We start from the raw sequence: 42,160 nt of genomic DNA, 5'->3' as shown, positions 1-42,160 counted from the left end.
ACTCAGCCCTCGTCTCGCCTTCGGCTGCGCCTCGAACGATTGACTCAGCCCTCGTCTCGCCTTCGGCTGCGCCTCGAACGATTGACTCAGCCCTCGTCTCGCCTTCGGCTGCGCCTCGAACGATTGACTCAGCCCTCGTCTCGCCTTCGGCTGCACCTCGAACGATTGACTCAGCCCTCGTCTCGCCTTCGGCTGCACCTCGAACGATTGACTCAGCCCTCGTCTCGCCTTCGGCTGCACCTCGAACAACCACTCGACACGACCTTACTCCATCGGCCCGGCACCAGCAAACTTCGGGCCGCCGAGATCGGTATGCTGGGCCGGACTCAGTCCAGTTCCTTCGCGAGCGACTCCGGGAATTCGACCGGCGGCTCCTCCTCGGGCTCGAGCACCAGCACGGCCAAGTCCAGGGCCGTGAGCTTCTCGCGGAGCGCGCTGCAGACGCCGGCGATCTGGTCTTCGGGCAGGAGCATCCCCGCGCTCTCCGCGCTTACACGGATCTTGATGCGCTTGAACTCGCCCATGATCTTGGCCTCCTAAGAAGCCGGCGCCGACGATCCCAGCGCCAGCACGGCCGTTAGCGGACAGGCAAGCACCTTGCCCTCGGGCTCCGTCCAGCGGACCCAGTGCGAGGCGCTGCCCTTGATCGCGATGGCGTTGACGATCACCGTCTGGCCTCGGACGAAGCCGTAGTTGCCGACCAGGAAGGAGCCGTCCTTGACCTGGTGCCAGCCGTCGGTGAGCAGGAGCCGCTCGACCTTGTCGATGTCGATGGCGATGAAGGTTTCCATGGGGCCCTCCTCTAATTTCGACCCTACTCCAATGACCTCGCGCCCGCAAACTTCACGAACCCGGGATGGGCGCGCCTGAGTCGCGCTCGCGCACGGCCTGCTTGAAGCCGACCGCCTCGCAGCGCTGCTTGAAGGCGAAGCCCTCCGGGCTGTGGCGCGTGATGCCGTCGAAGATGGTCGCGATCATCTGGGTCGTCGCGAGCCCCATGTTGTCGTAGGCCTGGTTGATCATGAGCTTCTGCATCATGAGCTGGTTCTTGGGCACGCCCGCCATGCGCTCCGCCCAGCGCTCCACCGCGGCGTCGAGGTCGGCGGCCGGCACCGCCTCGGTGACGAGCCCCATGCGCGCCGCCTCGAGGCCCGTGACGAGGTCGCCGGTCAACAGCATGCGCTTGGCGCGCTCGGCGCCCACGCGGTAGATCCACATGGCGGTGGTCGGGCAGCCCCAGACGCGCGCCGGCGGGTAGCCGATCCGCGCGCCCTCGGCCATGACGATCATGTCCGAGCAGAGGGCGATGTCGCTGCCGCCCGCGACGGCGTAGCCGTGGACCTTGCAGATCACCGGCTTGAAGCTCCGCCAGAGGCTCATGAAGCACTCCGTGTTCGCGCTCATGCCGGCGTAGTCCACCATCGGGTCCCACGGCATGTCCTGGCTGTAGGCGACGGGGCGCGGCTTCTCGGCGTACATCTCGAGGTCGTAGCCCGCGCAGAAGGCCCGCCCCGCGCCCGAGAGCACGATGACGTGGACCGCGTCGTCGCGATTGGCCTCGCCCACCGCGTCGCGGAGCGCCCGCGGCAGGACGTCGTTGATCGCGTTGAGCTTGTCGGGGCGGTTGAGCGTGATGCGGGCGATGCGGCCGGTCTTTTCGTAGAGGACGACTGGTGCCGTCATGGGAGCCTCCGGAGTCTGATCGCGGTGAAGCCGTCGGTGCCGTGCACGTGGGGGAGGAGACGGAGATAGCCCGCGGCGTCGAGCGCCACGGGGAAGCCCTCGGGCGGGTCCACCTGCCAGTGCGCGCCGTAGTCGGGCAGGGACGTGATCACGGCCTCGTTCTCGTCCGGCTCGAGCGAGCAGGTCGCGTAGACCAGCCGGCCGCCGGGCTTCACCATGGCGGCCGCGGCGGCGAGGATCGTCTTCTGCTTGTCCTGGAGCCGCCGCAGGTCTTCCTCGGTGCGGCGCCACTTGACGTCGGGGTTGCGGCGGAGGACACCGAGGTTGGAGCAGGGCGCGTCTACCAGCACGCGGTCGCACTTGCCGCGCCAGCGGCCCACCTGCGCCGCCGCGCCGCCGACGTGCGGCTCGATGATGTTGATGCCCAGCCGTGAAGTCGCCCGGCCCACCAGCTTGAGCCGCGCGGCCTGCGGGTCCATGGCGACGATGCGGCCGCGGTTCCGCATCAGCTCGGCCATGTGGGTCGCCTTGGTGCCGGGCGCCGCGCAGGTATCCGCCACGACCTCGCCCGGCTTAGGGTCGAGGAGGCGCGCCACGAGCATGGACGCCTCGTCCTGGATCGTGCACCAGCCCTCGGTGAAGGCGGTCCAGCGGCCGACGGCGCCGCGTTCGACGGTGAGCCCCTCGGGAGCGAGCGCGGTCGGGCGCGTCTCGGCCAGCTCTTCGTCGCGCAGGCGCGCCGCGAGCGCGTCCCGCGTGATGCGCAGTGTATTCACGCGGATCGTGGTGGGCGGGCGCTCGTTCGAGGCGAGCATGAGCGCCTCGGCTTCTTCTGGGCCGTAGCGGGCGATCCAGCGCGCCGCGATCCAGTCGGGGAAGGAGCAGCGCACGGCGATGGCCTCGTTTGGCAACGCGGGCAGCGGCGGCAGACCCGTGGCGCGCGTGAGCGCGCGCAGGACCGCGTTCACGAACTCGGGCGGGCCGGGCCTCTTGGACTTGATCTTGGCCAGGCTGACGGCCTCGTCCACCGCCGCCCAGCGCGGCACGCGATCGAGGAAGAAGACCTGGTAGGCGGTCAGGCGGAGCAGCGACCGCACCCAGGGGTCGAGCTTGTCGAGTGGGCGGTTGAGGTACGGGCCGAGGCGCCAGTCGAGATGGCGGCGCCAGCGGAGCGTACCGTAGACCAGCTCCGTGCAGAGCCCAGCGTCGCGTGGGTCGAGCCGCGCCTGCTCGAGCGCGTGCTCCAGCACGATGTCGGCGAAGGCGCGGTCCTCCTCGACGCGCACGAGGATGCGGAGCGCCTCGTAGCGCGCCTGTGAGACGGGGCCCACGCGGAGCACCGGGCTCACGCGCCGATCTCCGTGACTCGCGCGCCCGGCGGCAGTCGCGCGCCGCGCAGGAAGTCCTCCCACGCCATGGCCTTGCGGTTCTCGGGCTGAACCTCGACGGGCAGGAGCAGGCCTTGGCCCGTGGCGATGCAGAGCGCCCCCTCACCCTGCCCTCTCCCCCGATGGGGGAGAGGGTTCCCTCCGGCCCCTTCTCCTCGGTGGGGGAGAGGGTTCCTTGGGCCCCCGTCTCCTCGGTGGGGGAGAGGGTTCCCTTCGGCCCCCTCTCCCCTCTGGGGAGAGGGCTGGGGTGAGGGGCCTTCCACGAGCGTGCCGGGCGCGGCGTCGCTCGGGTGCGGCACGGTGGCGGCGCGCCAGATGAGGAGGCGGCCCGCTGGCGTCATCACCGCGGCGCCGGGCCAGGGATTGCAGCCGCGCACGCGGTTGACGAGGTCGCGCGCCGGCTCGGCAAGGCGCAGCCAGCCGTCTTCCTTCTTGAGCCGCGGCGCCATGGTGGCCTGCGAGTGGTCCTGGGGCCGCGGCGTCAGCGAATCCAGCTGCTCCAGCGTGCGGATCATCACGCGCGCGCCGATCTGGCTGAGCCGCGTTGAGAGCTCGCCCGCGGTCTCCCCGGGGCCTATGGGCGTGGACTCGGAGAGCAGCACGTCGCCCGTGTCCATGCCGGGATCCATCTGGAAGGTCGTGATGCCGGTCTCGGTCTCGCCGCGGATGATGGCCCATGCGATGGGCGCGGCGCCGCGGTAGCGCGGCAGGACCGAGGCGTGGACGTTGATGGAGCCGCGCGGCGGGACGTCGAGCACGGCCTTGGGGAGGATCTGGCCGAAGGCGACCACGACGGCGATGTCGGCGCCGACCACGCCCAGCCGCTCCGGCCAGCCGGGATCGCGCAGTCTCGGCGGCTGAAGCACCGGAAGGCCCGCGGCAAGGGCGCGATCCTTGACAGGCGGCGGCTGGAGATGTTGGCCGCGGCCGGCGGGCTTGTCGGGCTGGGTGACGACGGCGGCGACGGTGTGGCGCTCGAGGAGGGCCTCGAGCGTCGGCAGCGCGAACTCGGGCGTCCCGTAGAAGAGAACTCTCATCTGGATTGGGAACTCGCGTTCGAATCAGCTCTCGGCTCGCGCCGCTGGCGCTCACCTCGAACTGCCACGCGCTCGTGCCTGCGGCAGCTCGGCCGCGTCTCGGCTCGCACTACAGCGCGAAGGCTCGAGAGCGCCTCTCCTTGGGGAAGCCGTGCTTCTGGATCCGCTTTTTGATGCGGTCGCGCGCGACGGGCGAGAGGAGGTCGATGAAGAGGACGCCCTCCAGGTGGTCCATTTCGTGCTGGATGACGCGCGCCTGCATGCCCGTGGCCTCGAGGTCGAAGGGCTGGCCGTCATCGTCCGTCGCCTGGACGGTGATGGACTTGCTGCGCTCGACGTCGGCGAAGATGCCTGGGAGCGACAGGCAGCCTTCCTCGTCCACGACGGACCCGCTGCGGCTCGTGATGATGGGGTTGATCAGCGCGCGGGCGCCGCCCTTGCCGTCGTCCATGACCAAGAGGCGATAGGGAAAGCCCACCTGCGGCGCGGCCAGGCCGAGGCCGACCTGGTGGTACATGGTCTCGACCATGTCGCCGATCACCCGGCGGAGCTCCGGCGTGACCTCGCGCACATGCGCGGCCTTGCGCCGGAGCATCGGGTCGCCGTAGAGCTTGACTTCGAGCAGTGCCACGTGCGTGAGCCTCCTAGGAGTTGACCGGGTCCATCTCTATTTCTACCACACCGTGCGAGCGTCGTCCGCGCTCGAGAAAGGGGCGGAGCGCCTGGGAGACGAGACGCGGCAAATCGTCCGGGCCCTTGACCACGGAGCGCATGCGCGCCGCCGCGGTGGCCCCGGGGGCGCCGAGCGCCATGGGGGGATAGACGGTCAGCCCCTCAATGCCGGCGAGGGCGCCCGCGGCCTCCTCGATCAGCGTCTTGGCGTCGGCGGCCGTCTTGCCGCGCGCCGAGACGTGACAGAGGCGTCGGAAGGGCGGGTAGCCCAGCTCGGAGCGGAACTCCAGCTCCTGCCGGTAGAAGGCGTCGCGGTCCTGGCCGCGCACGGCGGCGACGGCGTAGTGGTCGGGGTGGAGCGTCTGGACGATGAGCCGGCCGCCCGCGCCGACCGCCTCGGCCGCTGACCAGAGAAGCTGGAAGGCGCGCTCGCCGGCGCGGAAGTCCGGCACGCGGAGAAAGCCGTCGAACCAGACGAAGCCGACGGCGCCCCACGGGCGCGTCTGCGCCCCGCGCAGGAGCGCGGGGGTGCCGACCTGCACCTGGGCGCCGGGGTCGGTTCGCGAGACCGTCAGACGAGGGAAGCGGCGGCGCACCGAGGCCTCGACGCGCTCGGCGTCCCAGCCGAAGGGCTGGAGGCGGTGGCCGCCGCAGCCTGGGCAGCGCTCGGGCAGGGCATCACTTCTTGCGCACAGCCTGCACGCGATCCCGCGGCGATCGCGGCGGAGCTGAAGCGCCACGCCGCACTCGGGACAGCGGAGGACGGCGCCGCAGTCGTTGCACCCGATGGCTCCGGCCGACCGGCTCACGATCAGCGCCACGCTCTTGCCGGCCCGCGACATGATCTCGATGGCGCGCGTCAGCGGGAGCGTCAGCGGATGATTGCGGAGGATGCCGCGCGTGTCGGAGGCGATCACCTCGGGCCAAGGCGCCGGCCCGTTGGCCACGCGCGTGACCGTGCCCGCTACGGACTTCTGCCAGACCTCGGCCGACGGCGCTCCCGCGAGCATGATCAGGCGGCTGCCGTCGAGCGCCGCTCGGCGGAGCAGGATGTCGCGCGAGTGAAGCCGCGGCGGCCCCGGCGGCTTGTGGGCGGGGTCCTGCTCGTCGAGCAACACGAGGGTTGCCGGCGGAGGGAGCGGCACCAGAAGCGCCCCGCGGGTGCCGACCACGACGCGGGCGCGCCCCCGGGCCGCGGCAAACCACGTCGCGCGCCGCTCCGCGGGGCCCGCGCCGCTGTCGAGGCGGGCCGCGTCGAGGCGCCGCGCCCACCGCGCCGCGCTGTCGGTGTCCGGCGCGATCACGAGCGCGCCGCCGGGCGCGTCTCCCAATGCCGCGACCAGACGCTCCTCGCGCCCCGCGTCCATCCAGATCTCCGGCGCCGGTGCCGCGGCGCCTCGTGCCGGCTCGAGAGGCGGGGCGAGGACTTCCGCGCGCTTCGAGCGTGGCGGCGGCGGCGGCGGTAGGAGAGCCAGGAGCGTCGAGCCCCACGAGGACAGGCTCTCGTCGGCGATCCAGCGGCCGAGCTCGAGGCCGCCCGCCGAGAGGATCGGCGCGGGCTCCACGACGTGCTGGATGGGACGCAGGCCCGCGGCATCGCCGTCGCGGAGCGCGACGACCACACCCACGCGCGTGCCGCGGCCGCCGAGCGGCGCGCTCACGCGCTGGCCGGGCGTCAGCTGGAGCGCGCCGGGAACGAGATACGAGAAGGGATGGTCGAGCGGCAGATCGAACACGACATCGGCGATCATCCGCTAGACTCCCTCTCCCCTCAGGGGAGAGGGCCGAGGGGAGAGGGCTGAGGAGAGGGCTGAGGGGAGGGCGTGGTCAGGCGCTCCCATTCGCGCCGGGCGAGCTTGAGGTCGTCCCAGGCCATGCGCTTGTACTGCTCTCCCGGATTGCGCAGGAGGAAGGCCGGGTGGAAGGTCGGCACCAGCACGATGTCGCGGTAGAAGTAGGCGCGGCCGCGGAGCTTGGTGATGCCCTCCTTGGTGCCGAGGAGCGTCTGCGCGGCGAAGTTGCCGAGGGCCAGGATCACCGCCGGCTGGATCGTGTCGAGCTGCGCCAGCAGGAATGGGTTGCACGCCGAGACCTCGTCGGGCTCTGGGTTGCGGTTGCGCTCGGGGCGGCACTTGACGACGTTGCAGATGTAGCAGTCGCGCTCGCGGTCGAAGTGGACCGAGGCGAGCATCTTGGTCAGGAGCTGGCCCGCGCGGCCGACGAAGGGCTTGCCCTGCTTGTCTTCTTCCTCGCCCGGTCCCTCCCCGATCACGACCAGCCGCGCATTCGGGTTGCCCGAGCCGAAGACGATCGTCGAGCGGCTTTGCGAAAGCTTGCAGCGCGTGCAGCCCTGGAGCGCCTTCTCCTGCGCGGCCAGCCCTTGTCCTGCGTCCGGCGGCTCGGGCCGGTTGAGCGCGATCTCCTTGAGGCCCAGGTCGCGGTGGTGGCGGAGGGTGTCGGCGACGGCGGCGAGCGCCTCGCCGAGGGCCGCGCGCGGATCCTCCATCGTGGTCAGCGAGAGGGCGTGCGGCGAGGCTTCGGGGCCGCGCGCAGCGCCAGCACGCGGTCCAGGATGGCGTGCGCCACCTGGATCTTGGTCATGCGCGGCAGGTCGAGCGCCCCGCCCCAGCGGTCCAGCAGGATGACCTGGTTGTCGTCGGCCTCGAAGCCGATGCCGTGCTGGCTGACGTCGTTGGCGACGAGGAGATCGATGCCCTTGGCGCGGAGCTTGTCGGCGGCGTGCGTCCGTACGTCGTTGGTCTCGGCGGCGAAGCCCACGAGAAAGGCGCCGCCCTTCTTCTGCGCCAGCTCTTTCAGGATGTCGGGGTTGGGCACGAGATCGAGGCTCCACCCGTCGCGCTTGCCGCCGGACTTGATCTTGGTCGCGCTCGGCCGCTCCACGCGGTAGTCGGCGACGGCGGCGGCCTTGATGACGACGGTCGCGGTACCCAGGTGCTGGAGCGCGGCCTCGCGCATCTCCTCGGCCGTCTGCACGGGGACGTAGACCGCACCCGCGGGCGGTTTGAGCGCCGTCGGCCCCGAGATCAGCACGACTTCCGCGCCGCGCCGGAGCGCCGCGGTCGCCACGGCGTGGCCCATCTTGCCCGAGGAGCGGTTCGAGAGGTAGCGCACGGGATCGATGGGCTCGCGGGTCGGCCCCGAGGTGACGAGCACGCGCTCGCCGGCGAGGTCGCGGACGGGCGTGAGCAGGCGCTCGACTTCTTCGACGATCACCTCGATCTCGGGCAGCCGGCCTCTGCCGCTCGACCCCGAGGCGAGCGCGCCCGCGTCGGGCTCGAGGACGCTCACGCCCCGCTCGCGCAGGGTGGCGACGTTGGCCTGCACGGCGGCGTGGTCCCACATGCCGCCGTCCATGGCAGGGGCCATGAGAACGGGGCACCGGGCCGCCAGCAGGAGCGTGGTGAGGAAGTCGTCGGCGATGCCGTGGGCGGCCTTGGCCAGGACATTGGCCGTGGCCGGCGCCACGACGAAGGCATGCGCCCGCTCGGCCAGCGCCACGTGCTCGACCGCGTCGTCGCTCTGCGGATCGAAGAGGTTCGACAGCACCGGCCGGCCCGACAGCGTCCGGAAGGTGAGGGGGGCGACGAAGTGCTCGGCGCCGGCCGTCATGACCACGGACACCTCGGCGCCGCGCGCGGTCAGCTCACGCAGCAGCAGCACCGCCTTGTAGGCGGCGATGCTGCCCGTGATGCCGAGAATGATCTGCTTGCCCGCGAGCGTCACGGCCGACTACTCCTTCGGGGCGTCCTCTTCGCGGACGCGGTAGCCGATCTTGGCCTCGGCGATCTCCTCGAGGGCCGTGCAGGTCGGCTTCTTGTGCTTGGTCTCGACCTGCGCCGCCGCGCCGCGGTTGAGTTGGCGCGCGCGCTTGGCCGCCAGGACCACCAGCAGGTAGCGGTTCGATACCTTGTCCAGGGACTGCTCGAGCGAGGGGAATGCCATTACTCTGGAACCTCCACGTCGGGAAATTTGAGAGTCAGCCGGCTCGTGCGCCAGCGCTCCGCCTGGATGACGGTGGCGAGCTGGTCCACGGCCTCCTTCACGTCGCGATTGATGATCAGGTAATCGTACTGCCGCCAGGCCGAGATCTCCTCGCGTGCCCGGGTGAGCCGGCGGGCGATCTCGACCGGCGCGTCGCTGTTGCGCTCCCTGAGCCGCGCCTCGAGCTCCTTCATGGACGGCGCCATGATGAAGATCGAGACCGCTTCGGGGTACCGCTGGCGCAGCTGCCGGGCGCCGTGCGTGTCGATATCGAGCAGCACGTCGAGCCCGCGGCTGAGCGCGCCCTCGAGCGCCCTCACCGGCGTGCCGTAGTAGTTGCCGTGAACCTCCGCCCACTCCGCGAACTCGTCCCGGTCGCGCATGTCGAGGAACTCGGCCTCGCTCACGAAGTGGAAGTCGGTGCCGTTGACCTCGCCCGCGCGCGGCAGGCGTGTCGTGTGCGAGACCGAGTAGAAGAGGTCGGGCACCAGGCGGCGCACCTCGTGACAGAGCGTGGTCTTGCCGGCCCCCGAGGGAGCCGAGACCACGACCAGCGCGCCGCGCCGCTTGATCAGCTCCATCTATCTCAGCACTTGCCTTATTCGATGTTCTGCGCTTGCTCGCGCAGTTTTTCGAGGGTGGACTTGGCGGCGATGGCGGCCTGCGAGAGCTCGAGGTCGTCCGCCTTGGAGCCGACCGTGTTCACCTCGCGGTTCATCTCCTGGATCAGGAAGTCGAGCGTGCGCCCCACGGCGCCGCCCTCGTCGAGCAGCCGCGCGAACTCGTCCATGTGCGCCCGGAGGCGCGCCAGCTCTTCGGTGATGTCGCTCTTCTCGGCCCACATCGCGACCTCGGTGGCGAGGCGCCCCTCGTCGAGCGGCGTCGCGCCGAGCAGCGCCTGGATGCGCTCGCGGAGCCGCTGCTGCTTGCGCTCGGTCGCCGCCGGCCCGCGCGCCGCCATCACGCCCACCTGCTCGCCCATGGCCGCCAACAGCGCGCGCAGCTCCTTGTCGAGTGCCGCGCCCTCGGTGTCGCGCCGCGCGCGGAGCTCTGCCAGCGCCTTGGCGAGCCCATCGTGGAGAAGCGGCCAGCCCTCTTCGGGAGACAGCGGCACCTGCTCCTCACGCGTGATCACGCCCGGTTGCTCGAGCATCCACTGGAGCGTCGGGATCCCGCCCAGCTTGAGCTCGTCGCCGGCCCTGCGGGCCATCTCGATGTACGCGCGCGCTTGCGCCATGTTGATCGTGAGGTCGGCCGAGGGCGCGCCTTCGATCGGGGCCACGCTCACGCCGACCTCGACCCGGCCGCGCTGGACCGCGCCCTGGATCACGCGCCGCGCGTCGAGCTCCAACGCCGAGAGGCCGCGCGGCAGCCGCAGCGCGATGTCGAGGTGGCGGTGGTTGAGCGACTTGCACTCCACAGACAGGCTCAAGCGGACCCCTGCGACTTCGGCGTGGCCATACCCGGTCATGCTGCGGATCATAGGGGCCTCTACCAGTCAGTGGAGGGGGAGGGAATCGCCGATTCCACTGACGGAGAATAGCCCAAAAAACCTTTGGTGTCAATGTGTTTGGGCCAATGCGCGATTGACACGGCATCGTAGGCAGGTGTACAGTGCCCGCCAGTTTCCCCACCGACCTCATGGAGGAATTCCCCATGGCACGAAAGCTCGACACCGCGGCCCCGTCGCGCCGCGATTTTCTCAAGACTGCCGGGCTGTTCGGCGGCATGGCCGCTGCCGGCTGGCCCGCGCTCGGACATGGCCAGGGGCTCAAGACGATCACGGCCTCCCACAGCGTCTCGACGTTCGTCTACGGCCAGCACCTGGTCGCCGCGCAGAAGAAGTTCTTCGAGGAGGAAGGGCTCAAGACTCCCGACTTTATCGTCCCGGGCGGCGGCGCCAAGGTCGTCCAGGCGCTCGCGGCGGGGCAGGTGCTGTTCGCCCTCGGCGACTCGAACCACCCGCTGAAGATCACGGAGAAGGGCAAGGACGCCCTCATGATCTTCGCCACCGACACGCGCTGCTCCTACGCCAACATCGTCGTGCGCAAGGAGCTCTTCGACAAGGGCGTCAAGAGCGTCGAGGCGCTGGCCGATCAGAAGCTGGTGGGCCGCAAGGCGGTGATCGCGGCGACGGCCATCGGCTCGGGCACCTACGTCTACGGCGTCTACGTGCTCAAGAACACGAAGGCCGCCGACGGCAAGCCCGTCAACGACTCCGTCGAGTGGGTCGGCGGCGGCGGTGACCTGACCATCCTCGGCGGGCTCAAGGCCGGTAAGTTCGACGCCATCATGGCCGTGCCCGAGTGGCAGTCCAAGGCCGTCGGCCAGGGCTTCGGCCAGCCCATCTACGACGTCCAGGACGAGAAGTCGTGGAACCGCGTGTTCGGCGGACCGATCCCGGTGACGGTGGGGTACGTGCTGAAGGAGACGATCGAGAAGTCGCCGGACCTGGTGCAGGGCTACGTCAACGCGTGCTACCGGGCGCAGCAGTGGATCCGCAAGGCCAAGGACGACGAGGTCGTGGACCTGCTCCAGAAGCCCTACCTCTCCACCTACACCCGCGAAGACATCCTGGAGTCCGTGCGCTACTACCGGACCATCTTCGACTGGGACTTCATCATCGAGGAGAAGGACTACGAGCGCGGGATGAAGGTGTGGGTGCCGCTCGCGGTGGAGAAACCCATTCCCTTCAAGCAGGCGGTGGACATGTCCTTCGTCAAGAAGGCGCAGGCCAAGTACAAGTAGTGCCGCTCGTCCGCATCGCGATTCGGGACCTCTCGAAGACCTTCGACACGGGCTCTCGAGAGGTCCCGGCAGTGTCCCGCGTGTCCTTCGACGTCCACGACAAGGAGTTCGTGGCCATCGTCGGCCCCTCCGGCTGCGGCAAGTCCACCATCCTCAACATGATCGGCTCGCTCATCGCGCCCTCCGGCGGCGAGATCCTGGTCGACGGCGAGCGCGTGGGCCCGCGCGCAGGCAAGCAGGTGGGCTACGTCTTCCAGAAGGACACGGTGTTTCCGTGGCGCACCGTGGCGCAGAATATCGCCCTCGGCCTCCAGTACCGGGGTGTGGCGACTGCGGAGATCCGCTCGCGGGTGACCGAGGCGGTTGCGCTCGCGGGGCTCGAGGGCTTCGAGGACGCCTTCCCCGCGACGCTCTCCGGCGGGATGCGCCAGCGCGTGGCCCTCATGCGCTCGCTGGTCGTCAACCCCGAGATCCTCTTGATGGACGAGCCCTTCGGCGCCCTCGACACCCACACCAAGCTCAACCTCCACGCCGAGCTGCTCTCACTCTGGGGCGCCCGGCAGCAGACGGTGGTCTTCGTCACCCACGACCTCTCGGAGGCCATCACGCTCGCCGACCGCATCGTCGTCATGACGCGGCGGCCTGGGCGCGTCAAGCTGGTCTACGACGTGATGCTGCCGCGGCCGCGCGACGTGATTCGCTTGCGCGAGACGGCCGAGTACCTGCGCGAGTACGGCGAGATCTGGCACGCGCTCGGCGAGGAATTCCAGGAGCGCGCGTGATGTTCGAGCTGAGACGCGGCCCGCTGTTCGAGCTGAGGGGCGGTCTCTGGCCGTCGCGAGGCGAGGCCCGAGTGGATCAGCGGCGAGGCGAGGGTTGAATGAAGACAAGGGATCGCTGGAGCGTGTGGGCGTGGCGGCTCGGCATCCTCGTGGTCTTTCTCGGGGCCTGGGAGTACCTGACCGGCATCAAGGCCATCTCGAAGACGCCGGGGCTCTACTGGATCGACCCCTTCTTCATCAGCCGGCCGTCCGTGATCGCGCAGCGCTTCCTGTACCTGACGTCGGACAAGGTCCGCCTGACCATCTGGCAGATGGCGCTCTCGACCATACAGTCCACCCTCTGGGGCTTTCTGGTCGGCATCACCACAGGCTTCGCCGCGGGGTTGGTGCTGGGGCGAAGCGACCGGATCGCGCGGATCTTCGACCCGTTCATCGTGGCCTTCAACTCGCTGCCGCGCATCGCCCTGGTCCCGCTCATCACCATGATCTTCGGCTTCGGCCTGCTCGCCAAGATCGTGCTCGCCTGGAGCATCGTCTTCTTCATCGTGTTCTTCAACACGTTCCAGGGCGCGCGGAGCGTGGACGCCGACCTCATCCACAGCGCCCGCTTCCTCGGCGCCGGCGACGGGCAGATCATGCGCACCGTGATCGTGCCCTCGACGCTTGCCTGGACCTTCGCGTCGCTGACGCCGTCCATCTCCTTCGCGCTGATCGGCGTGGTCGTGGGCGAGTTCATCGGCGGCGAGTCGGGCGGGGGGCTCGGCTACCTCATCATCCAATCGCTCGGCACGCTCAACTCCGCCGACATGATGGTGGCGCTCTTCGTCTTGGGCGCGATCGGCATCGTGATGGCGCTCGGCATCAGGCAGATCGAGACGCGCCTGCTCCGCTGGCGCCCCGAGTACCAGAAGCGCTAGCAGGCTGAGAGTTCTTCGGTGTGCTGCTAGGTGTCTGCGCTTGGCGTGTCGGGGTCGCCCCAGTGGCGCCAGACGTGTAGGCTCATCGCGCCCAGCCCTACCAGCACCGCCGCCGCCATGACGACTCCGCCCACGAACGGCAGCTGGTTGACGAGCGCCAGGACGGCCAGGGCCAGGATGAGCCACAGCACCCGCGTGGTCCTGGATCGCCGCCCGTGGCGGAGGAAGGTGCGGGCGCCGACATCACCCAGGAAGAAGACCGTCACGAGAAATCCCACGAGCAGCGCCGCGAAGTAGAGCACGAAGAGGATGAGCCCGAGCGGGATGCCGAGGATCGTGAGCATGGTCAGGATCGCGGCCACCGGTATGGCGACGACGAACAGGAGGCCGATGCCGAGACTCTTGGCCGGGTCCGAGCCGATGGTGTGCGAGGCGAGCACCGTGAAGCCGGGGAAGAGCAGGTAGAGGGCGACTCCCGTCACGATCAGTCCCGCCATGAAGAGGAGGCGCGAGACGGTGAGGAGGGCCGTGCCGGTGCGCGTAAGCGCGCGCGGCAGCTCCGGCAGGTTGTGGGTGACCCGGCCCTGGATCTTCGCCTTGCGGTCGATCTTTGCGTCCCGCGGGCTCCAGTACGTCAAGCTGCCCTTGATGCGCGCCGTCGGGAGCACTTCGATCTCCTGGGCGACCAGCTCGACGTCGCCCTGGAACTCTCCCGCGAGCACGATCACGGCGCCCGCCGCGTACAGCTTTTTCGCGATCCTTCCGCCTACGCGCACCTCGCCGCCGACCAGGCGTGCGCGCCCGTCTATGACCGCCTCGGGAGTCAGGACCACCGTGCCGCCGCCCGCGTTCAGGTTGCGCGCGACGTGCCCAGTGATCGTGACGGCGCCGCCGGCTGCGCGCACGTTGCGGACGACGTTGCCCCCGGCGACGACGGAGCCGGCGACGGCGATGAGGTTGCCTTCGACGCGCCCGGCGGTGACGACGCGGCCTCCGGCCGCGACGAGGTCGCCCTCCACGTCGGCCTGGATGTCCACCCCGCCGCCGAAGGCGTACAGGTCGCTGGCCACGGCGGGGCCGCTCTTGACCACCGTCTGGCCGACCTGTGGGTCGGCGGCGCGCGCGCCGGGCGCGGGAGCGAGGAGCGCCAGGGTCGCCACGGCCAGGCAGGTGCGGGTCAGCCGCGCGTAAAAGTCCACGTCGAGAGTGTCCCCTCGCGCGCGCGTCTTCGTCAAGCGGCTAGCAGGCGGCTGAAAAAGGCCCATCTGCTTCGTTGACGCCCTCGGTCGCACGCTCGTGGCCGTTCGAGCTGAGTGGCGGTGCCACGAGGCGAGGGCTGAGATAGTCGTACGCGTGCGGAATCAACTCAGCCCTCGTCTCACGACGGCATACGCCGTCGCTCAACTCGAACAGCGGGGCGTCGCCTCGCATCTGGACCTTTTTGAGCCGCCTGCGGGTTCTTCAGCGGCCTGCTAGGCGAGGCGGGCGTGGCAGTTCGAGCTGAGGGCGGAGCCCGAGGCGAGGGCTGAATAAAGCCGGCGAGCTGGAGAGGCTGGGACTAGGCGAGGCGGGCGATGTACGGGAGATTGCGATACTGCTCCTGCGCGTCGAGGCCGTAGCCGACCACGAAGACGTCCGGGATCTCGCGGCCGACATAGTGCAGGGTGACGTCGGCGGGCCGCGCGCGCCGCTTGACGACGAAAGCGCAGGTCCGGAGCGAGGCGGGCCGGCGCGTCTGGAAGTTGCGCAGGAGATAGGAGAGGCTGAGGCCGCTGGCGCAGATACCTTCGACCACGAGGACGTCCTTGCCCTCGAGCGGCTCGTCGAGGTCTTTCCTGATGCGGACGACTCCGGAGGTCGTCACCTGGCCATACGGGACGATGGAGATGAAGTCGAGCGTCGCCGGCACCGTGAGAGCGCGCAGCAGGTCCGCGAGGAAGACGGCGGCGCCTTTGAGCACGCCGACCAGGTGGAGGGGCTTGTCGGCGTAGTCGGCCGAGATTTGGAGGGCCAGCCGCGCCACCTCCGCGCGGATCGCCGATTCGTCCAGCAGCACCTCGCCGACGCCGTCGCCTACGCCATCGCCAACGGGGGCCATCAAGCGAACCGGCTGGCCTTGATGAACTCGCGGGATTGCGCGATCGAGGCCGCGTCCACCGCTCCCGTGCGCTCCCATTCGTCGAAGCACTGGGAGATGGTCAGGATGGTGTGGAGCGCGTACCCCTTGGAGGCGAGGAGCTCGCGGCCGCCCTGCTCGCGGTCGATCAGGATGACGAGGTCCTTGACGATGAGCCCCGCCTCCTCGAGCACCTCGATCGCCTCGAACTTGCTGCCGCCGTCCGTGATGATGTCGTCGATCAGGACCACGCGGTCCCCCGGCTTGAACACGCCCTCGATGCGCCGCTTGGTGCCGTAGCTCTTCTCTTCTTTCCGGGGGTAGATGAGGGGCAAATTGCCGGCGAGGGATGCCGAGACCGCGAGCGGCAGGCCCGCGTAGGGGATGCCGGCGATGCGTTCGCCCGCGCAGCGGCTCACCTCGGCGGCCATGAGCACGCCGATCCGCCGCAGGACGTCGGGGTAGCAGATCACCACGCGGAGATCGATGTAGAAGGGCGACTTGATCCCGGATTTGAGGGTGAACTCGCCGAAGCGGATGGTCCCGATCTCGAAGAGGCGCTGGATCAGCACCGCGTGCTCGGTGTTCGGGCTCATGCGCGCATCTCGGACAGGATGCCCTCGGCCGCCCGGGCGGGGTCGGCCGCGCCCGTGATCGGGCGCCCCACGACGAGATAGTCGGCCCCCGCCTCGACCGCGGCCCGCGGCGTGGCCACGCGCGACTGGTCGTGGTGCTCGCTGCCTGCCGGCCGCACGCCCGGCGTGACGACGGTCCACCCGTGCCCCATGGCGTTCCGGATGGCGCGGATCTCGTTCGGGGAGGCGACGTTGCCGTCGAGCCCGGCCTCGCGCGCGAGCGTACAGAGGTGGAGCACGTGCCCCTCGACCGAGGAGGCGACGTGCAGCTCGCCCGCCAGCGCGGCGCGGTCGAGGCTCGTCAGCACGGTGACCGCGATGACGAGCGGGCGGGGAAGGCCGAGGGTGTGGGCGGCTTCGGCGGCGCCGCGGGACGCTGCGCTCATCATGGCGCGCCCGCCCGAGGCGTGGACGTTGAACATGAAGACGCCCAGCCTCACGGCCTCTCGCGCCGCCCCTTCGATGGTGTTCGGGATGTCGTGGAACTTGAGATCGAGGAACACCTGGCCGCCGCGCTTCCGCACGGCGTCGACGACGGCCGGGCCGGCGGCGGTGAAGAGCTGCGAGCCGATCTTGAAGCGCGTCACCTGGCCGGCGAGCGCGTCCACGAGCCCGGTCGCGCGGTCGAGCGAGTCGACGTCGAGCGCGACTATTAGCCGATCCGCGGGTAGCCGATCCGCGGGCAACCGGTCCTTAGGATCGCGGGGCATGGTAGTCCTGGAGCGGCTGCACGGTCATCTCTCCTTTGAGCAGCGCCTCGATGCCGCCGACCGCCGCCTGGGCGCCGTCCACCGTCGTGTAGTAGGGGATGTTCTGCGTCACCGCCGTCCTGCGTATGAGGTAGGAGTCCTTGCGGGCCCGGCCGTCCTCCGGCGTGTTGAAGACCAGGGCGATCTCGCCGCGCTTCATGAGGTCCACGACGTTGGGGCGCAGGCTTTCGTTGACCTTGTGGACCAACTCGACCGTCATGCCCTGGCGCCTGAGGAGCTTGGCCGTGCCGACGGTGGCCACGAGCGAGAAGCCCATTTCGGCCAGCCGCTTGGCGGCCTGCAGCACGGCGCGCTTGTCGCGGTTCTTGACCGAGAGGAACACCTTGCCGGACGTCGGCAGCGGCGAGCCGGCGGCGATCTGCGCCTTGATATAGGCTTTGCGGAAGTCGCGGTCGATGCCCATGACCTCGCCCGTGGATTTCATCTCCGGCCCGAGGACCACGTCCACCCCCGGGAACTTCACGAAGGGGAAGACCGCCTCCTTGACCGCGATGTGCCCCACCTCGCGCTCCTCGGCGAAGCCGAGGTCGCGCAGGCGCTGCCCCAGCATCACCTTGGTCGCGAGCTTCGCCAGCGGCACGCCGATGGCCTTGGAGACGAACGGCACGGTACGCGAGGCTCGCGGATTGACCTCGAGCACGTAGACCGTCTCGTTCTTGATCGCGAATTGGATGTTGAGGAGCCCGATCACGCCCAGCTCGCGGGCGAGGGCGCGGGTCTGGACCTTGATCCGCTCGATCTGGTCGTCGCCGAGCGAGTAGGGGGGCAGGGCGCAGGCCGAGTCGCCCGAGTGGATCCCGGCTTTTTCGATGTGCTCCATGACGCCGCCCACCACGACGCGCTCGGCGTCCGCGATGGCGTCCACGTCCACCTCGATGGCGTCCTCGAGGAACTTGTCCACGAGGACCGGGTGCTCGTCGCTCACCCGCACGGCCTCGGACATGTAGCGCTGGAGATCCTCGCGGTCCCAGATGATCTGCATGGCCCGCCCGCCGAGCACGTAGGAGGGGCGGACCAGCACCGGGTAGCCGATTCCCTCGGCGATCCGCTCGGCTTCGTCGTACGAGCGCGCGGTCTCGCCCGGGGCCTGCTGGAGCCGCAGGTCGGTGAGCAGCGCGGCGAAGCGCTTGCGGTCCTCCGCGCGGTCGATGGCGTCCGGCGGCGTGCCGAGGATGGGCACGCCCGCCTTTTCGAGCGGGACGACCAGCTTGAGCGGCGTCTGCCCGCCGAACTGGACGATGACGCCCCGCGGCCGCTCGCGCTCCACGACGTTCATCACGTCCTCGAAGGTGAGCGGCTCGAAGTAGAGCCGGTCGGAGGTGTCGTAGTCGGTGGAGACCGTCTCCGGGTTGCAGTTGACCATGATCGCCTCGACGCCCGCCTCCTTGAGCGCGAAGGCCGCGTGCACGCACGCGTAGTCGAACTCGATGCCCTGGCCGATGCGGTTGGGGCCGGAGCCGAGGATGACGACCTTCTCCCGGTCGGTGGCCGGCGCCTCGTCCTCCTCCTCGTACGTCGAGTAGAGGTAGGGCGTGTGCGCGACGAACTCAGCGGCGCAGGTGTCCACCATCTTGAAGGTCGCCCTGATCCCGGCCCGCAGGCGCGCGGCCCGGACCTCGGCCTCCGTCGTTCCGCAGAGCTCGGCGATCCTCCTGTCCGCGAAGCCCATCTGCTTGGCCTGCCGCAGCACGTCGGCATCGCCGAGCCCCGCGGCGCTGATCTCGCGCTCGAACTCGACGATCTCGCGGATGTTCTCGAGGAACCACGGGTCGATGGCGGACAGCGCGCGGAGCTCCTGCGTGCCCATCCCGCGGCGATAGCCCTCGGCGACGGCGAAGCAGCGCTCGGCATTGGGCACCCGGATCTTCTGGCGCAGTCCCTCGTCGTCGGCCGGCGCCTTGTCCATCACGAGCCCCCAGCGGTCCTGCTCGAGCGACCGGACGGCCTTCTGGAGCGCCTCCTTGAAGGTCCGCCCGATGGCCATGGCCTCGCCTACCGACTTCATCTGCGTCGTCAGCGTCTGGTCCGCCTCGGGGAACTTCTCGAAGGCCCAGCGCGGGAACTTGACGACGCAGTAGTCGATCGCGGGCTCGAAGGAGGCCGGCGTCTCCCGCGTGATGTCGTTCCGCAGCTCATCCAAGGTAAACCCCACCGCCAATTTGGCGGCGATCTTGGCGATGGGGAAGCCCGTCGCCTTGGAGGCCAGCGCCGAGGAGCGGGAGACGCGCGGGTTCATCTCGATGACGACCATGCGCCCGTCCGCCGGGTTGACGCCGAACTGGATGTTGGAGCCGCCCGTCTCGACGCCGATCTCGCGGATGATGGCGAGCGAGGCGTCGCGCATCCGCTGGTACTCCTTGTCGGTCAGCGTCTGGGCGGGCGCCACGGTGATCGAGTCGCCCGTGTGGACGCCCATCGGGTCGAAGTTCTCGATCGAGCAGATGATGACGACGTTGTCGGCGAAGTCGCGCATGACCTCGAGCTCGAACTCCTTCCAGCCGATCACCGACTCCTCGACGAGGACCTGGCCCGCGGGGCTCTGCTGGAGCCCCCACCTGACGGCCGCTTCGAGCTCCTCCGGGTTGTACGCGATGGACCCGCCCGTGCCGCCGAGCGTGAACGACGGGCGGATGATGAGGGGGAAGCCGATCTTGTGAGCGCGCAGGCTGGCGACGGCGTCCTCGTGGCTCCGCGCGAAGAAGCCCTTGGGCATCGCGAGGCCGATCCGCGCCATCGCCGCGGCGAAGAGGTGTCGGTCCTCGGCCGTCTTGATGGCGGGCAGCTTGGCGCCGATCAGCTCGACGCCGAAGCGGTCGAGCGTGCCGTCCTCCGCCAGCGTCACCGCGAGATTGAGCGCCGTCTGGCCGCCGACCGTCGGCAGCATGGCGTCGGGCCGCTCGCGCTCGATGACCTTGGCAACGAACTCCGGGGTGAGCGGCTCGATGTAGGTGCGGTCCGCCATCTCGGGGTCGGTCATGATGGTCGCCGGGTTCGAGTTGACCAGGACGACCTCGAAGCCTTCTTCCCGCAGCGCCTTGCAGGCCTGGGTGCCCGAGTAGTCGAACTCGCAGGCCTGGCCGATGACGATGGGCCCGGAGCCGATCAGCAGGATCTTCCGGATGTCGGTGCGCTTCGGCACGTGCTACGCCTCGACGGCCCCGTAGACGATGGAGGTCTCGGGCGCGGCCTCTTCGCGTTTGTAGAGCACGTCGTCGAGCCGTCCGGAGCCGATCCAGACCGCTTCGCCGTTGCCCCAGAGCTTTTCGCCCAGCACGCTCATGCGCTTTTCCACGCGCTCCTTGATGGCGTGCCCCTCCATGGCGAGCTCGCTCTCGACGGTGAAGGCGGCCCACTCCGGCTTCTGGCCCGTCTCCTCGGTCTTCCGGTACGAGATCAGGTATTTGGGCATCCGATCACCCTCCTTCCATGGTCTTGATGAACCGTTGGAACAGGTAGTGAGAGTCGTGAGGCCCCGGCGAGGCCTCGGGGTGGTACTGGACGGAGAAGACGGGCAGCTCGCGGTGGCTCATGCCCTCCGAGGTGCCGTCGTTCAGGTTGACGTGCGTCTCGACGAGCCCGGCCTTGTCCACCGACTTCGGGTCCACGGCGAAGCCGTGGTTCTGCGCGGTGATCTCGACACGCCCGGTCAGTAGGTCTTTCACCGGATGGTTGGCGCCGTGATGGCCGAACTTGAGCTTGTAGGTCCTGCCGCCGAAGGCCAGCCCCAGGATCTGGTTGCCGAGGCAGATGCCGAAGATCGGCGCCTTGCCGATGATCCCGCGGACGGATTCGACCAGGTACGGCACGCCCTCCGGGTCGCCCGGGCCGTTCCCGAGGAAGACGCCGTGAGGCTTCCGCTCGAGCACGGCCGCCGCCGGCGTATTCGCGGGCACCACCTCGACCTCGCAGCCCACCGAGGACAGCTCGCGCAGGATATTGCGCTTGATCCCCGAGTCGAAGGCGACGACGCGGAAGCGCGCCTTGGGCGGGCGCGTGTAGCCCTTGGCGATGGTCCATTCACCCTCGCTCCAGACGTATGGCGCGTCCACGGTTACTTCGCGGACGAGGTCCCGGCCGACCAGGCCCGGCAGGGCCCGCGCCCGCTCGACGACGCGCCCCGCATCCGCGTCCTCGGTCGAGATGATGCCCTCTTGCGCGCCGTGGTCCCGCAGGTGGCGCGTGAGCGCGCGCGTGTCGATGCCCTGGATGCCGACGATGCCGTGCTCGCGCATGTAGTCCTGGATCGCCACGCGCCCGCGCCAGTTCGACGGGTACGCGCAGGCCTCCTTCACGATGAAGCCGTTGACCCACGGCCGCCGTGACTCGACGTCTTCCGGGTTGATCCCGTAGTTGCCGATGAGCGGGTAGGTCATGCAGACGAGCTGTCCGTGGTACGACGGGTCGGTCATGATCTCCTGGTAGCCCGTCATGGAGGTGTTGAAGACCACCTCCCCGTGGGCCTCGCCCGCGGCGCCGCAGGCCCGGCCCTTGAAGACGCGCCCGTCGGCGAGCGCGAGCAGCGCGGCCGTCATGCCGGGACTACCATGCCGCCGACGATCGTCATCACGGCCGCGCCGGTGCCCGTGAAGCCCGCGAAGGGCGTGTTGCGGGCGCGCGAGCGGAACTTCCCGGGCTCGACCGTCCACGCGCGCTCGAGGTCAAGCACGGTGATGTCCGCCGGCGCGCCCTGCGCCAGGCTTCCGCCGGGCAGGTTCAGCAGCCGCGCGGGTCCCGGGGAGAGCCGCTGGACGAGCGTGGGCAGGTCCATGCGCCCGGCGCGCACCAGCCGGTCGAGCAGCAGCGGCACCGCCGTCTCGAGACCGACCACACCGTTGGCGCACTCCCCGAACTCGCCCTCCTTCTCGGACAGCGCGTGCGGGGCGTGGTCCGTCGCGATGCAGTCGATGGTGCCGTCGAGGAGGCCCTCGAGCACCGCCTCGACATCGCGCTTGGTGCGGAGCGGCGGCGCCATCTTGGTGTTGGGGTCGTACTCACGCACGGCCTCGTCCGTCAGCAGGAGGTGGTGCGGCGTCACCTCGGCCGTCACCCGCACGCCGCGCGCCTTGCCGTCGCGGACGAGGCGGACCGACCCAGCCGTCGAGACGTGGGCGATGTGGACGTGCGCCCCCGTCAGCTCCGCCAGCAGGATGTCGCGCGCGACCATGACGTCCTCGGCGGCCCAAGGCTGGCCCAGGAGCCCGAGCTCGGTCGAGACCAGCCCCTCGTGCATCGCTCCGCTGTGGGCCAGGTGCTCGTCCTCGGCGTGGCTGATGATGGGCGTGCCGAAGGGCAGGGCGTACTCCATCGCGCGGCGGTAGATCTCGGCGTTCATCACGCACTTGCCGTCGTCGGAGAAGGCGACGCAGCCGGCCTCGGCCAGCTCGGCCATCTCGGCGAGCTCCTGCCCCTGGAGCCCGCGCGTGACGGCGCCGATCGGGTAGACCCGCACGACGCCTTCGACGCGCGCCTTGGCCAGGATGTAGTCGGTGACCGAGCGGTTGTCGTTGACGGGCAGCGTGTTCGCCATGCAGGCGACGGCCGTGAAGCCTCCCGCCGCCGCCGCGCGCGTGCCGCTGGCGATGGTCTCCTTGTACTCGTAGCCCGGCTCGCGGAAGTGGACGTGGATGTCGATCAGGCCCGGGCAGACGACCTTGCCCGCGGCGTCCACGATCTCGGTGCCCTCCGGGGCCTTGAGTCCCCTGCCGACCTTCCCAATGGCGCCGTCGGCGACGAGCACGTCGGCCACGGCGTCGAGGTCGTTGGCGGGATCCACGACGCGGCCGCCCTTGATGAGGAGGCTCATGCCGCCTTCCCTCCCGCCAGCAGGTAGAGCACGGCCATGCGCACCGCCACCCCGTTGGTGACCTGGTCGAGGATGACCGAGTACTGGCTGTCGGCGACCTCGGGCGAGATCTCGACGCCGCGGTTCACCGGCCCGGGATGCATGATCAGGACGTCGGGGCGGCAGTGCTTGAGCCGGTCGAGACCCAGCCCCCACACGCGCGAGTACTCGCGCAGCGAGGGGATGAAGCCGCCCGTCATCCGCTCGTGCTGGAGGCGGAGCATCATGATGACGTCGGCGTGCGCGATGGCTTCCTCCAGCCGGTGGCTGACCTTGACGCCCATCTCCTGGCAGGCGGGCGGGATCAGCGTCGGCGGCCCCGCCACCGTCACCGTCATGCCCATCTTGCGCATGCCGTGGATGTTGGAGCGCGCCACGCGGCTGTGGGTGATGTCGCCCACGATGGTGACGTTGAGCCCCTCGAGGTGGCCCTTCTTCTCACGGATCGTGAGGAGGTCGAGCAGCGCCTGGGTCGGGTGCTCGTGCGCCCCGTCGCCCGCGTTGACCACCGAGCACTTGAGGTGCTTGGCGAGCAGCGCGGGGCCGCCCGCCGCCTTGTGGCGCACCACGACCACGTCCGGGCTCATGGCCTCGATGTTCTTCGCCGTGTCGAGGAAGCTCTCGCCCTTCTCTGCGCTCGAGCCCGAGACGGAGAAGTTGATGACGTCGGCCGAGAGCCACTTGCCCGCGATCTCGAAGGAGGTGCGCGTCCGCGTCGAGGCTTCGTAGAAGAGGTTGACGACGGTCTTGCCGCGCAGCGCCGGCACCTTCTTGATCTCGCGGGTCGCGATCTCCTTCATCGACTCGGCCGTGTCGAGCAGGTCGGTGATCTCGGCCGGTTCGATGTCCTGCATGCTGACGAGGTCCTTCCGCGTCCAAGGCATGGCTTACTCCTCCCGTTCTTTCTTCGCTCGCCTCGCCTCCGGCTGCGGCTCGCCCTCCACGGGCTCCTGGATGACGACGCGGTCCTGGCCGTCGTGCTCGCGGAGCATGACGGCGACGGTTTCCTTGCGGCTCGTGGGCAGGTTCTTGCCGACGTAGTCGGGACGGATGGGCAGCTCGCGGTGGCCCCGGTCGACCAGGACGGCCAGCCGGATCACGCGCGGGCGGCCCAGGTCCATGAGCGCGTCCATGGCCGCCCGGATCGTCCGGCCGGTGAACAGGACATCGTCCACGAGTACGACCGTCAGGTTCTTGAGCGGGAAGGGGATCTCGGTGCTCCGGACCTGGGGCTGCTCCGCGCGGCTGCCGAGATCGTCACGGTAGAGCGTGATGTCGAGCGCGCCCACCGCGGGGCGCTTGCCCTCGATCCCGGCGATCTTCTCGGCGATGCGCCCGGCGAGCGTCTCGCCGCGCGTCTTGATGCCGACGAGCGCCAGGTCGGCGCCGCCCGCCTGCTCAACGATCTCATGCGCGATGCGCGTCAGCGCACGGTCGAGCCCCGCCTGGTCCAGCACTTCCGCCTTCTGCTTCGGGGCGGTCACGGCGCCGCCTCTCCCTCTCCCCGCTGGGGAGAGGGCCGCAGTTCGAGCTGAGACGTTGGCGGCGAGGCGAGGGCTGAGAAGGTGAGGGGGCCCGCCGCCGGGCAAAAAAAACGCCCCGAATACAGATCGGGGCCGCACAGCCTAGTCTCCATGTGCTTCATGCCTGCTCCTTGCGGGCCTCTCAGGGTCCGCTTAAAGGAGAGAATCAAGATACGGCGTTACTTTACCTCCCGGGTGCGTGCGGTGTCAAGGGGTGACCGTGCCTTCTCGCATGGTGACGGTGTTGTCGAAGGGCCCCGGGTTCATGATCGGCACCCGATCGGCCGGCGGGAGCAGCTCGCTCGCGGCCCTATCCTGCCGACACTCGGCGACCACGAGCAGGGCGAGGCCTTCTCGCGTGCCATCGGGAGGACAACATGCTGGATGAGGCCCTCTGGGATCCCGATAACGAAGCCGTTTGGCAGGAAAAGGTCCCGGGCGAAAACCGGGCGATCACCCTCCGGCACCCCACGTACCCGTACCCTGGGCTGTGGACGACCACAAACCCCGACGATCTGACGAAGATCGCAGCCGCATATCTTCGGAAGGTCGTAGGCAAGTTCGGCCTGCGCCGAGTGGGGCGAGGAGGCCATGGTCGCCGGCGACATCATCGAGGCCATCCCCGCCGCGCTTCGGCGGCGGGGATGGGGCGAAGGAGACCTTTGCTTCCCGCAGCCCGGAGGACACCCAGGCCATCGGGGCGCGGCTGGGCGCGCGGCTCACGGCGGGCGACGTCGTCGCCTGCATCGGTGAGCTCGGGGCGGGGAAGACCTGCTTCCTCCAGGGCCTGGCCCGCGGCTTGGGCGTCCAGGCCGACGTGACGAGCCCGACCTTCGTCCTGATCAACCACTACCGCGGCCGGCTGCCCGTCTATCACGTCGACGCCTACCGGACGGAGAGCCTCACCGAGCTGGTGGACCTGGGCGTCGAGGAGCTCTTCCACGGCGACGGGGTGACCGTCGTCGAGTGGGCCGACAAGCTCCTGCCGCTCCTGCCGCCTCACGCGATCACGGTGACCATCACGGGGCTGGGCGACGAGCCCCGCCAGATCCCCCTCGCCCGCCAGATCCCCCTCGAAGGTCCCGTCAGCCTCGTCGGCTGCGCGGAATCGGTTCCAGGGGGCTGAAGGCCTGCTCGCGGGAGCAGTAGGGGCATGAAGCACCTTGACAATCGCTGAGATAGAGGCGCAGAGTTCCCGTGCTTCGAATCGGACCCCCGGCAGCCAGTCGCTGATTTCGCTGAGCGAGTGGGGCGTCCCTGGGGCCGGTTGGTCCGCGAACCCGGCTGGCAGGGGCAGCCCGCTTTGCCGGTCGGCCTGGGGGAGCTTGGCTATGCAGTGTCCGCGTTGCCAGATTGCTAACCGCGACGGCGCTGAGTTCTGCCGAGACTGCGGAACGCGTCTCGAAGTCACCTGCTCGGCGTGTGACAGCCGGCTTGAGCCGGGAAGCAAGTTCTGCGATAGCTGTGGCACCGTATTGCTGACTTCTGCCCAACCATCAGCAGCAACCCGCTTCGCCTCACCGGGCAACTACACTCCGAAACACCTCGCCGAGAAGATTCTGACCTACCGGAGTTCCCTCGAGGGAGAGCGAAAGCAGGTGACGGTCCTTTTCGTGGACGTCCTGGGATTCACCGCCCTCTCGGAGCAGCGCGACCCGGAGGACGTCCACGGCTTCATGACCCGGGCTTTCGAATTGATGTTGGCCGAGGTTCACCGCTACGAGGGAACCGTCAACCAGTTCCTCGGCGACGGCATCATGGCTCTGTTCGGGGCCCCGATCGCCCACGAGGACCATCCCCAGCGAGCGGTGCGCTCGGCGCTCGGAATCCGCAGGGTCCTGCATGAGTACGGGGACGAGCTGCGGCGTCGGCACGGGATCAGTTTCCAGGTCCGGCAGGGGCTCAACACGGGGCTTGTGGTCGTCGGGGGAATCGGCAGCGATCTCCGAATGGACTACACGGCGGTCGGCGATACCACGAACGTCGCAGCGAGGTTGCAGCAGGCCGCTGATCCCGGCCGTATCGTGACATCCGAGGCCACCCACCGCCTGGTCGCGGGATACTTCTACACGCGGCCGTTGGGCGATCTTGTAGTCAAGGGGAAGGCCGGGCCTGTCACCGCCTGGGAGGTCATTTCCGCCCGAACGCCGCGGAGCCGCTTCGAGGTAGAAACCGAGCGGGGCCTTTCGCCCTTCGTGGGCCGTGAGCGCGAGATGGGGCTCCTCGCCGACTGCTTTGAAAAGGCCAAGAGCGGCCACGGGCAGCTCGTCTTTCTCGCCGGAGAACCGGGTATCGGGAAGTCTCGCCTCCTCTTCGAGTTCCGCCGCCGCCTCGGCGGGGATATGACCTGGCTCGAAGGGCACTGCTTGTCCTTCGGTCGCTCCATCGCCTTTCATCCCCTAATCGACCTGCTCAAGAGCAACTTCAAGATCGAAGAGGGTGACGTAGAGGGGACGATCGTGGAGAAGATCGACCGGAATGTCCTCCGCCTCGGCGAGGATCTCCGGCCGACTCTCCCGTACCTCCGCTATCTGCTTTCGGTGGATGCCGGGGATCCGGCGGTCCTGACCATGGATCCGAAGCAGCGCCGCGCAGCGATGTTCGACGCCCTCCGCCGTCTCCTTGGGCGGGCCGCCGAGGTGCGCCCCCAGGTCGTGATCTATGAGGACGTGCACTGGATGGACAAGGCCAGCGAGGAAATGCTGGCCGCGACGGCCGACATCATCCCCACGAGCCGGTTCCTCCAGATCCTGACCTACCGGACCGGGTACACGCACCCCTTCGGCGACCGGACCTACCATACGCGGATTGCCCTCGATGTGCTGTCCAGCGACGACAGCGCGGAGTTGGCGCGGGCGATCCTGGCCGCCCAGAGCCTCCCGGAGGACCTCATGGCGTTGATCGCCAGGAAGGCCGAGGGCAATCCCTTCTTCGTCGAGGAGGTCGTGAAGTCCCTTCGCGAGCTCAAGGTCATCCGGCCGTCGGGGGGCGGCTATGTCCTGGCCAAGCGCCTCGATGAGACCGTGGTCCCGGACACGATCCAGGACATCATCATGGCCCGGATCGACCGGCTCGAGGAGGGGCCCAAGAAGACGCTCCAGTTGGCGTCGGTCATCGGCCGGGAGTTCACCCGACGCCTCCTGGACCGGATCGCCGACGCTCGGGAGCCGACGGGCGAATCGCTGCGCGAGCTCGAAGCGCTCGAGCTGATCTACGAAAAGAGCCTCTTCCCCGAGCTGGCGTACCTGTTCCGGCACGCGCTCACCCAGGAGGTGGCGTATCAGTCGCTGCTGGTGCATCGGCGCAAGGAGCTCCATCACCAGATCGGGGTGGCGATCGAAGAAATGTACGCGGACCGGCTGGCCGAGCACTACGAGGTGCTGGCCCACCACTTCTCCAGGGGAGCGGAGCCGGGCAAAGCGCTCGATTACTTCCTCAAGGCAGGAGACAAGACCGCCCAGGCCTTCGCCAATCGCGAGGCGCGGGCGCTTTATGAGCAGGCGCTGGAGCTTCTCGGGGAAGGGGATCCGAAGCGTGCCGAAGTGCTGAAGAAGCTCGCCACCATCACCCAGTACCTCGGGGACGCCGACGCGAGCCTCGCGTACGCGGAATCGGCGGTCGGACTGTACGAAGCCCTGGGTGACAAGCGCAACGCGGTGGCCATGCATCTGCACATTCAGGTCCTCTACGGATGGCAGTGGGACGGAGCCCGCGAGGACATGGGTCTGAAACACCTCGAAGCGGCCGCGGCCCTGGTCGAAGACGATCCGGACAGTGTCGAGAAAGGACTTGTCTATCAGCGCACGGGTCATATGTACCTGCACCGGAGCGAGCCGACGACCACCTGCGCGTGGGCGCAGCGGGCGGTGGACATGTTCGCGCGGCTCGGGGTTTCCATGGGTACCTCGTTCGGCACCGCGATGGCCTACACGGGACATCTGGATCAGGGGATCGCCTACAGCGAGAAGAACTGGGAGCCGGTGCGCAAGGGTGCGATCCCCGTTGCGATGGCGGTGATGGGTCACGAACTGTCCCTTATCCTGGCCCTGGCGCGTGATGTCCCCCGGGCCACAGAATGGGGCGAGCGGGTGCTCCCGGAGGTGGTAAAGACGAGCCCCGTCTTCGAATCTATGCTGAGGCGTCCCCTTGTCTTGATTTACGCCCTCTCCGGCGACCGGACGAAGGCGGAAGAGACCTGCCAGGCTGTGGAGCGAATCGAGGCCAAGACGCTGCTCGGCTGCATCTATGAGGACGGGGCCGCGCTCGGATTACACTACCTGCGCCGCGGGGAGTGGGAGAAGGCCCGGGCCTATCTCGAGCACGCTCTGTCGCGCTACGAGGAGGAGCGAAGGAATGTCTCGGCCGCCAGCGCCTGTCTCCTCTTCCTCGGCGCGGTTCATGTGGAGTCGGGCGATTTCCCCAAGGCGGAGCCGCTCCTGCTGAGGAGCCTCGACACCTCGAGCCGCGGGGGCAACGTCCTCCTTGCGCTCTGGGTCCTGCCGCTTCTCGCCGAGCTCTGCGTCAAAGCCGGACGGCACGCCCAGGCCGCCGACCACGTGAAACGGGGCTTCGAACTGCTCCGGCCGGGCTTGAACTGGTACGGGCTGCCGGCTCCGCTCTGGCTGGCCCAGGGCATGCTCGCCACCGGTCAGGGCCGCTGGGAGGAGGCTGCCCGGGCATTCGAGCAGGCCATCTCCCTCAATCGGCAGTTCGGCCTGCCTTACGACGAGGCGAAGGCTTGGCGCGAGCGCGGCCTGATGTACCTGGCCAGGGGCCGGAAGGGAGACCGGGAGCGCGCCCAGGCGGAGCTGGACTCGAGTCTGAAGCTTTTCGAGGCGGTCGGGGCCCAGAAGGATGTCGAGCGGATCCTGGCCAGGAAGGAGGGGTGAAAGGGGATCTAGGAGATCTTTCTTCCACATCAATGGTGACGGAGAAAGGAGTGATACGAATGGCTGATTATATGCTTTACGTGGGTTCGTACGGCATGGAGGACTCGTACCGAGCAGCTCTGGTCTTTGCTGCGGCAATCGCGGCCAGGGGGAAGAAGTATGAGGCCAAAGTGGCTCTGCTCGGTGACGGAGTGCTGCTCATGAAGGACGATATTGCTAAGCATACTAAGCCGCAAGGCCGAGATCGGATCGACAAATTAATCAAAGACGCACTCAAAGAAGGAGTGACGATTCACTGCTGAGACACCTGCATGACGGCCCGTGAGGTCGACGACAACGACATAAAAGGCAAGGCGACGAGGATGAAGTCAGATGAATTCGCCGAAAAGTGCTACCAGGCGAAACACGTAATTTCGATTTAGGGGGGAGGAAGACATGGCGCTTGTACCGTTTCTCGAGCGTGACCAGGTTCCGACGGATCACCCGTACGACACGGCCCAGAAGGTGGTCGGGCACGTCTTGAACTTCCACAAAGTGGTGGCGCATTCCCCCCGAGCGCTCGAGGGCTACGTGACGCTCAGCGTGGCGCTCAAGGAGATGCGGCTGGACCGCAAGCTGCGGGAGCTGGCCTATCTCAGGACCGCCCAGCTCAACCATTGCGACTACTGAGTCGCCCTGCACATCGCCCTCGGTCAGAGGGTGGGGCTCACGAAGGCGCAGATGGAAGGACTGGCCACCCATGGGGACAATCCAGCCGAATACAGTGAGCTCGAGCATCTGGTGATCCGCTATGCGGAGCAGCTCACGGCCACTGCCGCCACGGACGAGGCGCTGGACGCGGATCTCCGGAAGCACCTCTCGGACCGGGAGCTGGTCGAGCTGGCGGTGACGGTCGCCACGGCCAACGCCACCACGCGCATCTGCAATGCGCTGAAGATCGAAGTGGACTGACGACCAAGCGGGCGCCGGGAAGCCCCCGGCGCCCGCGTTCCCCTCCCGGAGTCCCCCAAAGAGGGGTGCTGTCCCCCTCTCTGAATCTAATTCTGGACGTTGACCGCTCCCGGCGCCCGTGATACCCGAGCGGCATGGACGAGGCCGCCCATGGGTAACATATTTGTGAGGCATCACCCTCGCCGTTCGGTAACACCTACTTCCGAGGCATCACGGCGCCGAGGGCGACGGCGCCCATCTCGGCCAGGCGCTTGATCTCGTCCTCGGCGTAGCCCAGCTCGCGCAGGACCTCGGCGGTGTGCTGGCCGAGGAGCGGGGCGGGGCGGCGGATCGAGGCGGGAGTCAGCGACGCGCGGGCGGGGAAGCCCAGCGCGTGCACCGGACCCAGGCCCGGCTGGTCCATCTCCGTGACGAGCCCCAGGTGCCTAACTTGAGGATCCTCGAAGACCTCGTGGAATTCGTAGACGGGACCGGCGGCGATGGAGGCGGCCTCGAAGCGCTCGACCCATTCGGCCGTCGGCGCCTTGCTGAGCCGCGTGTCCACGTACGCCTGGAACTCGTCGTAGCGCGAGATCCGCTCGGCGTTCGTTGCGAACCGCGGATCGGTCTCGAGCTCTGGCTCGCCGAGCGCGCCGCAGAAGCGCCCCCACTGGTTCGTGTTCATGATCACGATGTTGATGTAGCCGTCCTGCGTCTTGTACGCCCCGCCCGGGGCGATCGCCGGGTTGCGGTTGCCCTGGCGCGTGGGCCGGACGCCCGTGTCGAAGTAGATGGCGGTGGGATCGGGCAGCAGCGACAGGCTGGAAGCCAATAGATTCACGTCGAGGTACTGGCCGCGGCCGGCGCGGAAGCGGTAGACGAGCGCGGCGCAGACGCTGCCGAAGGCCACGAGGGCCGCCGAGAGATCCGACGTGGAGCCGGCCACCCGCGTCGGCGGATCGCCGGGGTGGCCGGTGAGCGCCATCAGGCCGCTCATGCCCTGGGCGATGGTATTGTAGCCGGGGCGCTTCGCATGCGGCCCCGTCTGGCCGAAGCCCGTGACCGAGACGTACACGACGGCCGGGTTCACGGCGCTCACCGCCTCGTAGCCCAGGCCGAGCTTGGCGGCCACTCCGGGCAGGAAGTTCTCCACGACCACGTCGGCCCGGCGCGCCAGCTCGAAGGCGACCTTGCTCCCCTCGGGGTTCTGGAGGTCGAGCGCAATGCCCCGCTTGTTGCGGTTGATGGCGCCGAAGGACGCGCTCATCCCATTCCGCCCGCGGAGCACGCGCAGGTCGTCGCCCGCCGGGGGGCGCTCGACCTTGATCACGTCGGCGCCGAGGTCGCCCAGGAGCGCGGCGCAGTACGGTCCCGCGATCACGCGCGAGAGGTCGAGGACGCGGATGCCGTCGAGCATGGTCACGAGGCAGGCACCGCCCGGCCCCGCGCCCACTCGCGCAGGTCCCCGACCTCCTCGGCCCGCGTGACGGACAGGGGCTTGGTCGCCTTGAGCTCCTCCAGGATGTGCTCGGTCGAAAGCTCCGTGCGCCGCGCGAAGGCCGTGTAGAGCGCGGCCACGACGGCCTGCTCGATCTCGGCGCCGCTGAAGCCCTCCGACGCCGCGGCGAGCGCGGGGAGGTCGAAGCCCGCGGGGTCGCGATGCCTGCGGATGAGATGGATGGCGAAGATCTGGCGGCGCTCATCGGCGGCGGGCAGGTCGATGAAGAAGATCTCGTCGAAGCGGCCCTTTCGCATGAGTTCAGGCGGCAGCGCGGTGATCTGGTTGCACGTCGCCACGAGAAAGACCGGCGCCTCGCGCTCCTGCATCCAGCCAAGCAGGCGCCCCAGGATGCGGCGCGAGAGCCCGCCGTCGGACTCGGAGCTCACGACCGACGCGAAGCCCTTCTCGATCTCGTCGATCATCAGCACGCAGGGCGCCATGCGCTCGGCCGTGGCCAGCGCCCGGTCGAGGTTCTTCTCCGACTCTCCGACGAACTTGTCGAAGAGCCGGCCCGGCTCGAGTCTCAGGAGCGGCAGCTCCCACGTCTTGGCGACGGCCTTGGCCGCCAGGCTCTTGCCGCAGCCTTGGACGCCCAGGAGCAGGATGCCGCGCGGTGCCTCGACGCCGAACTGCTTGGCCTCGGGCGTGAAGGCATTCCGGCGCTTCTCGAGCCAGGCCTTGAGGCCGCGCAGGCCGCCCACGTCGTCGAGGCCCTCTTTCTGCGGCACGCAGTCGAGCACCCGCTCGCGCGAGAGGATCTCCTTCTTCATCCCGGCGATCACCTCGATGTCGCGGGGGCCGAGCGTCAGGTCGTCGAGCACGGCGCGCGTCAGCGCGCGCTCCGCCTCGAAGAGCGTCAAGCCCCGGAGCGCCGCGGCCATCTTGTCGAGGATGTCGGGAGCGGGCGGCGGCCCGAGCCGGTGCTGGCGCGCGAGATTGCCGAAGACCTCCTGCGCGAGCGCGCGGAGGTCGGCCTCGGTCGGCAGCTCGAGCTTGACGAGGCTCGCCAGGGCGGCCAGCTCCGAGGGCAGCTCTACGCGCGGGGCCGTGAGCACGATGGCGCGCCGGTCGCGCGCGAAGGTGCGCGCCAGGTCCTGGAGCGTCCGGACCACGGCCGCGTCGCCCAGCGAGCGGTAGAGGTCCTTCATGAGATAGATGCCCTCGTTGGGCAGGTCGGCGAGGTTGCGGAGCGCCTTGAGCGGCTCCTTGGTGTCGTAGAGGGCGTCGAGCGCGCCGGCGCGCCGGAGGCCGCGCGTCATGGTCCAGACGAAGAGCGGGATCCTGAGCCGCTGGGCGACGCGCTCGAGCGCCTGCTCGACACGCTCCTCCTCGAGCGTTTCGATGGCGATGAGAGGCGTGCGGGAGGTGATGAGGATCTCGAGGGTCCGGAGCGCGTCCATATCGGGTTCTCAGTCTGGCATGATCACGCGCCGCTGCGCCAGAACTCCCTGCAGGTGCGCTCGTGCTCGAGGGACAGCCGCCCGGCCTTGACGACGAGCCGGCGGGGCGCCATGGTCGTCACGACCTCGGCCGCCCGCTCTGTCTCCCAGAGCACGAGGTCGGCCCGGGCGCCCACGCGGAGGCCGTAGTCGGGCAGCCGGAGGATCCGCGCGGGGTGCTCGGTCAGCATGGCCAGGATGTCGGCGACGTCGCGCTCGGTGCCCATGTGCGCGGCCGCCGTCATCAGGTAGCCCATGAGGGCGAGGTCGCCCGTGCCCATCGGGGTGAAGGCGTTCAGGATATTGTTGGTCGCCGCCGCCACGGTCACGCCCGCCGCCAGGAGCCGCTTGGCCGGCGCCACGCCGCGCCGGACGTTCCTGACGTCCTTCCGCCCCATGAGGTAGAGGTCCGTCGCGGGCAGGATGATGACGCCGACGCCCGCGTCCTTGAGGATCGCGGCGGCCCGGTCGAGCTCGTCCAGCGGGAGCGCCGCGAGCTCGCTCGCGTGCCCGACGGCGACGCGCCCCTGCCAGCCGAAGCGCACGGTCTGCTCGGCGACGTAGAGGACGTCCATATGCTCGGGCTCGTCGAAGAAGTCGATGTGGAAGTCCACGTCCACGTCGAACTCGCGCGCGAGGCGGAAGACGATGTCGATCTGGGCGTGGGCGTCCGTGTCGTTGTACGGGCAGCCGCCGATCAGATTGGCGCCGTTCCGCAGCGCTTGGGCGAGCAGGCCTTCCGTCCCGGGCGAGCGGAGGATGCCCTCCTGCGCAAAGGCGCAGAGCTGGAGGTCGATGGCCGGCGCGTACTCGCGCTTGAGCTTGGTGAGCGCCTCGAGGCCCTTGAGCCCTACGATGGGGTCGATTTCGACGTGGCTGCGCATGGCCGTGGTGCCGGCGCGCACGGCCTGGTCGAGGACCCGGCGGGCGCGGGCGCCGATGTCTTCGACCGTGAAGCGCCGCTTGGCCTCTGCGGTCACCCGGAGCGCCTCGGCCACCGTGCCTTCGATCGAGGGCGCCCGCTCGGAAAGGAGCGCCTTGTCGAGATGGATGTGAGCGTCCACGAGCCCCGGCGTGAGGACCCGGCCGCCGCAGTCCACGGCGCGGTGGGCCGGGTGGCCCGTCAGCGAGCCGATCTCGGCGATCTTGCCTTCGAGCGTGCCGAGGTCCACGAGCCGCCCGTCGGGCAGGCGACAGCCCTGCAGCAGGAGATCGAAGGACGGGATCATCTATCGCCGGGCCACGCGGGCCTCGAGCGCGCGGCACCCGAGGCGGATGCCGCAGAGGGTGTCGGCGCCGGAGGTCGCCCCCATCGCGAGGAGCCGTCTGGCCGCGTTCCCGGCGAGATCGTCGGAGCGGGCGGTCAGGAGGGCGAGGACGGGCTCGGCGAATCGCCCGTCGAGGGCCTCAAGGAGAAAGTCCCGCGCCAAGTCGGTAGTCCGGGTCCGGGCCGCCTCGGCGAGCCGGTCGCGCTGTCCCGCGTGCGCCGCGAGCCAGCCGGGCGCCAGGCGGTGAACCGCGGCTAGCGCGCCGAGCACGCAGTCGTCTCCCGCGGGCGTGAGACCCTCGCCGAACCCGATGAGCGCGCAGGCGGCGTCGGCGTATGCGCGGGCGTCGCCCGCCGCGATGCCGCGGGCGAGCGCCTGCCGCGCCCGCGCGCCGGCCGGGGAGCGCAGAGCCTGCGCGCCCGCCCGCTCGGGTAGGGCATCCGCGGCGAAGCCGAGCGGGCCGTCCGGCATCTCGAGCGCCACGCGCTCGGCGTCCCGCCAATCGAAGTTCCAGCTCCCGATCGGCATCCCGGGCGCCACGGTTCCGCGCGGGGGCAGCCGATCGAGCGCGACGGCGAACGGCGCCGCGAGCGGTCCCGGGCCGTGGAGCGTCAGCAGGCGGCCGTCACGCCAGAGGACGTTGACCGCGCGCTCGAAGACTGAGTGGACGCGGCCCGTCTTCTCGGGCTCGCGCGAGAGCCGCTCCAGCGAGGCGCTTCCCAGCCGCATCACGCGCAGGGGATCGAGGACGGCGGACCGCGGAGGCGTGGCAGGCATGGCGGATGGCATCATAGTCGCCGTCGGCCGGGCCTTCAAGGCGCGCCCGCGTTGGCGCGGCGCCCGAGGTACGCGTCGATCACCGCCGGATTGCTTCGAACCTCCCGGGCGGGGCCTTCGAGCGTGATGCGCCCGCGCTCGAGGACATAGGCGCGGTCGGCCAGTGCCAGGGCCTGTGCGGCCATCTGCTCGACCAGCAAAACCGTCACGCCTTGGGTTCTCAATCGCTCGATCGCGGCGAAGATCTCCCGCACGAGGATGGGCGCCAGGCCCAATGACGGCTCGTCGAGCAGCAGCACGCGCGGCCTGGCCATGAGCCCGCGCGCCACCGCCAGCATCTGCTGCTGGCCGCCGGAGAGGGCGCCGGCGGGAAGCTCGAGCTTTTCGGCGAGGGCGGGGAAGAGGGTGAGGGCGCTCTCGAGGTCCGCGCGGACCGCCGCAGCGTCGCGCCCGCTCGAGCGCGCCAGGGCGCCCAGCATGAGGTTGTCGCGCACGCTCTGGTCCGCGAAGACGCCGCGCCCCTCGGGCACGAGCGCGATGCCGTGCCGCGCCACCCACCACGAGGGCCGGCCGGCGATGTCCCGGCCGTCCGCGACGACCTGACCCGCGACGGGACGGAGGACACCGGCGATGGTCTTCAGCAAGGTCGTCTTGCCCGCGCCGTTGGCCCCGATGACGCAGACGATCTCCCCCGGCCGGACGTCCAGCGTGACGTCGTGGAGGACGGCGACGGCGCCGTAGGAGACGCGGAGCCCGGAGACCGCGAGCGCGCTCATGACGCGGAGCCCAGGTAGGCCTCGATCACCGCCCGGTCGCGGCGGATCGCGTCAGGAGCTCCGTCGGCGATGACCCGCCCGTAGTCGAGCACCGTGATCCGGTCCGAGACGGCCATCACGAGATCCATGTGGTGCTCCACGAGGATCACGGCCGGGCCGCCTTGCTCGCGGAGCGCGGTCAACTGCTCGTCCAGCGCCGCGATCTCAGCGGGCGAGAGGCCCGCTGCCGGCTCGTCGAGCATCAGGAGCAGGGGCCCTGTGGCGAGCGCCCGGGCGATCTCGAGCTTGCGCCGGAGGCCGGCCGCCAGCGCCTCGGCGGGCTCTTCGGCGACATCGCCGAGCCCGAGCGCTTCGAGCAGCGCCTGGGCGCGCGCCTGGATCGCGGCTTCGCGAGCGCGGGCGCCGGGCGTCCCGGCGAGCGCGCCGAGGACGGTACCGAGCCGAGGGCCCGCGACGCCCACCGCGACGTTCTCCCTCGCCGAGAGACCGCCGAAGACCTGCGCTGTCTGGAAGGTGCGGGCGATGCCCCGCCTCGCGACCGCATAGGGCTGCAGGCCGACGATGGAGCGGCCGGCGAGCGCGATGCTTCCGGCGTCGGCGGCGTAGAAGCCCGACAATAGGTTAAGGAGCGAGGTCTTGCCGGCGCCATTCGGCCCGATGAGGGCGTGGACGCTTCCGCCGTCGACCGCGACGTTAACTTCGGCGAGGGCCGTGACGCCGCCGAACGCGAGGCTCACTCCGCTCGCGGTGAGCAGCGGACCGTGCGGCTGCCCCTCACCCCGGCCCTCTCCCCAGCGGGGAGAGGGAGTCTTGGACCCTCTCCCCGCGAGGGGGAGAGGGCTGGGTGAGGGGGTGCGACTTCCTGCGCGCCGCGCTTTCGAGACCTTGCCTATCACGCCTTCGGGCAGCCAGTAGATCGACACGAGCAAGAGCGCGCCGTAGAGGATGAGACGGTAGTCCAGGAGCCTGGTCAGGAGCTCCGGCAGGATGGTGAGCGCGAGGCTGCCCGCGACGGGGCCGGCGATGCGCCCGAGCCCGCCGAAGAGGAGGGCCAGGAGGAAGACGATCGAGGTCTGCAGCGTGAAGCTGTCGGGCGAGATGTAGCCGTTCAGGAACGTGAAGAGCGCCCCTGCCGCGCCCGTGAACGCGGCCGAGACGGTGAACGCGGCGATGCGCACGTAGTAGGAGGACAGCCCCAGCGACTCCGCGGCGACCTCGCTGCTCTTGACCGCGAGGAAGGCGCGCCCCCAGGCCGAGCGGCGAAGGTTGGCGGTGAGCCAGAGCGCCAGCGCGGCCGCCAGCATCACGGTCCAGTAGTGGGTGCGGAGCGCGGGCTTGGGGATGTTGAAGATCCCGCCGGGCCCGCCGGTGACCGAGCCCCACTCGATCAGCACCCCCTCGACGATCAGGCCGAAGGCGATGGTGACCATCGCGAGATAGGGCCCGGAGACACGGAGCGCGGCGGCGGCGACCGCGGCGCCGACGACGGAGGTGACGGCGATGGCCGCGGCGATGGCCGCCCACTCTCCCAGCCCCGCGCGAGTGGCGCAGAGCGCGGCCGTGTAGGCGCCGAAGGCGTAGAGGCCCGCGTGGCCGAGCGAGGTCTGGCCGGTGAAGCCCACCAGCACGTTGAGCCCGGCCGTCACGATCGTCAGGAGCCCGACGGACATAGCGACGTAGAGGTAGTACGTGTTGGACGTGAGGAGCGGAATGATGGCAGCCGCCGCGGCGAGGGCGGCCCAGCCCAGCCGGTCCACTACACCCGCCTCGACGGCTTATCGCCCATTAGTCCCCACGGCTTCAGGATCAGCACCAGGATCACGAGCCCGAAGCCTACGATCTCGCGGGCGCGGGTGGAGATATAGCCGGCAGTGAAGGCCTCGACGAGCCCGTACCCGAGGCCCGCGATGACGATGCCGGGCGCGGAGGTGAGCCCGCCGATGATGGCGACGGCGAAGGCCTTGAGCCCGATGATGGTGCCCATCTGCGGCGCCACGTTGAGGAGCGGCGCCAGCAGCACTCCGGCCACGCCGGCCAGAATGGCCGAGAGCGCGTAGGAGGCCATGACCGCGCGAGGGATGTTGATGCCCATGAGCCCGGCGGCCTCGGGGTTCCAGGCCACGGCCTTGAGCTGCTTGCCGTACGAGGTCCGGTGGTAGAAGAGCTGGACCACGCCCATGAGCAGGAGCCCCACTACCGGCACCAGGAGCTCTTGAGGATAGAAGCCGGCCGAGCCCACGAAGATGGGCTTCTGCATGAGCGGCGAGGGGAAGGCGCGCGCGTCCTTGCCGAAGGTCAGCTGCGCCACGTTCTCCGCGATGATGCCGACGGCGATGGTGGCGAGCAGCCAGGCGGGCGAGGCGCGGAGGAAGAAAGGGCGGACGGCGATGCGCTCGACGAGGGCGCCGTAGCCGGCGAGCGCGGCCAGCGTGATCACGAGGGCCAGGGGGAAGGGCCAGCCCAGCGCTACGAAGACGGTGTAGGCGACCACCGCGCCCGCCATCACGGCGTGGCCCTGGGAGAAGTTCATGGTCCGGCTGGTCGCCCAGGTGATGTGGTACCCGAGGGCGACCAGCCCGTACATGCTGCCCAGGGCCAAGCCGGTGACGACGAGCTGGACGAGCAAGTTACTTCATAGTCACCGGGACGATCTTGCCGCTCTTCCAGACGACCATGACGTAGTCTTCGTCGGTCAGCGCGTCGTGCTGCTCGGGCGTGAACGGCCGCTTGTAGGTCTTGATGAGCCCCTTGTACTCGCCCTTGAGGTTCTCGAGCGCATCGCGGACCTTGGGCCCGTCGGTGGATCCGGCCTGGTCGATGGCGAGCGCGACGAGGTGGAGGCCGTCGTAGGCGTTCGCCGTGCCCACCGGCGCGATGACGTCGCCCGGCTCCTTCACGCCGTACTTCTCGCGCAGCATCTTGAGCACGTACTGGCCGCGGTCGCTCTGCTTGCCGGAGAAGGTGTACGTCTGGAGGAAGGTGACGCCCTCGGACAGGTCGCCTGTCAGCTCGGCGAAGCGGCCGCCCGAGATGCCCCAGTGCGAGATCATGGCCGTGTCCCAGCCGAGCTTGGCCTTGGAGCGCAGGACCTGCGCGCCCTCGGGCGCGTTGGCCACGAGCACGATGTGGTCGGCGCCCGCGCTCTTGAGGCGGAGGAGCTGCGGGCTCATGTCGGGGTCGTTCCAGTTGAAGCGCTCGACGCCGACCGCCTTGATGCCCTTCTCGCCGAACCACTTGGTCAAGCCGGCCTCGTTGGACTGCCCCCAGGGCGTGTTCTCGAGCAGCAGGCCCGGCTTGCTCTTCTTCAGCACCTCGATCGCGTAGCGCGACAGGAACCGGTCGACGTAGTCGTCGTTGGCCGAGACGCGGAACACGTAGTTCGGCGTCTGCCCGTTGCGCGTGATGTTGGTGCCGGCGGCCCAGGCGCCCATGTACGGCGTCTTGAGCTCCTGCCAGACCGGCACCTGCGCGAGCGCTACCGTCGTGTGCAGGCCGCCGAAGATCGCCGCGACCTTCTCGCGCTCGACGAGCTCGCGCGCGATGGTGACGCCCTTCTGGGGGTTGCCCTCATCGTCGCGAATGACCAGCTCGAGCTTGCGCCCGCCGAGCACGCCGCCCTTGGCGTTGATCTCGTCGATGGCGATCAGGAGCCCGCGCTTGATCGCCTCACCCGAGGCGGCGGAGCCGCCGGAGACGGCGGCCGACAGCCCGATCTTGACGGGCTCCTTCGATTGGGCAAGCGCCGGACCGACGGCGCTGAGCGCGACAGCCAGCACGATGGAGAGAAGCCCGGAGACACGTCGCATCCTGATCCTCCTTGGCGGGTCGAGACCCGAGTGGAATCTTGTCCCAGGTTGTGCCCGGCTGTTCCACGACGGCACTGGCGCGGCAGGGGCCCTACCTAGGTATCACGAAACCCCGCTGAAGGAAACGCCCGCTACGGCTTGGGCGGGCTGATGCCGTAGGTCTTGAGCTTGCGGTAGAGGTGACTGCGCTCGATGCCGAGCTTCTCGGCCGTGCGGGTCATGTTCCACTCGTGCGCGCGCAGCTCGCCCAGGATGTAGGCGCGCTCGAAGGCGTCGCGGGCGTCCTTGAGCTTCCGGTCGCGCTGCGGGCCGTCGCCGGCCTCCGCCTCCTCGCGGGTGCGGAGCGGTGGCGGCAGGTCCTCTGGACCGATGACGTCGCGGGGGGCCATGATGACCAGCCGCTCGACCATGTTGCGGAGCTCGCGCACGTTGCCCGGCCAGTCGTAGGTGAGGAAGTAGGCGAGCGCCTCGGCGGCGATGGTCTTCGGGCGCCGCCCGTTCTCGGCCGAGAAGAGCGCGATGAAGTGCTCCACCAGCGCCGGGATATCCTCCTTGCGCTTGCGGAGCGGCGGCACCTCGATCGGGATGACGTTAAGCCGATAAAAGAGATCCTCGCGGAAGCGGCCGGCGCCGATCTGCTCCTGGAGGTTCTGGTTCGAGGCGGTGATGACGCGGACGTCCACGCGGATCGTCTCCTTGCCGCCGACCCGCTCGAACGCCTGCTCCTCCAGGACGCGCAGCACCTTGGCCTGGGTCTTGAGACTCATGTCCCCGATCTCGTCGAGGAAGAGCGTGCCGCCGTCCGCCAGCTCGAACTTGCCCCGGCGGCGCGCCACGGCGCCGGTGAAGGCGCCCCGCTCGTGGCCGAAGAGCTCGGACTCGATCAGCTCCTCCGGTACCGCGGCGCAGTTGACCTCGACGAAGGGCCCCTCGGCACGGGTAGAGCGGGCGTGGATGGCGCGCGCGACCAGCTCCTTGCCCGAGCCGCTCTCGCCGTGGATGAGGACGCGCCCCGTTGTCGGCGCCGCGACCGCGATCTGCTGGCGCAGCTCCTCGATCACGGCGCACTTGCCGACGATCTCCTGGCCGCGCTCCACGCGCTCCCGCAGCTGGCGATGCTGCTGCTCCAGGCGGGCATGCTCGAGCGTGCGCTCCACGACGAGGAGCGTCTTCTCGAGGGAGAGCGGCTTTTCCACGAAGTCGTACGCGCCGAGCTTGGTCGCCTTGACGGCGGTTTCGATGGTGCCGTGGCCCGAGATCATCACCACGGCCGTCTCCGGCCGCCGCTGCTTGATCTCGGCCAGCGCCTCGAGGCCGTCCATGCCGGGCATCCAGATGTCGAGGAAGACCAGATCCGGCGCGTCGTCGGCGAGGCGCGCCAGCGCCTCCTCGGCGGAGCCCACGGCCGTGACCCGATATCCCTCGTCTTCGAGCACGCCCCGCAGGGACGTCTGGATGGCGCGCTCATCGTCCACGATCAGGATGTGCTCGGCCGACATCTAGCCGGCCTTCACTGTCGCTTCGGGCTCGGCCGGGGCGACCGCCAGGCGGCCAACGGGCAGCTCCACGACGAAGCGCGTACCCTGCGGCACGGCGTCCTCGACCCAGATGGTGCCGCCGTGGTCGGTGACGATCTGGTGCACGATGGGGAGGCCCAGGCCCGTGCCGCCGGCCTTGGTCGAGAAGTACGGCAGGAAGAGCCGCTCCTTGTCCTCGGCCGGGATACCGGGGCCGTCATCTGCGACGACGATGCGCGCGCGCCGGCTCTCCGGCAGCCAGATGGTCTCGACCGTGACGGCGCCCACGCCGCCCACCGCCTCGACCGCGTTGTCCACGAGGTTCAGCACCGCGCGCTTGATCTGGTCCGGGTCGACCTCGACCGGCGGCATGTCGGGCGAGAACGACGCCTTGATGGCGAGCCCGGGATGGGACTCGCGGTAGAGGACGACCACGCCCTCGAGCAGGCGCCCGAGGTCCGTGGCGCGGGGCTGGAGCGCCGGCATCCGCGCGAAGCGCGAGAACTCGTCGACCAGCTGCTTGAGCCCCTCGACCTCCTGCACGATGGTGGCCGTGGCTTCTTCGAGGAGCTGCTTCTCCTCCGGGCTCCGGTCGGTGGACAGCCGGCGCCGGAGTCGCTGGGCCGAGAGCTGGATCGGCGTCAGCGGGTTCTTGATCTCGTGCGCGATGCGCTGTGCGACTTCGCGCCAGGCCGCCAGGCGCTGGGCCTTGAGGAGCTCAGTCAGGTCGTCGAAGACGAGCACCATGCCCAGGTAGGCGCCCTCGGGCCCCTTGAGGACCGTCGCCGAGGCCAGCAGCGTGACCGCGTGGCCATCGCGACGGAGGTGGACCTCGCGCTCGAGCGCGCCCTCGCGCAGCCGGTTCATGCGCTGGATCAGCGCGGCGAGCTCGGAGTGCATCGGCGGCCGCAGCACGGCCGAAGCGGGCTGGCCTTGGGCCGACGCGGCCGGCACGCCCAGCATGCGCTCGGCGGCGCCGTTGATGGTCGTGATGCGCCCGGCCGGGTCGAGCGAGAGCACGCCCGTGGCGACGGCCTCGAGGACGGTCTCCGTATAGCGGCGCCGCTGCTCGACCTCCTCGTGCTTGGCCTGGAGATCGCGGTACGTGTATTCGAGCTTGGTCTGCGAGGAGGCGAGGTCGC

The 42,160-nt window shown here is 69.5% G+C and carries 41 protein-coding genes (1 of these 41 only partly in view); 8 read left to right on the top strand and 33 right to left on the bottom strand.

Going from position 1 to position 42,160, the window contains the following annotated elements; all coding sequences use genetic code 11:
* The 13 genes from Q7W02_17600 to Q7W02_17540 all read right to left on the bottom strand — a co-directional run.
* Window positions 1–249, bottom strand: a 249-nt coding sequence (locus Q7W02_17600) for a hypothetical protein (GenBank protein ID MDO8477977.1), incomplete at its 3' end; no start/stop codon positions are given.
* Window positions 250–326: 77 nt separating this feature from the next.
* Window positions 327–524 carry a hypothetical protein gene (locus tag Q7W02_17595; protein ID MDO8477976.1) on the bottom strand — a complete coding sequence of 66 codons (198 nt, stop codon included), beginning with the start codon at window positions 522–524 and terminating at the stop codon, window positions 327–329.
* 12 nt (window positions 525–536) lie between these two features.
* Window positions 537–791: a hypothetical protein gene (locus Q7W02_17590; protein ID MDO8477975.1), complete on the bottom strand. Its 255-nt coding sequence runs from the start codon at window positions 789–791 to the stop codon at window positions 537–539.
* 52 nt (window positions 792–843) lie between these two features.
* Window positions 844–1,683 (bottom strand): crotonase/enoyl-CoA hydratase family protein, encoded by an 840-nt coding sequence (locus tag Q7W02_17585; protein ID MDO8477974.1) that lies wholly within the window; start codon window positions 1,681–1,683, stop codon window positions 844–846.
* Window positions 1,680–3,032 (bottom strand): 16S rRNA (cytosine(967)-C(5))-methyltransferase RsmB, encoded by a 1,353-nt coding sequence (gene rsmB, locus Q7W02_17580; GenBank protein MDO8477973.1) that lies wholly within the window; start codon window positions 3,030–3,032, stop codon window positions 1,680–1,682. The genes Q7W02_17585 and rsmB overlap by 4 nt, the downstream gene beginning before the upstream one ends.
* The gene (gene fmt / locus Q7W02_17575; GenBank protein ID MDO8477972.1) at window positions 3,029–4,108 is read right to left on the bottom strand and encodes a methionyl-tRNA formyltransferase; all 1,080 of its coding nucleotides are present in this window, start codon (window positions 4,106–4,108) and stop codon (window positions 3,029–3,031) included. The genes rsmB and fmt overlap by 4 nt, the downstream gene beginning before the upstream one ends.
* Window positions 4,109–4,217: 109 nt before the next feature.
* A complete protein-coding gene (def, locus tag Q7W02_17570; protein ID MDO8477971.1) occupies window positions 4,218–4,739 on the bottom strand; it encodes a peptide deformylase in 522 nt (173 codons plus the stop codon).
* A gap of 13 nt (window positions 4,740–4,752) precedes the next feature.
* On the bottom strand, window positions 4,753–6,531 hold the full coding sequence (locus tag Q7W02_17565) for a hypothetical protein (protein MDO8477970.1): 1,779 nt from the start codon (window positions 6,529–6,531) through the stop codon (window positions 4,753–4,755).
* A 20-nt stretch (window positions 6,532–6,551) separates the two neighbouring features.
* Window positions 6,552–7,286 carry a uracil-DNA glycosylase gene (locus tag Q7W02_17560; protein MDO8477969.1) on the bottom strand — a complete coding sequence of 245 codons (735 nt, stop codon included), beginning with the start codon at window positions 7,284–7,286 and terminating at the stop codon, window positions 6,552–6,554.
* Between the two features lie 5 nt (window positions 7,287–7,291).
* On the bottom strand, window positions 7,292–8,524 hold the full coding sequence (gene coaBC / locus Q7W02_17555) for a bifunctional phosphopantothenoylcysteine decarboxylase/phosphopantothenate--cysteine ligase CoaBC (GenBank protein MDO8477968.1): 1,233 nt from the start codon (window positions 8,522–8,524) through the stop codon (window positions 7,292–7,294).
* Between the two features lie 6 nt (window positions 8,525–8,530).
* Window positions 8,531–8,743 carry a DNA-directed RNA polymerase subunit omega gene (gene rpoZ, locus Q7W02_17550; GenBank protein ID MDO8477967.1) on the bottom strand — a complete coding sequence of 71 codons (213 nt, stop codon included), beginning with the start codon at window positions 8,741–8,743 and terminating at the stop codon, window positions 8,531–8,533.
* Window positions 8,743–9,354, bottom strand: a complete 612-nt coding sequence (gene gmk / locus Q7W02_17545; protein ID MDO8477966.1) for a guanylate kinase — start codon at window positions 9,352–9,354, stop codon at window positions 8,743–8,745. Before gmk ends, rpoZ begins: the two co-directional genes overlap by 1 nt.
* A 26-nt stretch (window positions 9,355–9,380) precedes the next feature.
* Complete coding sequence (locus Q7W02_17540; protein ID MDO8477965.1) at window positions 9,381–10,265, bottom strand: YicC/YloC family endoribonuclease; 885 nt, start codon at window positions 10,263–10,265, stop codon at window positions 9,381–9,383.
* Window positions 10,266–10,438: 173 nt separating this feature from the next.
* On the opposite strand from Q7W02_17540, the gene Q7W02_17535 reads away from it, so the two are divergent.
* From Q7W02_17535 to Q7W02_17525, 3 genes are all read left to right on the top strand, one after another.
* The gene (locus tag Q7W02_17535; GenBank protein ID MDO8477964.1) at window positions 10,439–11,530 is read left to right on the top strand and encodes an ABC transporter substrate-binding protein; all 1,092 of its coding nucleotides are present in this window, start codon (window positions 10,439–10,441) and stop codon (window positions 11,528–11,530) included.
* Window positions 11,531–11,544: 14 nt separating this feature from the next.
* Window positions 11,545–12,312 (top strand): ABC transporter ATP-binding protein, encoded by a 768-nt coding sequence (locus Q7W02_17530; protein MDO8477963.1) that lies wholly within the window; start codon window positions 11,545–11,547, stop codon window positions 12,310–12,312.
* A 98-nt stretch (window positions 12,313–12,410) separates the two neighbouring features.
* Window positions 12,411–13,229 (top strand): ABC transporter permease, encoded by an 819-nt coding sequence (locus tag Q7W02_17525; GenBank protein MDO8477962.1) that lies wholly within the window; start codon window positions 12,411–12,413, stop codon window positions 13,227–13,229.
* A gap of 26 nt (window positions 13,230–13,255) precedes the next feature.
* Here the strand turns inward: Q7W02_17525 and Q7W02_17520 are convergent, their stop codons facing one another.
* From Q7W02_17520 to pyrR, 10 genes are all read right to left on the bottom strand, one after another.
* Complete coding sequence (locus Q7W02_17520) at window positions 13,256–14,464, bottom strand: hypothetical protein (protein MDO8477961.1); 1,209 nt, start codon at window positions 14,462–14,464, stop codon at window positions 13,256–13,258.
* A 323-nt stretch (window positions 14,465–14,787) separates the two neighbouring features.
* Entirely contained in the window at window positions 14,788–15,327 is a 540-nt protein-coding gene (gene hpt / locus Q7W02_17515) for a hypoxanthine phosphoribosyltransferase (protein ID MDO8477960.1), read from the bottom strand.
* Entirely contained in the window at window positions 15,327–15,941 is a 615-nt protein-coding gene (pyrE, locus tag Q7W02_17510) for an orotate phosphoribosyltransferase (GenBank protein ID MDO8477959.1), read from the bottom strand. The genes hpt and pyrE overlap by 1 nt, the downstream gene beginning before the upstream one ends.
* The gene (pyrF, locus tag Q7W02_17505) at window positions 15,938–16,690 is read right to left on the bottom strand and encodes an orotidine-5'-phosphate decarboxylase (GenBank protein MDO8477958.1); all 753 of its coding nucleotides are present in this window, start codon (window positions 16,688–16,690) and stop codon (window positions 15,938–15,940) included. The genes pyrE and pyrF overlap by 4 nt, the downstream gene beginning before the upstream one ends.
* Window positions 16,674–19,889 (bottom strand): carbamoyl-phosphate synthase large subunit, encoded by a 3,216-nt coding sequence (carB, locus tag Q7W02_17500; protein ID MDO8477957.1) that lies wholly within the window; start codon window positions 19,887–19,889, stop codon window positions 16,674–16,676. The genes pyrF and carB overlap by 17 nt, the downstream gene beginning before the upstream one ends.
* 3 nt (window positions 19,890–19,892) lie before the next feature.
* Entirely contained in the window at window positions 19,893–20,159 is a 267-nt protein-coding gene (locus tag Q7W02_17495; GenBank protein MDO8477956.1) for a hypothetical protein, read from the bottom strand.
* A gap of 4 nt (window positions 20,160–20,163) precedes the next feature.
* Complete coding sequence (gene carA / locus Q7W02_17490) at window positions 20,164–21,282, bottom strand: glutamine-hydrolyzing carbamoyl-phosphate synthase small subunit (protein MDO8477955.1); 1,119 nt, start codon at window positions 21,280–21,282, stop codon at window positions 20,164–20,166.
* Window positions 21,279–22,553, bottom strand: a complete 1,275-nt coding sequence (locus Q7W02_17485; GenBank protein MDO8477954.1) for a dihydroorotase — start codon at window positions 22,551–22,553, stop codon at window positions 21,279–21,281. Before Q7W02_17485 ends, carA begins: the two co-directional genes overlap by 4 nt.
* On the bottom strand, window positions 22,550–23,476 hold the full coding sequence (locus tag Q7W02_17480) for an aspartate carbamoyltransferase catalytic subunit (protein MDO8477953.1): 927 nt from the start codon (window positions 23,474–23,476) through the stop codon (window positions 22,550–22,552). Before Q7W02_17480 ends, Q7W02_17485 begins: the two co-directional genes overlap by 4 nt.
* 3 nt (window positions 23,477–23,479) lie before the next feature.
* Entirely contained in the window at window positions 23,480–24,076 is a 597-nt protein-coding gene (pyrR, locus tag Q7W02_17475; GenBank protein MDO8477952.1) for a bifunctional pyr operon transcriptional regulator/uracil phosphoribosyltransferase PyrR, read from the bottom strand.
* Between the two features lie 529 nt (window positions 24,077–24,605).
* Between pyrR and tsaE the strand changes: the two genes are divergently transcribed.
* The 5 genes from tsaE (at window position 24,606) to Q7W02_17450 (ending at window position 29,955) form a co-directional block, all read left to right on the top strand.
* A complete protein-coding gene (tsaE, locus tag Q7W02_17470; protein MDO8477951.1) occupies window positions 24,606–25,241 on the top strand; it encodes a tRNA (adenosine(37)-N6)-threonylcarbamoyltransferase complex ATPase subunit type 1 TsaE in 636 nt (211 codons plus the stop codon).
* Window positions 25,242–25,713: 472 nt separating this feature from the next.
* Complete coding sequence (locus tag Q7W02_17465; GenBank protein ID MDO8477950.1) at window positions 25,714–29,004, top strand: adenylate/guanylate cyclase domain-containing protein; 3,291 nt, start codon at window positions 25,714–25,716, stop codon at window positions 29,002–29,004.
* A gap of 59 nt (window positions 29,005–29,063) precedes the next feature.
* Window positions 29,064–29,306 (top strand): DsrE family protein, encoded by a 243-nt coding sequence (locus Q7W02_17460; protein MDO8477949.1) that lies wholly within the window; start codon window positions 29,064–29,066, stop codon window positions 29,304–29,306.
* Window positions 29,307–29,439: 133 nt separating this feature from the next.
* Window positions 29,440–29,673, top strand: coding sequence for a carboxymuconolactone decarboxylase family protein (locus tag Q7W02_17455; protein ID MDO8477948.1), 234 nt, complete (start codon window positions 29,440–29,442; stop codon window positions 29,671–29,673).
* Window positions 29,674–29,724: 51 nt separating this feature from the next.
* Window positions 29,725–29,955: a hypothetical protein gene (locus Q7W02_17450; GenBank protein MDO8477947.1), complete on the top strand. Its 231-nt coding sequence runs from the start codon at window positions 29,725–29,727 to the stop codon at window positions 29,953–29,955.
* A 196-nt stretch (window positions 29,956–30,151) separates the two neighbouring features.
* On the opposite strand, the gene Q7W02_17445 is transcribed toward Q7W02_17450, so the two are convergent.
* The 10 genes from Q7W02_17445 to Q7W02_17400 form a co-directional block, all read right to left on the bottom strand.
* Window positions 30,152–31,351 (bottom strand): CoA transferase, encoded by a 1,200-nt coding sequence (locus tag Q7W02_17445; GenBank protein ID MDO8477946.1) that lies wholly within the window; start codon window positions 31,349–31,351, stop codon window positions 30,152–30,154.
* A 2-nt stretch (window positions 31,352–31,353) separates the two neighbouring features.
* Window positions 31,354–32,835, bottom strand: a complete 1,482-nt coding sequence (locus Q7W02_17440; GenBank protein MDO8477945.1) for an AAA family ATPase — start codon at window positions 32,833–32,835, stop codon at window positions 31,354–31,356.
* 23 nt (window positions 32,836–32,858) lie between these two features.
* Complete coding sequence (locus Q7W02_17435) at window positions 32,859–34,103, bottom strand: amidohydrolase family protein (protein MDO8477944.1); 1,245 nt, start codon at window positions 34,101–34,103, stop codon at window positions 32,859–32,861.
* On the bottom strand, window positions 34,104–34,919 hold the full coding sequence (locus Q7W02_17430; protein MDO8477943.1) for a DUF2877 domain-containing protein: 816 nt from the start codon (window positions 34,917–34,919) through the stop codon (window positions 34,104–34,106).
* A gap of 35 nt (window positions 34,920–34,954) precedes the next feature.
* Window positions 34,955–35,695 (bottom strand): ABC transporter ATP-binding protein, encoded by a 741-nt coding sequence (locus Q7W02_17425; protein ID MDO8477942.1) that lies wholly within the window; start codon window positions 35,693–35,695, stop codon window positions 34,955–34,957.
* Window positions 35,692–37,452 (bottom strand): branched-chain amino acid ABC transporter ATP-binding protein/permease, encoded by a 1,761-nt coding sequence (locus Q7W02_17420; GenBank protein ID MDO8477941.1) that lies wholly within the window; start codon window positions 37,450–37,452, stop codon window positions 35,692–35,694. The genes Q7W02_17425 and Q7W02_17420 overlap by 4 nt, the downstream gene beginning before the upstream one ends.
* Window positions 37,452–38,321, bottom strand: a complete 870-nt coding sequence (locus Q7W02_17415; protein ID MDO8477940.1) for a branched-chain amino acid ABC transporter permease — start codon at window positions 38,319–38,321, stop codon at window positions 37,452–37,454. Before Q7W02_17415 ends, Q7W02_17420 begins: the two co-directional genes overlap by 1 nt.
* Window position 38,322: 1 nt before the next feature.
* Complete coding sequence (locus Q7W02_17410; protein ID MDO8477939.1) at window positions 38,323–39,501, bottom strand: ABC transporter substrate-binding protein; 1,179 nt, start codon at window positions 39,499–39,501, stop codon at window positions 38,323–38,325.
* 131 nt (window positions 39,502–39,632) lie between these two features.
* Entirely contained in the window at window positions 39,633–41,000 is a 1,368-nt protein-coding gene (locus tag Q7W02_17405) for a sigma-54 dependent transcriptional regulator (protein ID MDO8477938.1), read from the bottom strand.
* On the bottom strand, window positions 41,001–42,160 hold the 3' portion of the coding sequence (locus tag Q7W02_17400) for an ATP-binding protein (protein MDO8477937.1). Its footprint extends 1,108 nt past the window's final position; 1,160 of the gene's 2,268 nt are visible here — the last part of the coding sequence; its start codon lies off the right edge, out of view; its stop codon occupies window positions 41,001–41,003.

It is taken from the genome of Candidatus Rokuibacteriota bacterium (assembly GCA_030647435.1).
Classification (GTDB): domain Bacteria; phylum Methylomirabilota; class Methylomirabilia; order Rokubacteriales; family CSP1-6; genus AR37.
The sequence above is the reverse complement of the archived record's forward strand: the minus strand, read 5'-3'. Positions and strand labels throughout refer to the sequence as shown.

Excerpts from the sequence above, each read along its gene's own strand:
- fmt (MDO8477972.1), bottom strand. The coding sequence starts at position 4,108 with ATGAGAGTTCTCTTCTACGGGACGCCCGAGTTCGCGCTGCCGACGCTC.
- Q7W02_17450 (MDO8477947.1), top strand. The coding sequence starts at position 29,725 with ATGGAAGGACTGGCCACCCATGGGGACAATCCAGCCGAATACAGTGAG.
- Q7W02_17535 (MDO8477964.1), top strand. The coding sequence starts at position 10,439 with ATGGCACGAAAGCTCGACACCGCGGCCCCGTCGCGCCGCGATTTTCTC.
- Q7W02_17425 (MDO8477942.1), bottom strand. The coding sequence starts at position 35,695 with ATGAGCGCGCTCGCGGTCTCCGGGCTCCGCGTCTCCTACGGCGCCGTC.
- Q7W02_17455 (MDO8477948.1), top strand. The coding sequence starts at position 29,440 with ATGGCGCTTGTACCGTTTCTCGAGCGTGACCAGGTTCCGACGGATCAC.
- Q7W02_17565 (MDO8477970.1), bottom strand. The coding sequence starts at position 6,531 with ATGATCGCCGATGTCGTGTTCGATCTGCCGCTCGACCATCCCTTCTCG.
- Q7W02_17460 (MDO8477949.1), top strand. The coding sequence starts at position 29,064 with ATGGCTGATTATATGCTTTACGTGGGTTCGTACGGCATGGAGGACTCG.
- Q7W02_17585 (MDO8477974.1), bottom strand. The coding sequence starts at position 1,683 with ATGACGGCACCAGTCGTCCTCTACGAAAAGACCGGCCGCATCGCCCGC.
- Q7W02_17405 (MDO8477938.1), bottom strand. The coding sequence starts at position 41,000 with ATGTCGGCCGAGCACATCCTGATCGTGGACGATGAGCGCGCCATCCAG.
- Q7W02_17560 (MDO8477969.1), bottom strand. The coding sequence starts at position 7,286 with ATGGAGGATCCGCGCGCGGCCCTCGGCGAGGCGCTCGCCGCCGTCGCC.
- pyrF (MDO8477958.1), bottom strand. The coding sequence starts at position 16,690 with ATGCCCCGCGATCCTAAGGACCGGTTGCCCGCGGATCGGCTACCCGCG.
- carA (MDO8477955.1), bottom strand. The coding sequence starts at position 21,282 with ATGACGGCCGCGCTGCTCGCGCTCGCCGACGGGCGCGTCTTCAAGGGC.
- hpt (MDO8477960.1), bottom strand. The coding sequence starts at position 15,327 with ATGGCCCCCGTTGGCGATGGCGTAGGCGACGGCGTCGGCGAGGTGCTG.
- pyrE (MDO8477959.1), bottom strand. The coding sequence starts at position 15,941 with ATGAGCCCGAACACCGAGCACGCGGTGCTGATCCAGCGCCTCTTCGAG.
- Q7W02_17430 (MDO8477943.1), bottom strand. The coding sequence starts at position 34,919 with ATGCCTGCCACGCCTCCGCGGTCCGCCGTCCTCGATCCCCTGCGCGTG.
- Q7W02_17485 (MDO8477954.1), bottom strand. The coding sequence starts at position 22,553 with ATGAGCCTCCTCATCAAGGGCGGCCGCGTCGTGGATCCCGCCAACGAC.
- Q7W02_17480 (MDO8477953.1), bottom strand. The coding sequence starts at position 23,476 with ATGCCTTGGACGCGGAAGGACCTCGTCAGCATGCAGGACATCGAACCG.
- Q7W02_17525 (MDO8477962.1), top strand. The coding sequence starts at position 12,411 with ATGAAGACAAGGGATCGCTGGAGCGTGTGGGCGTGGCGGCTCGGCATC.
- Q7W02_17595 (MDO8477976.1), bottom strand. The coding sequence starts at position 524 with ATGGGCGAGTTCAAGCGCATCAAGATCCGTGTAAGCGCGGAGAGCGCG.
- Q7W02_17590 (MDO8477975.1), bottom strand. The coding sequence starts at position 791 with ATGGAAACCTTCATCGCCATCGACATCGACAAGGTCGAGCGGCTCCTG.
- Q7W02_17445 (MDO8477946.1), bottom strand. The coding sequence starts at position 31,351 with ATGCTCGACGGCATCCGCGTCCTCGACCTCTCGCGCGTGATCGCGGGA.
- Q7W02_17435 (MDO8477944.1), bottom strand. The coding sequence starts at position 34,103 with ATGATCCCGTCCTTCGATCTCCTGCTGCAGGGCTGTCGCCTGCCCGAC.
- rpoZ (MDO8477967.1), bottom strand. The coding sequence starts at position 8,743 with ATGGCATTCCCCTCGCTCGAGCAGTCCCTGGACAAGGTATCGAACCGC.
- Q7W02_17540 (MDO8477965.1), bottom strand. The coding sequence starts at position 10,265 with ATGATCCGCAGCATGACCGGGTATGGCCACGCCGAAGTCGCAGGGGTC.
- Q7W02_17495 (MDO8477956.1), bottom strand. The coding sequence starts at position 20,159 with ATGCCCAAATACCTGATCTCGTACCGGAAGACCGAGGAGACGGGCCAG.
- Q7W02_17410 (MDO8477939.1), bottom strand. The coding sequence starts at position 39,501 with ATGCGACGTGTCTCCGGGCTTCTCTCCATCGTGCTGGCTGTCGCGCTC.
- Q7W02_17440 (MDO8477945.1), bottom strand. The coding sequence starts at position 32,835 with ATGGACGCGCTCCGGACCCTCGAGATCCTCATCACCTCCCGCACGCCT.